This is a genomic window from Streptomyces sp. NPDC003393 (genome assembly GCF_053589015.1).
The window spans coordinates 223,466-278,592 of the sequence record NZ_JBSFRB010000002.1; the positions used below are offsets into that span (position 1 = coordinate 223,466).

General features: G+C 70.5%; 58 protein-coding genes (2 of these 58 running past the window's edge). 36 read left to right on the plus strand and 22 right to left on the minus strand.

Features of this window, described 5'->3' with window-relative positions:
* The 9 genes from ACWDUZ_RS03035 to ACWDUZ_RS03075 all read left to right on the plus strand — a co-directional run.
* Positions 1-234 carry the 3' end of a CpaF family protein gene (locus tag ACWDUZ_RS03035; protein WP_451630002.1) on the plus strand. It extends 1,104 nt beyond the left edge of the window, so the window shows 234 of its 1,338 coding nt (coding positions 1,105-1,338); its start codon lies off the left edge, out of view; it ends in the stop codon at positions 232-234.
* Positions 235-253: 19 nt separating this feature from the next.
* The gene (locus ACWDUZ_RS03040) at positions 254-1,195 is read left to right on the plus strand and encodes a type II secretion system F family protein (RefSeq protein WP_451630003.1); all 942 of its coding nucleotides are present in this window, start codon (positions 254-256) and stop codon (positions 1,193-1,195) included.
* Positions 1,196-1,223: 28 nt separating this feature from the next.
* Positions 1,224-2,111, plus strand: a complete 888-nt coding sequence (locus tag ACWDUZ_RS03045) for a DUF5936 domain-containing protein (protein WP_451630004.1) — start codon at positions 1,224-1,226, stop codon at positions 2,109-2,111.
* Between the two features lie 16 nt (positions 2,112-2,127).
* Positions 2,128-3,774, plus strand: coding sequence for a sensor histidine kinase (locus tag ACWDUZ_RS03050; RefSeq protein WP_451630005.1), 1,647 nt, complete (start codon positions 2,128-2,130; stop codon positions 3,772-3,774).
* Between the two features lie 16 nt (positions 3,775-3,790).
* Positions 3,791-4,654, plus strand: a complete 864-nt coding sequence (locus tag ACWDUZ_RS03055; RefSeq protein ID WP_451630006.1) for a response regulator — start codon at positions 3,791-3,793, stop codon at positions 4,652-4,654.
* 148 nt (positions 4,655-4,802) lie between these two features.
* Positions 4,803-5,036, plus strand: a complete 234-nt coding sequence (locus tag ACWDUZ_RS03060; RefSeq protein ID WP_451630007.1) for a Flp family type IVb pilin — start codon at positions 4,803-4,805, stop codon at positions 5,034-5,036.
* On the plus strand, positions 5,033-5,635 hold the full coding sequence (locus tag ACWDUZ_RS03065; protein WP_451630008.1) for a pilus assembly protein TadG-related protein: 603 nt from the start codon (positions 5,033-5,035) through the stop codon (positions 5,633-5,635). Before ACWDUZ_RS03060 ends, ACWDUZ_RS03065 begins: the two co-directional genes overlap by 4 nt.
* Positions 5,636-5,669: 34 nt before the next feature.
* The gene (locus ACWDUZ_RS03070; protein ID WP_451630009.1) at positions 5,670-6,251 is read left to right on the plus strand and encodes a hypothetical protein; all 582 of its coding nucleotides are present in this window, start codon (positions 5,670-5,672) and stop codon (positions 6,249-6,251) included.
* 10 nt (positions 6,252-6,261) lie between these two features.
* Positions 6,262-6,894, plus strand: a complete 633-nt coding sequence (locus ACWDUZ_RS03075) for an OmpA family protein (protein WP_451630010.1) — start codon at positions 6,262-6,264, stop codon at positions 6,892-6,894.
* 19 nt (positions 6,895-6,913) lie between these two features.
* Here ACWDUZ_RS03075 and ACWDUZ_RS03080 read toward each other — a convergent pair whose 3' ends face one another.
* The 3 genes from ACWDUZ_RS03080 to ACWDUZ_RS03090 all read right to left on the minus strand — a co-directional run bounded on the left by ACWDUZ_RS03080 (position 6,914) and on the right by ACWDUZ_RS03090 (position 9,782).
* Positions 6,914-7,405 carry a hypothetical protein gene (locus ACWDUZ_RS03080; protein ID WP_451630011.1) on the minus strand — a complete coding sequence of 164 codons (492 nt, stop codon included), beginning with the start codon at positions 7,403-7,405 and terminating at the stop codon, positions 6,914-6,916.
* A gap of 92 nt (positions 7,406-7,497) precedes the next feature.
* Complete coding sequence (locus tag ACWDUZ_RS03085; RefSeq protein ID WP_451630012.1) at positions 7,498-9,333, minus strand: alpha/beta hydrolase; 1,836 nt, start codon at positions 9,331-9,333, stop codon at positions 7,498-7,500.
* A gap of 5 nt (positions 9,334-9,338) precedes the next feature.
* Positions 9,339-9,782, minus strand: a complete 444-nt coding sequence (locus tag ACWDUZ_RS03090; RefSeq protein WP_451630013.1) for an amino acid ABC transporter permease — start codon at positions 9,780-9,782, stop codon at positions 9,339-9,341.
* A gap of 270 nt (positions 9,783-10,052) precedes the next feature.
* Between ACWDUZ_RS03090 and ACWDUZ_RS03095 the strand changes: the two genes are divergently transcribed.
* Both ACWDUZ_RS03095 and ACWDUZ_RS03100 read left to right on the plus strand, forming a co-directional pair.
* Positions 10,053-10,334, plus strand: coding sequence for an Arc family DNA-binding protein (locus ACWDUZ_RS03095; protein WP_451630014.1), 282 nt, complete (start codon positions 10,053-10,055; stop codon positions 10,332-10,334).
* Between the two features lie 5 nt (positions 10,335-10,339).
* The gene (locus tag ACWDUZ_RS03100; RefSeq protein WP_451630015.1) at positions 10,340-10,726 is read left to right on the plus strand and encodes a hypothetical protein; all 387 of its coding nucleotides are present in this window, start codon (positions 10,340-10,342) and stop codon (positions 10,724-10,726) included.
* 6 nt (positions 10,727-10,732) lie between these two features.
* Here ACWDUZ_RS03100 and ACWDUZ_RS03105 read toward each other — a convergent pair whose 3' ends face one another.
* The gene (locus tag ACWDUZ_RS03105; RefSeq protein ID WP_451630016.1) at positions 10,733-10,924 is read right to left on the minus strand and encodes a hypothetical protein; all 192 of its coding nucleotides are present in this window, start codon (positions 10,922-10,924) and stop codon (positions 10,733-10,735) included.
* A gap of 14 nt (positions 10,925-10,938) precedes the next feature.
* Positions 10,939-11,790 (minus strand): helix-turn-helix domain-containing protein, encoded by an 852-nt coding sequence (locus tag ACWDUZ_RS03110; protein WP_451630017.1) that lies wholly within the window; start codon positions 11,788-11,790, stop codon positions 10,939-10,941.
* 250 nt (positions 11,791-12,040) lie between these two features.
* Here ACWDUZ_RS03110 and ACWDUZ_RS03115 point away from each other — a divergent pair, with 250 nt between their 5' ends.
* From ACWDUZ_RS03115 to ACWDUZ_RS03130, 4 genes are all read left to right on the plus strand, one after another.
* Entirely contained in the window at positions 12,041-12,553 is a 513-nt protein-coding gene (locus ACWDUZ_RS03115) for an ATP-binding protein (protein WP_451630018.1), read from the plus strand.
* A 112-nt stretch (positions 12,554-12,665) separates the two neighbouring features.
* Positions 12,666-15,020, plus strand: a complete 2,355-nt coding sequence (locus tag ACWDUZ_RS03120; protein WP_451630019.1) for a Tox-REase-5 domain-containing protein — start codon at positions 12,666-12,668, stop codon at positions 15,018-15,020.
* Between the two features lie 76 nt (positions 15,021-15,096).
* Positions 15,097-15,801 (plus strand): hypothetical protein, encoded by a 705-nt coding sequence (locus tag ACWDUZ_RS03125; RefSeq protein WP_451630020.1) that lies wholly within the window; start codon positions 15,097-15,099, stop codon positions 15,799-15,801.
* Complete coding sequence (locus tag ACWDUZ_RS03130) at positions 15,798-16,328, plus strand: hypothetical protein (protein ID WP_451630021.1); 531 nt, start codon at positions 15,798-15,800, stop codon at positions 16,326-16,328. Before ACWDUZ_RS03125 ends, ACWDUZ_RS03130 begins: the two co-directional genes overlap by 4 nt.
* A 169-nt stretch (positions 16,329-16,497) precedes the next feature.
* Here the strand turns inward: ACWDUZ_RS03130 and ACWDUZ_RS03135 are convergent, their stop codons facing one another.
* On the minus strand, positions 16,498-16,905 hold the full coding sequence (locus ACWDUZ_RS03135) for a DUF192 domain-containing protein (RefSeq protein WP_451630022.1): 408 nt from the start codon (positions 16,903-16,905) through the stop codon (positions 16,498-16,500).
* 147 nt (positions 16,906-17,052) lie between these two features.
* On the opposite strand from ACWDUZ_RS03135, the gene ACWDUZ_RS03140 reads away from it, so the two are divergent.
* The 7 genes from ACWDUZ_RS03140 (at position 17,053) to ACWDUZ_RS03170 (ending at position 25,570) form a co-directional block, all read left to right on the plus strand.
* The gene (locus tag ACWDUZ_RS03140) at positions 17,053-17,796 is read left to right on the plus strand and encodes a prepilin peptidase (RefSeq protein ID WP_451630023.1); all 744 of its coding nucleotides are present in this window, start codon (positions 17,053-17,055) and stop codon (positions 17,794-17,796) included.
* Positions 17,797-17,867: 71 nt separating this feature from the next.
* Positions 17,868-18,749: an LLM class flavin-dependent oxidoreductase gene (locus ACWDUZ_RS03145; RefSeq protein ID WP_451630024.1), complete on the plus strand. Its 882-nt coding sequence runs from the start codon at positions 17,868-17,870 to the stop codon at positions 18,747-18,749.
* Positions 18,750-18,899: 150 nt separating this feature from the next.
* Positions 18,900-19,688 carry a methyltransferase domain-containing protein gene (locus tag ACWDUZ_RS03150; RefSeq protein WP_451630025.1) on the plus strand — a complete coding sequence of 263 codons (789 nt, stop codon included), beginning with the start codon at positions 18,900-18,902 and terminating at the stop codon, positions 19,686-19,688.
* Between the two features lie 785 nt (positions 19,689-20,473).
* Positions 20,474-21,247 carry an isoprenyl transferase gene (locus ACWDUZ_RS03155; protein ID WP_451630026.1) on the plus strand — a complete coding sequence of 258 codons (774 nt, stop codon included), beginning with the start codon at positions 20,474-20,476 and terminating at the stop codon, positions 21,245-21,247.
* Between the two features lie 341 nt (positions 21,248-21,588).
* On the plus strand, positions 21,589-22,914 hold the full coding sequence (locus tag ACWDUZ_RS03160; RefSeq protein ID WP_451630027.1) for a PhoH family protein: 1,326 nt from the start codon (positions 21,589-21,591) through the stop codon (positions 22,912-22,914).
* A gap of 446 nt (positions 22,915-23,360) precedes the next feature.
* Positions 23,361-24,056, plus strand: a complete 696-nt coding sequence (locus tag ACWDUZ_RS03165) for an aggregation-promoting factor C-terminal-like domain-containing protein (RefSeq protein WP_451630028.1) — start codon at positions 23,361-23,363, stop codon at positions 24,054-24,056.
* A gap of 164 nt (positions 24,057-24,220) precedes the next feature.
* On the plus strand, positions 24,221-25,570 hold the full coding sequence (locus ACWDUZ_RS03170) for an AI-2E family transporter (protein WP_451630029.1): 1,350 nt from the start codon (positions 24,221-24,223) through the stop codon (positions 25,568-25,570).
* Between the two features lie 42 nt (positions 25,571-25,612).
* On the opposite strand, the gene ACWDUZ_RS03175 is transcribed toward ACWDUZ_RS03170, so the two are convergent.
* Positions 25,613-26,146 carry an alkyl hydroperoxide reductase gene (locus tag ACWDUZ_RS03175; protein ID WP_451630030.1) on the minus strand — a complete coding sequence of 178 codons (534 nt, stop codon included), beginning with the start codon at positions 26,144-26,146 and terminating at the stop codon, positions 25,613-25,615.
* Between the two features lie 3 nt (positions 26,147-26,149).
* Positions 26,150-26,704 (minus strand): peroxiredoxin, encoded by a 555-nt coding sequence (locus tag ACWDUZ_RS03180; protein ID WP_451630031.1) that lies wholly within the window; start codon positions 26,702-26,704, stop codon positions 26,150-26,152.
* 134 nt (positions 26,705-26,838) lie between these two features.
* Here ACWDUZ_RS03180 and ACWDUZ_RS03185 point away from each other — a divergent pair, with 134 nt between their 5' ends.
* Complete coding sequence (locus ACWDUZ_RS03185; protein WP_451630032.1) at positions 26,839-27,795, plus strand: hydrogen peroxide-inducible genes activator; 957 nt, start codon at positions 26,839-26,841, stop codon at positions 27,793-27,795.
* Between the two features lie 37 nt (positions 27,796-27,832).
* Here the strand turns inward: ACWDUZ_RS03185 and ACWDUZ_RS03190 are convergent, their stop codons facing one another.
* The 5 genes from ACWDUZ_RS03190 to ACWDUZ_RS03210 form a co-directional block, all read right to left on the minus strand.
* Entirely contained in the window at positions 27,833-30,175 is a 2,343-nt protein-coding gene (locus tag ACWDUZ_RS03190; RefSeq protein ID WP_451630033.1) for an ABC transporter permease, read from the minus strand.
* Entirely contained in the window at positions 30,172-30,861 is a 690-nt protein-coding gene (locus tag ACWDUZ_RS03195) for an ABC transporter ATP-binding protein (protein ID WP_451630178.1), read from the minus strand. The genes ACWDUZ_RS03190 and ACWDUZ_RS03195 overlap by 4 nt, the downstream gene beginning before the upstream one ends.
* A 5-nt stretch (positions 30,862-30,866) precedes the next feature.
* The gene (locus ACWDUZ_RS03200) at positions 30,867-31,391 is read right to left on the minus strand and encodes a PadR family transcriptional regulator (RefSeq protein ID WP_451630034.1); all 525 of its coding nucleotides are present in this window, start codon (positions 31,389-31,391) and stop codon (positions 30,867-30,869) included.
* 116 nt (positions 31,392-31,507) lie between these two features.
* On the minus strand, positions 31,508-31,768 hold the full coding sequence (locus ACWDUZ_RS03205; RefSeq protein ID WP_451630035.1) for a hypothetical protein: 261 nt from the start codon (positions 31,766-31,768) through the stop codon (positions 31,508-31,510).
* Positions 31,765-32,715: an SPFH domain-containing protein gene (locus ACWDUZ_RS03210; protein WP_451630036.1), complete on the minus strand. Its 951-nt coding sequence runs from the start codon at positions 32,713-32,715 to the stop codon at positions 31,765-31,767. Before ACWDUZ_RS03210 ends, ACWDUZ_RS03205 begins: the two co-directional genes overlap by 4 nt.
* Positions 32,716-32,974: 259 nt before the next feature.
* Between ACWDUZ_RS03210 and ACWDUZ_RS03215 the strand changes: the two genes are divergently transcribed.
* Positions 32,975-35,377 (plus strand): transglycosylase domain-containing protein, encoded by a 2,403-nt coding sequence (locus tag ACWDUZ_RS03215; RefSeq protein WP_451630037.1) that lies wholly within the window; start codon positions 32,975-32,977, stop codon positions 35,375-35,377.
* Between the two features lie 65 nt (positions 35,378-35,442).
* On the opposite strand, the gene ACWDUZ_RS03220 is transcribed toward ACWDUZ_RS03215, so the two are convergent.
* The 4 genes from ACWDUZ_RS03220 to ACWDUZ_RS03235 all read right to left on the minus strand — a co-directional run bounded on the left by ACWDUZ_RS03220 (position 35,443) and on the right by ACWDUZ_RS03235 (position 41,943).
* The gene (locus ACWDUZ_RS03220) at positions 35,443-37,662 is read right to left on the minus strand and encodes an ATP-binding SpoIIE family protein phosphatase (RefSeq protein ID WP_451630038.1); all 2,220 of its coding nucleotides are present in this window, start codon (positions 37,660-37,662) and stop codon (positions 35,443-35,445) included.
* A 352-nt stretch (positions 37,663-38,014) separates the two neighbouring features.
* Positions 38,015-38,707: a cytidylyl-2-hydroxypropylphosphonate hydrolase gene (gene fomD, locus ACWDUZ_RS03225; protein ID WP_451630039.1), complete on the minus strand. Its 693-nt coding sequence runs from the start codon at positions 38,705-38,707 to the stop codon at positions 38,015-38,017.
* Between the two features lie 72 nt (positions 38,708-38,779).
* Positions 38,780-40,165, minus strand: a complete 1,386-nt coding sequence (locus ACWDUZ_RS03230) for a class II fumarate hydratase (RefSeq protein ID WP_451630040.1) — start codon at positions 40,163-40,165, stop codon at positions 38,780-38,782.
* A gap of 104 nt (positions 40,166-40,269) precedes the next feature.
* Positions 40,270-41,943 (minus strand): fumarate hydratase, encoded by a 1,674-nt coding sequence (locus tag ACWDUZ_RS03235; protein WP_451630041.1) that lies wholly within the window; start codon positions 41,941-41,943, stop codon positions 40,270-40,272.
* 196 nt (positions 41,944-42,139) lie between these two features.
* Here ACWDUZ_RS03235 and ACWDUZ_RS03240 point away from each other — a divergent pair, with 196 nt between their 5' ends.
* Positions 42,140-42,820: a DUF1707 SHOCT-like domain-containing protein gene (locus ACWDUZ_RS03240; RefSeq protein WP_451630042.1), complete on the plus strand. Its 681-nt coding sequence runs from the start codon at positions 42,140-42,142 to the stop codon at positions 42,818-42,820.
* Between the two features lie 132 nt (positions 42,821-42,952).
* A complete protein-coding gene (locus tag ACWDUZ_RS03245) occupies positions 42,953-43,330 on the plus strand; it encodes a WhiB family transcriptional regulator (protein ID WP_306189539.1) in 378 nt (125 codons plus the stop codon).
* Positions 43,331-43,469: 139 nt separating this feature from the next.
* Here the strand turns inward: ACWDUZ_RS03245 and glpX are convergent, their stop codons facing one another.
* The gene (gene glpX, locus ACWDUZ_RS03250) at positions 43,470-44,504 is read right to left on the minus strand and encodes a class II fructose-bisphosphatase (protein WP_451630043.1); all 1,035 of its coding nucleotides are present in this window, start codon (positions 44,502-44,504) and stop codon (positions 43,470-43,472) included.
* Positions 44,505-44,631: 127 nt separating this feature from the next.
* Between glpX and ACWDUZ_RS03255 the strand changes: the two genes are divergently transcribed.
* Complete coding sequence (locus tag ACWDUZ_RS03255) at positions 44,632-45,162, plus strand: DUF4245 domain-containing protein (RefSeq protein WP_451630044.1); 531 nt, start codon at positions 44,632-44,634, stop codon at positions 45,160-45,162.
* A gap of 19 nt (positions 45,163-45,181) precedes the next feature.
* Here the strand turns inward: ACWDUZ_RS03255 and ACWDUZ_RS03260 are convergent, their stop codons facing one another.
* Both ACWDUZ_RS03260 and xseA read right to left on the minus strand, forming a co-directional pair.
* Positions 45,182-45,439, minus strand: a complete 258-nt coding sequence (locus tag ACWDUZ_RS03260) for an exodeoxyribonuclease VII small subunit (RefSeq protein WP_451630045.1) — start codon at positions 45,437-45,439, stop codon at positions 45,182-45,184.
* A gap of 9 nt (positions 45,440-45,448) precedes the next feature.
* Positions 45,449-46,657: an exodeoxyribonuclease VII large subunit gene (gene xseA / locus ACWDUZ_RS03265; protein WP_451630046.1), complete on the minus strand. Its 1,209-nt coding sequence runs from the start codon at positions 46,655-46,657 to the stop codon at positions 45,449-45,451.
* A gap of 136 nt (positions 46,658-46,793) precedes the next feature.
* Here xseA and ACWDUZ_RS03270 point away from each other — a divergent pair, with 136 nt between their 5' ends.
* Both ACWDUZ_RS03270 and ppgK read left to right on the plus strand, forming a co-directional pair.
* Positions 46,794-47,810, plus strand: a complete 1,017-nt coding sequence (locus ACWDUZ_RS03270; protein WP_451630179.1) for a 4-hydroxy-3-methylbut-2-enyl diphosphate reductase — start codon at positions 46,794-46,796, stop codon at positions 47,808-47,810.
* A 47-nt stretch (positions 47,811-47,857) separates the two neighbouring features.
* Positions 47,858-48,604, plus strand: a complete 747-nt coding sequence (gene ppgK, locus ACWDUZ_RS03275) for a polyphosphate--glucose phosphotransferase (RefSeq protein WP_451630047.1) — start codon at positions 47,858-47,860, stop codon at positions 48,602-48,604.
* 124 nt (positions 48,605-48,728) lie between these two features.
* On the opposite strand, the gene ACWDUZ_RS03280 is transcribed toward ppgK, so the two are convergent.
* Complete coding sequence (locus tag ACWDUZ_RS03280) at positions 48,729-49,127, minus strand: DUF6542 domain-containing protein (RefSeq protein WP_451630048.1); 399 nt, start codon at positions 49,125-49,127, stop codon at positions 48,729-48,731.
* Between the two features lie 372 nt (positions 49,128-49,499).
* On the opposite strand from ACWDUZ_RS03280, the gene ychF reads away from it, so the two are divergent.
* The 6 genes from ychF (at position 49,500) to ACWDUZ_RS03310 (ending at position 52,988) form a co-directional block, all read left to right on the plus strand.
* Entirely contained in the window at positions 49,500-50,588 is a 1,089-nt protein-coding gene (ychF, locus tag ACWDUZ_RS03285; RefSeq protein ID WP_451630049.1) for a redox-regulated ATPase YchF, read from the plus strand.
* A 376-nt stretch (positions 50,589-50,964) separates the two neighbouring features.
* Positions 50,965-51,180: a hypothetical protein gene (locus tag ACWDUZ_RS03290; RefSeq protein WP_199838666.1), complete on the plus strand. Its 216-nt coding sequence runs from the start codon at positions 50,965-50,967 to the stop codon at positions 51,178-51,180.
* Entirely contained in the window at positions 51,167-51,676 is a 510-nt protein-coding gene (locus ACWDUZ_RS03295) for a DUF6879 family protein (RefSeq protein WP_451630050.1), read from the plus strand. Before ACWDUZ_RS03290 ends, ACWDUZ_RS03295 begins: the two co-directional genes overlap by 14 nt.
* Positions 51,677-51,699: 23 nt before the next feature.
* A complete protein-coding gene (locus tag ACWDUZ_RS03300) occupies positions 51,700-52,506 on the plus strand; it encodes a helix-turn-helix domain-containing protein (RefSeq protein ID WP_451630180.1) in 807 nt (268 codons plus the stop codon).
* Between the two features lie 57 nt (positions 52,507-52,563).
* Entirely contained in the window at positions 52,564-52,770 is a 207-nt protein-coding gene (locus ACWDUZ_RS03305) for a hypothetical protein (protein WP_451630051.1), read from the plus strand.
* Positions 52,767-52,988 carry a DUF7848 domain-containing protein gene (locus ACWDUZ_RS03310; RefSeq protein ID WP_451630052.1) on the plus strand — a complete coding sequence of 74 codons (222 nt, stop codon included), beginning with the start codon at positions 52,767-52,769 and terminating at the stop codon, positions 52,986-52,988. The genes ACWDUZ_RS03305 and ACWDUZ_RS03310 overlap by 4 nt, the downstream gene beginning before the upstream one ends.
* Positions 52,989-53,085: 97 nt before the next feature.
* On the opposite strand, the gene ACWDUZ_RS03315 is transcribed toward ACWDUZ_RS03310, so the two are convergent.
* On the minus strand, positions 53,086-53,604 hold the full coding sequence (locus ACWDUZ_RS03315; protein ID WP_451630053.1) for a hypothetical protein: 519 nt from the start codon (positions 53,602-53,604) through the stop codon (positions 53,086-53,088).
* Between the two features lie 247 nt (positions 53,605-53,851).
* On the opposite strand from ACWDUZ_RS03315, the gene ACWDUZ_RS03320 reads away from it, so the two are divergent.
* Positions 53,852-55,127: the 5' end (the start) of a DEAD/DEAH box helicase gene (locus tag ACWDUZ_RS03320; RefSeq protein WP_451630054.1), read on the plus strand. It continues 3,608 nt past the right edge of the window; 1,276 of the gene's 4,884 nt are visible here — the first part of the coding sequence; its start codon is at positions 53,852-53,854; the stop codon falls past the right edge of the window.

A 55,127-nucleotide genomic window follows, 5' to 3' on the forward strand; every position in this document is an offset into this window, starting at 1 on the left:
GTCACCGAGATCGCCGTACTCGACAGCCACGGCAGCGAGCCGTACCGGCTGGCGACCGTGGCCCGCTTCGCCGCACAGCCCATGACGGCCGACGGCCGGATCTACGGCGCCTTCGAGCACCACCCGCTGCCCCGCCGCACCGCAGACCGCCTCTACATGGCGAGCCAGTCCGTCCCCCAGGCGTTCGGCGTCGCCCAGTCCGCAGACCAGTTGGCCACCCGAGAAGCCCGGTAGGCAGGTAGGAAGCGTCCCCATGGATCTGAGCACCCTCGTCACCCTCACCACCGGCGTCACCCTGCTGACCTGCGTCCTGGCCGTCGTGGGCCTGCACGCCTACGCCACCGGCCGGGCCCAGCGCGCGGCACTCGTCGACCGGCTCTCCCGGACCGGACAGGTCACGGTCGGCCGCCGACGCCGCTTCCGCACCCTGGACCGCCGTCTGCGCCGCACCAAGCCGGGCCGCAGGCTGGAACTGAGGCTGGCGGCGACGGGTCTGGACGTCACGCCGGGCGAGTTCTTCGCCTGCATGCTCGCCGCGGTGGCCGCCCTGTGGCTGATCGGCCAGGCCGCCCTGGCCCCCTTCTTCGGACCGCTGGCGGGGCTCCTCGGCATCGGGGCGGCGATGCAGTTCCTCAGCTGGCAGCGCCAGAAACGCATCGAGAAGTTCATCAACCAGCTTCCCGAGCTGGCCCGCATCCTCGCCAACGCCACCCAGGCAGGCCTCGCCCTGCGCACCGCCATCGGCATGGCGGCGGAGGAACTGGAGGCCCCGGCGGGCGAGGAACTGAGCAAGGTGGCCCACCAGCTGGCGCTGGGATCGTCCATGGACGACGCGCTGGGCGAGCTGGCCGACCGCCTCCCCTCCCGCGAACTGGTCGTCCTGGTCACCACGCTCGTCCTGTCCAACCGGGCGGGCGGACAGGTGGTCAGCGCCCTGCGGAACCTCACCGAGACCCTGGAGGAACGCAAGGAGACCCGCCGCGAGATCCGCACCCAGCTCTCCCAGGTCAACATGACCTCCTACGCCGTCCCCGTCCTCGGCGTCGGCGCGCTCTTCCTCATGAACGGCGTCAAGGCGGGCGCGCTGGACCGGATGACGGGCTCCCCGATCGGCCAGGCCGCGGTCATCGTCGCGTTCGCGCTGTACGCCGTCGGCTTCATCCTCATCCGCCGTCTGTCCCGCATCGACGTCTGAGCCAGAGCCCAAGGAAGGGGGATCCGGGATGGCACTGCTGCTCGCACTGGTGATGGGCCTCAGCGTCTGGGGCGTCTTCGCCGGCATCCGCATGTACCGGGCGGACGCCCGGCTGCCCAGCGACCTGGCGCTGGCCCTGGAGGTCGGCTCCACCCGCACCGGCGCGGTCGACTCCGTCATCGACCGCCTCGGCATGCGCTACGCCCCGGCCGTACTGCGCCTGATGGGCCCCAAACTGGTGGCCAAGTACCGCCGCAAGATCGACCTGGCGGGCAACCCGGGCGGCCTGACGATCGACCGCTACGCCGCCCGGCGCGCGGTGTACGGCTTCCTGGGCGGCGTGGGCGGCCTGGTGTTCCTGCTGCGCGGCCAGTTCATCGTGGCGCTGCTCCTGTTCGCCTTCGGCGCGTTCTGGACGGAGGTCGGCATCTGGTCGGCCATCCGCGTCCGCAAGGACGTCATCGAACGGACCCTGCCGGACTTCCTGGACGTACTGGCCGTCGTGGTCAGCGCCGGCTTGGGCTTCCGCCAGGCGCTGGACCGGGTCGCCTCCCGGTACGAGGGCCCCTGGGCGGACGAACTGCGCATCACCCTGCGCCAGATGGACCTCGGCATGAGCCGCCGCCAGGCCTTCGCGGAACTGCGCCGCCGCAACGACTCCGAGCAGGTCGCCATGTTCGTCACGGCGCTCCAGCAGGGCGAGGAACTCGGCGCGCCCATCGTGGACACCCTGGTCGCCCTCGCCAAGGACATGCGCCGCACCGACGCGCAGAACGCCCGCCGCAAGGCCGCCCGCGCCGTACCCAAGGCCACCATGATGATCACCACCTTCATGGTCCCGGCCACCATGATCCTCCTCACCGCGGGCCTCCTCCTGGGCTCCGGCGTGGACTTCGGCACGGTCACGGGCAAGTAGAGGGGGCGAGGAGATCATGACGACGGCGGAGGAACGAACAGGACGCACGGCACGCACAGAGCGCACGGCACGCACCGGCCTGCTGCGCCGCCGCCCGAGAACCGCCGAGATCACCACGCCCCCGGCGGGCACGGTTCTCCCCGCCTACGTCCGCACGGGCGCACCGGACATCCCGGTCACCTCGGTGACCCCGGCGCTGCCGCCGGGCTGGGAACCGGCGGAGGGCACGAGGACCCTGCCGCCGCCCGCACCGAAAGCCGGCGGCGTAAACGTCCCGCAGGGGCCGCCCGCACCCGACCACGCGGGTCGCACGACCGGCGCAGCCGGCGCGGCTTCGCTTGCGTCCGGCGACACGGCCCCGGCCGTAGGCGGGGCCCAGGCCGGGACGACGGCCCACTCCCCGGGGGGCCTCGCCCCGGAGAAGATCCAGATCAGCGCCCTTCAGGCGATGTGCCGCCACGTCTTCGCCTTCCGCCTGGCGATGACCGCCCTCTCCGCGCCCGCCGCCCTGGTCCACGCCGCCCCCGGTCTGGCCACCCGCCTGGTGGGCGCGGCCGTCGTCGTCACCTTCATGGGCTCGTACGTCCTGTTCCGGGACTGGGAACGGTTCGGCCCGCTCCTGCTGCGCCACCCCACCCTGCTGGCCGTGGACACCCTCTTCGGTTCGCTGCTGCTGATCGCGGCCGGCACGGACAGCACCCTGGCCTACGTCAGCGTCTGCACACCGCTGCTCGCCGGCCTCGTCTACAGCTGGCGCGGAGCGGCGGTCTTCGCCTCGCTCCAGTCGCTGATCCTGCTCGTCGTCCACACCGGTGACCGGGAGCCGCACACGAACCTGGCCCAGTCGGCCCTGTTCCCCGGCCTGTGCCTGATCGCGGGCGCCGCGGGCGCGACCCAGCGCACGCTGCTGCTCCGCTTCGGCGAGGCCACCCGCGCCCTGACCACGGTCCAGGCCCGCCTGGCGGTCACGGAGGCGGTCGGCGCCGAACGCGCCCGCCTGGCCCGCGAGATGCACGACTCGGTGGCGAAGACCCTGCACGGCGTGGCGATGGCCGCCGACGGACTGGCGGGCTCGGCGGGCGACGCGGCCCGCATGGACCCGGCCCTGGTCAGACACCAGGCGGAACTGGTCGCCCGCTCGGCCCGCAGAGCCGCCGCCGAGGCCCGCGAGCTGCTGACCGACCTGCGCCGCGAGCACGACCCGGCCCACGGCACGGACGTCCTGGTGGAACTCGCCGCCCGCACCCGTGACTTCGGCGACCGCACCGGCCTGCCCGCCGCCTACCGCCCGACGGGCGCGCCCGGCGTACCACCCATCCCGCCGGCCGTGGCCCGCCAGCTCCTGACCATCGCCTCGGAAGCCATGGAGAACGCACACCGCCACGCGGCCCCGACCCGGGTGGACGTGGAGGCGGGCGTCCACGGCGACCTGCTGCGCATCAGCGTCCACGACGACGGAAGGGGCCTGCCGCCCGGCACCACGCTGGAACAACTGCGCCGCACCGGCCACTTCGGCCTGGTCGGCATGGTCGAGCGTGCCGCCTCGGTGGGCGCCCGCATCCGCATCGGCCGCGGCAACCACCCCAAGGGGACGGAGGTCCGGGTGGAACTCCCCGTGGGCGCGCTCACGACACCGACAGCACCCACGGCACCCACGACGTGAGAGGAGGAGGGCGCGCATGCACGACCAGACACCGGACCCCTTCGAGGCCCTGCCGCCCGCGACACCACCCCCACCCTTGCGCGTTGTCGTGGCGGACGACAACCCGGTGGTCCGCGCCGGCCTGACGGCGCTGCTCTCCGGACGCGCGGACATCACGGTGGTCGCGGAGGCGGCGGACGGCCGGACGGCCTGGGAGGCTGCCCACGCGCACCGCCCGGACGTCGTCCTGCTCGACGTCCGCATGCCGGGCGTGGACGGCATCTCCGCGCTCCCGTACCTGGTACGGATCGCCCCGGTCCTGATGCTGACTTACAGCCGCGAGTCCGAGATCGTCCAGGAGGCCCTGCGCCGGGGCGCGGGCGGCTACCTGGTCCATGGCGAGTTCACGGCGGACCAACTGGTCGACGCCGTACGGGACATCAAGGAGGGCAGGCCCCACTTCACCCCCACGGCGGCCGGGGCGCTGCTGGCCCAGCTGCGCCGGGACCGACCGTCCAGCGGCCTCCCCGAGAGTCCGGGAGATGCGACTGCACACGGGCCGCAGCACTCAACACCAGTTGTGAGCCCGACTTCTGCTCAACCTCTTTCGCAACTGCAACCGAATATGGGACAGTCGTCGTCCGAGTGGTCAGGTGGTGTCCGCCCGGCCGCCGTCGACAGGTCGAGGTTCCAACTCAGCGCGAGGGAGGCGGAGATCATGGACCTCATCGCGTCCGGCATGACCAATCAGCAGATCGCCGCCACCTGCTTCATCAGCGAGAAGACCGTCAAGAACCACATCAACCGCATCTTCGCCAAACTCCACAGCACCAGCCGGGCCGAGGCCGCCGCGAAGTGGCTCGGCACGGCTCCCGACCCGTCGCCACGAGGGCTGAGGTGACCTGAGATGACCACGGTACGGGGGAGCGGCGGCTGGGTCTCCCTTTGGGCCCGGGAATGGGCCCGGGGGCCCTCTGGCGGCAGGGCGCTTCCGCCCTACCTTTCCGGTGTCGCAAGCGGCGCGACGACTCGACCCGGAGGGGAACACCATGAGCGACCTGATGCTGAAGACCGCGGTGGCGACCAAGGTCCGCGTGAACGGCTGGAAGAACACGACGGCCCAGGCACTCCAGCGCCGCGCCGACGACAGGGGTCAGACCGCGGTCGAGTACCTGGGGATCATCGCCGTGGTGGTGGCGATCGTGCTGGCGATTACGGGGACCAGCATCGGCCAGACGATCCTGGGCAAAATCACCGGCCTTATCGGCAAGGTCGGCAATTGACGCGAGCGCGACGCCACGGCGACGCAGGGCAGGCCTTCCCCATCTACATCACGGTGGTGGGGGGCCTGCTCTTTCTTGCGCTCGCCTACTTCGCGGTCGGCCAGGCGACGGTGAACCGCAGCGGTGCACAGACGGCGGCCGACGCGGCGGCACTCGCGGCGGCTCAGGAGAGGCGCGATCAACTCGCCGACCAGTGGATGAAGGACGTGCTCGATCCGACCAAATGGCAGCGGATCTTTGACGGCACCGGTCCAGCGCTCAGCTCTCCCTGCTGGCGGGCGTCTGAGCTGGCCTCACGGAACTACGCCCGTGTGCTGAGTTGTCGACCGAACGGCCCGCTGTCCTACACGGTCGATGTCGAGACGAGCAAGTCCATGGGCAAGTCGGTCGTCCCCATCACGGAGCGCAAGCACTCAAAGGCGCATGCCGAAGCTGTGATCACAGGGCGCTGCGAGTTCAAGCCCTTGCCCGCGAACGCGGGGTCCGATGCGCTACCCCGCCTCACCTGCAAGGGCGGGAAGTACTGGGACATCGATCCGAAGGATCTCACCGATCTGCCGAAGCCTCAGGACCTCTTTGATGTCCGCCTGGTCGGCTGACGAACGAACGACGAGTGATGAAGGAAGCAGAGTGATGAGTATTCGGTTCACTGCAAAGACCCGCAGGAGGATGGTCGCGCTGACCGTCGCGGCCGGTCTGGCCGTCGGTGTGGCAGGTTGCGGTGGCGGCGGTGGTGACGACAAGAAGCCTGACACCTCCGCATCGGCCACGAAGAGCAGTGGATCTAATCCGAGTGCGCAGGAGGGGCAGTCCCAGACGCCGCTGGCCGAACTGCAGGGCCAGGACGGGCTGCTTCTTAAGATCACCTCTGCTCAGCGCGATTCGGGTGGGTTCGTCACTGTCAACGGGACGCTCAAGAACGACGGTGCCAAATCGGTGGTCGTCCCGCCTCAGACGAGCGGCAACGAAACCGAGATCATCAAGAACGGTCCGTCCCTCGGAGGTGCCACCCTTGTGGACTCCAAGGGGAAGAAGCGCTACTACGTGCTACGAGACACAGACGGTCGGCCGCTGACGACAACTGGTCTTGGGAACATGGAAGCAGGGCAGTCGCTCCCTGTATTCATGCAATTCCCGTCTCCCCCCGAGGGAACGAACGAAGTTTCCCTTCAGGTGCCCACCTTCTCCAGCGGCACCATCAAGATCTCCGGTTGAGGCGGCCCACATGACCCACACCCGACCCCGCCTCACCCGCACCCTGACAACCGCCACCCTCCTCGTCGCGGCGAACCTGTACGGCGCCGCGGCGGCCCACGCCGACACGGGCCCGAGCGAGCCGCCAGGCACCGAACCCTCGGCCTTCGCCCCGGTGAAGGTCGACCCGAACGACCCGGACCTGAAGCTGCCTGAGGGGGCCACGCTCGCCGCGCCCAAAGTGCTGGACATCAAGTCGGTGGTGGAGGACCAGGGCGGCGAGGAGCGCCGGGAGGACACGAACGCGGATGTGACGTTCGCGCTCCAGGCGGAGGTGCTGTTCGCGAAGGACAGCGCGAAGCTGAGCGACCGGGCGAAGGCCCGTATCGATGCGATCGCGCAGGAGATCAAGAAGCAGCACGCGACCCAGGTCCGCGTCTTCGGCTTCACCGACAACCTGGGCACCCACGAACACGGCGTGGTCCTGTCCAAGCAGCGGGCGAACGCCGTCCAGGACGTCCTCTCCCAGGAGCTGAACGACCCGAACATCACGTTCGACGTGCGCGGCTACGCCGAGCAGTACCCCATCGCGGACAACTCCACGGAGGACGGCCGCAAGAAGAACCGCCGGGTGGAGGTGACGTTCCCGCGCACGCAGGGCTGATCCACCGCAGTGAAACGGGTCAGTACTCCTTGTCGAGGTTCGTACCCTCGGGGGCACGGAAGCAGCCGGACACAACGGTGACTTCGATTTTGGGTTGCGCTTCGTGGGGATGGGTCGGGGTGGACACCACGAGGACGGCGTTCATCGAAAATGGTTCTGCCGTTGAGTCCGCTGTGATTTCGAAAAGTTTGGCCTTGCTGCTGTTGGGGCCGTAGTCGACGATTTTCCAACCATGCTTGGGGAGATCCTCCCTCAAACGCTGGAATGCTTGCTTCAACTTGTCTTCCGGTACCTGGTAGATCGACCAGGGGTGCCGCATGCGGTAGAAGTGGTCGGGGTCCTGGTCGCAGAGAGAGACGCCGGCTCCGCCTTCCGTGACCGTCCCTTCCTTGATGTCGATCACGTCGAGAATCTGGCTGGAGATGTGGTTGGCCTTTGATCTGGCCTGGTCCACGGCGAGGGTTGTCGGCTTGGGGTCATTACCGCTGCCGGACACATCGTTGTTCTTCACGTCTGTCGAACATCCCGTTACGAGAAGGGGTAAAGCGAAGGCGATGGAGGCCAGGACGTTTCGGCGTCGGCGCCGCAGCTTGCTGTTCGGACTCAATCTTCTTCCTTGACTAGGTCATACTGGCCGACGACCACTCGGGCCTGGTTTTTCAACGACGTCGACTCTTTGTCCCAGTAGCCGCTGTGCCCACTGGTGTCCACGTCCATCCGGTGCCCCCCGAACGCCTCGTCGGACGGGATCGTGGTGATGTAGCCCGCGTCGTAGGGGACCCCGTGCCAGTGCGCGACACCCCACTTATGGCCTCCCAGGAAGTCACGGCCGATGTAGGGAACTGGGTCGGTGCGGGCGGCTTCAGACCACACATGACCTCTGCCCACGTCGAGATCGCCTGCATCACCGACGAGCATGCCAGGGCTACCGGCGACGACGATGTCGTCGGCAGCGATCTGGTGTTCCTTGGCCGCGGCCCCGACGACCGTGGTGCCGTAGCTGTGGGCGATCACTGTTGTATGGCTGGCGGCGTCACCGCCCTGGGCGGTCTGCAGGCCGTCCAGGAAGTTGTTCAGCTCGGGCGCTGCGTCATAGGCGTAGCTCGGACTCGGGGAGTCGGTCAGGACGTTTTGTGGAGCGTCGTAACCGATCCACGTGATGGTGGCCGTGGACTCAGCCGGGGCCTGGGTCCGGGCTTCCTGCCACACGTCCGTCATCCGCTTGATGTCCTTGCCTGCACCCTCAAGTCCCGCCCCGGTCCCCGGAACGTACACCGCCGTGTTGTCCGCCGTGTCCGGGTTCCCGTTCGCGATGATCGCCTGCCCGTTTCCCTTCGTGTCAAAGCCCAGCAGGTATGCCTGAGGAAGGCCTGGATCACCGTTCTTGTCCGGGATCCCGCCGGCATCCAAGCGGGCCTGGATCGCGTCCATGCCTTTGAGCTGGGACCGGAGATTTTCCCCGCCCTTCTCCCTCCATTGCTGCCAGATCGGATTGACGACGGCTGAGGGAGGGTCTCCGACCTGGACGTACTGGGGCGGCTCGGGGCCAAGACGTTCGTACTGCTGCCACACGCGTGCCCACGTTTCCGCAAGTACCAGCCGATTGGAGGTGTCACGGACCTCGGACGGGAGGCCGTTGAGCGCTCCGACCTCGGCCGGGTAGAGCGTCGCGTACTCGTCGCGCTGGTCGTCGGTGAGACTGTCCCACCACTTCCTGTTCTCGTCCGGGGACTTCCCGTGCGGGATGTCCTTCTTGCGGAGGAAGTTCCCTACGGCTTTGCGGACGGCCTTCATGTCCTCGGCGGCGTCCACGAGCATAGTGTCGGTGACGTCCAGCCCGGCCGGTGCCTTGAGCTTGCGCAGCACCGCGGCGTAGCGGGTGTCGATCTCTTCGGCTTCACGCACCGCGCTCGCGATCCGCTCCGCGATGTCCTCGGCCTTGGCCTTGTTGGGATTGCCTCGGCCCTCGCCCGTGCCGGGCTGAGCGGGGACGGGGGCGCCGGTGCGTGCCGTCCCTCCGGCAGCCCCTGGGGCGTATGGTCCAGAAAGGCCGGATGTCGATGTGTCGCTGCCCGTGAGAGGCGCAGGGTACGTCACCGAACCATCTTCGTTCACCGTGAACTTGAGAGTGTCGGCGTCTTCCAGCGCCTGTTTCAGGTTTCTCTGCGCCACCTCGAGATCCACGGCGAAGGACTCGAGGGTGGTTCGGACCAGGCCGCACTCGCTGTGGATGTACTGGTAGTTGCGACTGAGGCGGCCAAGGTCACCGACCGCCTTGGTGGCCGTTTCGCCCTTCTGGGTCGACCGTACGGGCATGCTCATCTCCCGTTCGACCCGTAAGCGGGCGGCGTCGGCGCGGTGGCTGACCTTGCCCCAGCCGTCTGCCGTGTCCCGGTACTGGGACAGCTTCAGGTCGCGCAACTGCTGCCAGGTGGGCATCGACGTCACCGGGCCCATTCCGGTGTGTTGCCCACGCGAACACCGTCCGCCCGACCCTTGACCTGGTGATCGACCTCACCGAAGTGCCTGCCGATCTTGGCCAGCGTCCCGTGCAGCCGCCCGCATTCGTCCCCCACGGCGGTCAGTCGTGCTTCCCACGTCGTGCGTACCTCTTGGAACACGGCTGGGCAGGCAAACCCTTCGGTGCCGCCTGCTGCGCCCACGTGGGCAAGCTTCAGGTCGGTCAGTCCGCCGGCAGTGGCCGTGCGAAGTTCGTCGGCCACCCCGGACGCACTCGTCCACGGCGTCTTGCGGATCTGCAGGTCGGCGCTGGCGCCGCCTCCCGAGCTGGAGCTGCCCTGGTCGGCCGGCAGCTGGTTGAGCTGCATCCGTGCGGACTGCCGCTCAGCCGCCGCCGTTTTGAGGTGTTCCCACTCCTCCCAAGCCATGCGTGGAGCCTCCCCCGGTGTCTTGCCGTACGCCGCTGTGAATGTTCGATCGCAACCTTGCGGTGGTCGCGTAGCACAGTAGCGACGGTGCGTGACGTGCCCCATCCGTATCGGCCACCAGCCCGTCTGAGTATGGGTACTCAGACAGCACCCGGTCCCCGGCTGGACGGGCAAATGCAAAATGGGGCGAACCTGGCGCTGAACCTCGCATCATTCGACCACGGGCCGCGAGTCCGCCTACCAGGCGTATACGTCACGTATACTCATGGCATGGCCGACGTGATGATTCGTGTGCCCGCCGAAGTCCGTGACCAGCTCGCTGCCGTGGCCGAGGCGAGGGGAACCAGCCTGCGGGCCCTCATGCAGGAGATAGCTGCTCAGACGCTGACTCCTGAGCAGATCAAGGAGCGAGCCGACCGTACCCGTGCCCTCCTCGCCGAGCGTTTTGGGCATTATGTGACGGATGAGGAGTCGGCCGAGATGCGGCGCAAAATGCGGGAGGCCACCGCCGCCCACCGTGCTGCTCTTGGGGGGTTGGAGTCGTCCGGTTGAGTCAGATGATCGAGTACTACGTCCTCGACACCCCCACGCTGCTGGCGATGGGCGGTGACAAGCAGGTTTCGGGCCTTATCCACGCGGCGGCGTCCACTGATGACGTGCGGCTGTGGACACCAGTGCTGTGCCTCCTGGAGGCCGAGCGCGAGCGTGCGGGAATCGTCGCTCACGTCGGTGTACTCCTGGATGTGCTCCGCGTTGTCGACGACGACTACGCGATGGCCACGACCATCGCCGAGCTGCTCCGCGACGGGGTCGCGTTCGGTGTAGCCGCCGCCGTGCACGTGGCGCGGCCGAACCCGGTGATTGCCGACGGGGCGCTGGTGGCCACGGTCCGGCCGGAAGCCTATGACGGCCTCGGAGTCGGGGTCATGGACCTGAACCGATGACGGGGCTCACAGCAGGTGATCGGCCTTGCCGGCCTTGATCTCCTGGATCAGGGCCCGGAGGGCGTCTCTGCTGTCGGTCAGGGGGCGGTCTTCCTGACCGGCGACGGCGATGTAGGCGTTGCCTTCGGTGTCGGTGCCTATGCGGAAGCAGTTGGCGCCTTCTCCGCAGAAGGGATCTTCCCAGGTGACGGTTGACATGGCGTGACGGCTCCTCAGAGGTCGGTGGCGACGGCACGGATGAAGTCGCGTGACGCGTCGGGCGGCAGTGCCACGGACTCCGCCGCTGCGAGGACGGCTCGGTACTTGTCGAGCTGGCGCTCCGAGTCGATGAACTCTGGTCCGTGAGTGCTGTCGAGTTCCACTGTGTCGAGCTGGGGTACGGACGACTCGGCGTACACGACGGACTGTCCGGCTCCGGGAAAGCCTCCCGCCTTGAAGGGGATGACCCGTAGCGTCACAGTGTCACGCTCGGAGGTGCGCAACAGGTGTTCCAGTTGCCTGCGGGCGACGGCGGTTCCGCCGAACTCCATGCGCAGCGCGGCTTCGTGGACAATGGCGTCCAGCCGGGCAGGGGCCGGGCGGTCGAGCACCTGCTGTCGGTCCATGCGCTGCGAAACGCGGAGTTCGATGTCTGCCTTCGGCAGGGCGGGAATCACCGCCTGGAAGACAGCGTGCGCGTGTTTCTCGGTCTGCAGCAGGCCGGGCAGGTGCACGCTCACCGCGATCCGTAAGCGCTCGGCGTGCCATTCCAACTCGGCGATGTCCAGAAAACTGTCGGGCAGTTGCCCGCGATATGTCTCCCACCACCCTTTGCCGCGATCCGCGGCCATGGCGGCCAGCGCCTCGACAAGGGATCGATCCGCGCATCCGTAGTTGCTCGCCAGGGTCCGCACGCGTTCGGGGCTGATGCCCGAGCGGCCGGACTCCATGTTGGGGACGTTCGTTCGCGGAACACCCAGCAGTCCGGCGGCGTATTCGGTCGTCATGCCGGCCGCGACGCGCAGCTTGCGCAGTTCGAGGCCCAGGCGCCGTTGGCGCGCCGTCGGTGCACTTCTGGGCGCCATGCTCCCCTCCTGACCATCGCCTGACGGGGGCCAGTCTGCCCGTCCGGTCAACGGCCGGTCCACTCGATGGGGGCCGATTTCGGGGAGTTGGTAGTACGTGTACTCCGTCTTGTCCTACTGTCCGTGACAGGTCGACCACGACCCTCCGCCCCGACGGAAGTGCATCACCCGTGCCCAGCCAGGCCCAGGTGACAGGCCACCGTGCGCATGTGCGGAGCGACGACCAACCCCACTGACCAAGGGAGTTGCCATGTCCGTACCCGCGATCTCGGCCTGCCCGCCCGTCACCCCGGTCGACTGGCCCGGCACACCCCCGACCCCCGAAACCCTCCACTACAGCCTCACTCTCCCCGCCGGGCCGCGCACCCCGGCGATCGCCCGCGCGACCACCCGCACGGTTCTGTCTGCGCACGGCCTCGCCGACATGACCGACCCCGCCGTCCAGGTGGCGAGCGAACTCACCGCGTGCGCGTGCCGTTTCACGACCTCCCCGGAGGTGTACTTCTGTCTGCGCTACCGGGACGACGCCCTCCGCGTCCTCCTCTACGACGCGCACCCCCGCCACACCCACCCCCGCCACGCGGCCGCATGCGAGGCGCGCCGCCGCTCGTGCCTTCGCCTGCCGGCGTGCGTGGTCCGTGCCTGTGGCGGCGACTGGGGCTTCGGTGACGCCCGCGAGCCGGGAGGCGGTACGCGCACGTGGGTGGTGCTGCCCAGGGAGGGGTCGAGGGCGTACCTCGCACCCGGACGCCCGAATCCGTGACGGCGACCTGGCAGTGCGCGGTTTGGGTGCCGGTCTGGGTCCACGGGCCCATCCTGGGCGGGCACTTGCTTCCTAGCCTCCCCCTAGGTGCGTCGACACGGGGGGAGGGAGCATGGCCTCGATCGGGGGAGTGCCGGAGTCCGAGGGGTCGTGGCCGTCCGGCGGGGGGCGGCGGAACATGCCGCGCCCGCTGTCCGTGGCGCTCGTGCTGGTGCACACGCTGTTCGCCGCGACGGTGCTCGGCGGGACCGGACTGTTGCTCACCGCCTCGTCGTACGACGCGCTCGACGGCGGGGTCGTCGCGCTCACCGCCTACGCCGCCGCGCCCGGCGTCCTCGGGTGGTGGCTGGCGCGGCGGACGTGGGAGGGCGGGCCCTGGGTGCGGTGGGCGTTGATCGCCGTACAGGCCTGGCTGATGCTGGGCGGGCTGGTCAACCTCGCGGGCGGCTCCGCGCACGGCGGCGTCCAGCTCTTCCTGCCGATCCTCATCACCTGTTTCCTCCTCCGGTCCGAGAGCCGCGAGTGGTACGCACTCCCGGGACCGGAGCGGGCCCGACGCCGGGGGTTCTCCCTCGCCCGGATGATCCGGTGGCGGCGACGGGACGAGGGGCAGACCGCGATCGAGTACGCGGGGCTGGTGGCGATCGTCGTCGCCATCGTCACCGCGCTGGTCGTCAGCGGGCTGGGGACGCAGATACTGGGCGGCATACAGGCCCAGGTCTGCAAAGTCGTCGGCGCGGGCTGCCCGGCCCCCGCCGGCAACGTGGGCGACGCCACCGGCACGGAGGCCGGCGGGAGCACCGATCCCGGCAACGGCGGCACCCCTGCGGGCGGCAACGGCAACACGACCACCGACGGCGGCGACCACGGGAACGGGAACGGACCCGGGGGCAGCGACGGCGGCCAGGGCACCGCCGGAACCGGAAACACGGGGCACGACGGCGACGACGGCACCGAGGACGGCGACAAGAAGGACACCGAGTCGCAGGACCCGCCGGAGGAGAAGAAGGACGACGGCGGAGGGGAGAAGAAGGACGACGGCTGCTTCTCCGGCGTAGGCGCCTTCTTCGGATGTGCCGGCGACCAGGTCAAGCAGGTCGGTGAGGGCCTCTTCGTCGACGGTGTCTGGGGTGACCTCACCGGCATCTGGGGCTTGGTCCGTCACCCGCTCGACACCCTGGGGGGCATCGGCGACTACGGCAAGCAGCTCGGCGAGGACTGGTGGGACGACTCCAAGGGAGCCCGCGACAAGTGGTCGAAGGGTGACTACTTCGGAGCCGTCCTGGACTGGGGCGGCGCCTCGCTGGGCACCGGCGGGACGGTGCTGTACGACCTGTTCGTCGGCGACGACGTGGCCGACGACTGGGACAACGGTGAGCAGACCCGCGCCGTCACCCACGTCATCTGGAACATCGGCTCCCTCTTCATCCCCGGCTACGACGGCGCCAAGATCGTGGAGAAGGTTGGCGAGCTGGGCAAACTCGGCAAGCTCGGGAAGCTGGGCACGCTCGCGGAGAAGGCGGGCAAGGCCGCCGAGGACGCCAAGAAGGCGGCCAGGGCCGGGGACGTCGAGGGCGCCGAGAAGGCGGCCAAGCGGGCCGACGAGGCGGCGGACGAGGCCGAGCGCAAGGCCCGGGAGTCCGGCTGCGTCCTGGCCGCCCCGGTGCGCGGGGTCCCGTACGGCGACGGCCCGCGCGAGGAGCCCGGCGGCCCGCTCACCGGTTCCGCCGGCACCGGTACCACCGTCCTGGCCGCCGGCGCCTCCACCTCGTACGTCGTTCTCGCCGAGGGCGGCTGCGACGAGGAGGCCGAGAAGGCGGCCCAGGAGGCCCGCAAGAAGGAACGCGAGGCCTACCTCGCGAGGAAGCGGGCGGAGGAGCCCGGGCGTGCCGCGAAGGCCGCGCAGAACAAGAAGCAGTACCCCGAGCCGAAGCACGACGACACGTCCGACCCCCGCAACTACAACCCGCCGGACTGGGCGGGCAACCTGAAAAACCACCCTCTCGGCGAGGCCGACAACGGAGACGGCTACTGGGCGAGCCGGGACCGCAACCCGGCGCCCAACTGGAAGAACGAGTCGTGGCTGCGCTACCAGGAGCAGATCACCGGCACGGCCCGCGGTCAGGAGTACGTCGTTCCGCACCCCAAGGAAGGCGTGCCCGACGTCGAGTTCGACGGCTGGGACTCGAGCAGGCAGACGTACCTGGAGGCGAAGAACGGCTACGACGGCTACCTCTCCAAGAGCAGTCCGGGCGAACTCACGCCCTCCGGCAAGGCCGAATTCGTCACCGAGGCGCAGAGGCAGGTGGCGGCGGCCGGCGGCAAGGCCGTCGAATGGCACTTCTCGAATCGCGAGGTCGCCAAGGCCGCACGACGCGCCTTCCGCGAGGAGGGACTGAACATCAAGGTCGTGTACACCGAGCAGAAGCGGGTCGGCGGGACGCGCAGGCCCGGGGCGTTCGGGTAGCCCGGGAGCGGCGGGTGGCCCGACTATGGTGACGTCGATCGGACCTGACACGAGAGGCGACGACGGAGGCGCGGGGATGCGACGTCTGGTGCGGGCCTTCTGGGGCCCTCGGCAGGAGCCGGTCGAGCAACTGGCCGGCCGCTGGAGAGAGACGCTGGAGCAGGTGTCCCGGCTGCTCGCCCGGGCGGACCTGCCGGGGACGTGGGACGTGGTCCGCGCCGGCTTACCCGCTGCTCAAGTCGTCGCGACGGAAGCCGCGTTGCTCGACGCCCTGTCGGCATCTCAGGCCGCGGACGACTGGTCGGAGGGCAACGGCACCGCGCTGCGGCTCGTCGCCGCGGGAGCACCCGGCTGGGAGGTCGAGGTGAGCGGGCTGGCGGGCGGCACTCCGGAGTTCCTCCTCCAGTCGCTCGTCATCGGCGTCCGCGCACCGGCGGACGGGGAACTGCCCGGCACCGAACTCCTGGCCGTCGTGGCCGAGAGCTGGGCGCCCGATGTCGGCGAGGTGACGGACGACGACGTGATGGACGCGCTGGAGGACGAGGCCGGGCACGAGGTCGGCGACCCGGGCGTGGGGTGGGCCGGCTACCTCTCACCGGCGCGGGCCGCCCTGCTGCCCGAGGACCTCGCCGTGCCGCGCAAGGAGCTGCGCGGGGGCGGTGTGCTGCTCGACATCGCGCCCCCGGGCGACACGGCCCCCGTGGTCCGGGCCTACGAGCGGCTGCGGGACGCCGGCGCGCTGCGGCCCCTGCCCCGCCCCATGGACCGGGCGACTCTGTGACCGCCCGCGCGGGTGAGCCGTTCGCCCTGGACCGAGCTCTTCGCGACGTCGACGGCCTGCTCGCCGCGGACATACCCGTGAGCGGACCGACGACGAGCGAGGGCGACCCGGCCAAGGGCGAGTGGTCCGTCACCCGGGGCGAGGGTTTCCTGCTCGTACCGCTCTGGGAGAGCGCGTCCCTCGTCGGGGTGTACGCGCCGGAGTGGAACCGGGCGGAGGAGACGGCGCACGCCCATCTGGCCGCGCTGGCCGGGGCGCTGGACCGGCGCTGGGGACCGCATCGCCGGGTGGGCATGCGGGTGCCGCTGTTCCGCCGGGTCGCGGGCGCGCCGATGCCCCCGTTCTTCGAGGCGCTGTGTGCCCATGACCTCCTCGGCGACCTCGCCGTGTGGGGCCCGCTGCCGGCCGGACCCGGCCGGGGCGACCGCCGGCTCGCCGTCTCCCTCGATCAGAGCGACGGCGACGCGCCCTTCGTCCTCGCGGCGGCCGTGACCGACCGTCCGCTCGTGGAACTGGAGGACGGTTGACCCACCCTGGCCGGTCGTCCGTCTTCTGCCTGTCCCGGCTGCGTGCGCCGCCGCCGCCGTACGACCGGCCCGGGTCCTGACCGCCATGGATGATCCACTCGCGGGCCCACCGCAGGGATGGTGACCGGCGGCCGCCGCGGCCACGAACCGCCGCGGCGGCGCCCCGCCGTCACTCCGCCTCCGCTCCCCGCGCCGCCACACGCACCTCCACCCGCGTCCCCACCCGCAGCCCCCACCCGGCCATGGCGCCGGCCTCCGCCTCCAGGACGTGGCGGGAGCGGAGGCGGGGCAGGCCCAGACGGCCCGGCCGCATGGTGCGGACGGTCAGGACGCGCAGGCCGCGGTCCAGGTAGGCCACGTCGATGGGGATGCGCATGCCGAAGGTGTGCACGCTGCCCGCGGGGGAGAGCAGGATCGCGCCGTCGACCCCGTCACGGCCGAGCAGCCCCTTGGTGCGGGCCCGGTAGGAGGTCGCCAGCTCCAGCGGGACCACCACCGGTGGCGTCCCCTCCCGGCCGGCCTGCGCGGTCCCGTGCACCACCAGCTCGCCCCGCCCGTCCCGCCAGCGTCGCCCCATCCCCGGAACGCCTCCCCGACTGCCGTGTCCTGCCGTGCCTTGCCGTGTCCTGAGGTCTCGCCAAGCGACCGTATCCGCCCGGATGTGGGCCCCACATGGGCCCACGGGCCCATGCCGCGCCCGGTGGGCCGGGGCTAGGGTCCGGGCGTGCGCGTACTACTGATCGTTCTCGCCGCCCTGTGGGGCGCGGGCGCCGGGCTGCTGGTGCCTCGCGCCGCCCACCGGTTCTCGGTCGACGCCGGGCAGGCGTGGCGCGCGGAGTGCCCGGACGGGCACGCGATCACGGGGCCGTTCGGGGGCTGGGCGGGGCCCGCCCGCTGCACCGCCGCCGCGGGCTGCGGGGCGTACGGGCCGAGCACGCCGGCCGTCGGCGCGGTGACCGGCCTCGTCTGCGCGGCGCTCGCCGCGGCGACCGGCCCCCGGCCGGAGGCCGTGGTGTGGCTGCTCGCCGCGCCGGTCGGCGTGCTGCTCGCGCTCGTCGACCACCGTGTGCACCGGCTGCCGGACGTCCTGACGCTGCCGCTCGCCGCCGCGACGGCCGTACTGCTGGGCGTCGCCGCGCTGCTGCCCGCCGCCGCCGGGTCCTGGCCGACGGCGCTGCTCGGCGGACTCGCCCTGGGCGCCACGTACTTCGTCCTGTTCCGCGTCAACCCGGCCGGGATGGGCTTCGGCGACGTCAAACTGGCGCTGGCACTGGGGGTGGTCCTCGGCTGGTACGGCTGGTCCGTCCTGATCGTGGGCGGCTTCGCCGGGATCCTCTACGGCGCCTGCTACGGGCTCGGTCTGGTCCTGCTGCGCCGGGCCGGGCGCAAGTCCGCGATGCCCCTGGGGCCGTTCATGATCGGCGGGGCGCTCACGGGGGTGCTGCTGGGCGCGTTCGCGGTGGCGTGAGGAGCGGGGTGCGCGGGCGCGACGGGCATGGCGCGGGCGTGAGGAGCGCGACCAGTGGGGAGAAGGCCGTCATGACTGGACTCGGTGCTGTCTTCCGGCCCCAACTGCCCCCCGAGCGGCTGCGCTCCATCGCCCGCCTCGCCGACGAAACCGGCCTGGAGGAACTGTGGCTGTGGGAGGACTGCTTCCTGGAGGGCGGGATCTCCACGGCGGCTGCCGCGCTGGCCTGGACGGAGCGGGTGCGGGTCGGGGTCGGGCTGCTGCCCGTGCCCCTGCGCAACGTCGCCGTCACCGCCATGGAGGCCGCCACGCTGCACCGGCTCTTCCCCGGCCGCGCCACGCTCGGCGTCGGGCACGGCGTCCAGGACTGGATGGAACAGGTCGGCGCGCGGGCCGAGTCCCCGCTGACCCTGCTGCGCGAACACCTGGACGCCCTGCGGGCCCTGTTGCGCGGGGAGCGGGTCACCACCAAGGACGGGCGCTACGTCCGTCTGGACGACGTTGCCCTGGACTGGCCGCCGCCACCGGGGAGCGCCGTCCCGGTCCTCGCCGGCGCCACCGGGCCCCGCACCTTGCGCCTGTCCGGCGAGGCGGCCGACGGCACGATCCTCACCGCGGCCACACCCCCGGACGGCGTACGCCGGGCCCGCCGCCTCGTCGACGAGGGGCGCCAGGCGGCCGGCCGCACCGACGCGCACCGCGTCGTCGTCTACCTCCTCACCGCGACCGGCCCCGACGCCGAGACGCGGTTGCGCGCCGAACTGGCCGCCGAGGGCCGGTCCGACGTCCCCTGCCTGGGGGCCGCCGGGGACGCCGAGGCCGTCGCCGGGGCGGTCCGGGCGCTCGCCGACGCCGGTGCCGACACGGTGATCCTCCAGCCCACGGCGGACGAACCGGATCCCGAGGGCTTCATCCGTTTCACCGCCGAGGAGGTACGGCCGCTGGTGCCGTGACCGTCTGTCCCGCTCGTGAGAGGTCTTGCGGGTGACGGGGCCTGTCCGTGACAGGTCTTTCGGGTGACGGGTCGTCCCGTGCCAGGCCCCGCTCGCGGTGCCGGGTGAAAATCAGGAGCTTTCCCCGTCCCCGCCTGCGACGATCACCGTATGGCAGGAGACCGGCAGCACCGCTCGTTCGAGGACCTCGTCGCCGAAGGGGCCTCCGTGCCCACCGAGGGATGGGACTTCTCGTGGTTCGAGGGGCGGGCCACCGAGGCGCGGCCGTCCTGGGGGTACGCGGTCTCGATGGCGGGCCGGCTGTCCGGCGCGCACGCCGTCCTCGACGTGCAGACCGGCGGAGGAGAGGTCCTCGGCTTCGCCCTCGACCGCGCCGCCCGCCGCCCGGCGCTGCTCGCCGCCACCGAGGGATGGCCGCCCAACGCGGCGAAGGCCACCGAGGTGCTGCGTCCGCACGGGGTCGTGGTTGTGACCTCGGCCGAGGACGCGCCGCTGCCCTTCGCGGGCGGCGCCTTCGACCTCGTCGTCAGCCGGCACCCCGTCCGCCCGCACTGGGAGGAGATCGCCCGCGTCCTGGCACCCGGCGGGACGTACTTCGCCCAGCACGTGGGGCCCGCCAGCGTCTTCGAACTCGTCGAGTACTTCCTCGGGCCGCGGCCGGAGGAGTCGCGTGGCGCCCGGCACCCCGACCGGGAGCGGGCGGACGCGGAGGCCGCCGGTCTGGACGTGGTCGATCTGCGCGCCGAGCGGCTGCGCGTGGAGTTCCACGACATCGGGGCCGTCGTGCACTTCCTGCGCAAGGTGATCTGGATGGTCCCCGGCTTCACGGTCGAGGCGTACGAGCGACGGCTTCGGGAACTGCACGAGCGGATACGGCAGGAGGGCCCGTTCGTGGCGCACAGCACCCGCCATCTCGTCGAGGCGCGCAAACCCGGGTGAGGCCGGTGGCGCACCGGACGACCTGCACTCGGGTGCCACAGTTTCCACATCGTTACCGCAGGCCCCTCCCCTCATGACCATGACTCCAGTAAGTTCAGACCAACGTAATTCGCGTGAGCAAAGCTGCGCGGGTGGCATCGCGCAGTGGAGGGGGCTGCGCGATGCGGTGCCCGCTGATGGCGACGGCTCCGCGAGCCCGGGGCGGGCGAGGAGGGGCGGTCCGCGGCGTCAAGCGGACGTTCGCCACCCGGTCGCCCGTGGGAGGGACGCGGGGACGACTCACCGAGTGGTCCCCAGATGGCGCAAACCCTCCCGATGTCGCCGATCCCGCCTGGTTTTCCGGTGAATCCGCTGTCATCCGGCCATGATCTGGCGCGGAATGGCCGCTTCCAGCGCTCTCGACGCGTCGCCGGGCGATTTCGGAGAGTAGTTGTGGCGCGCTGATGCACGCAGCATCACTTACGAAGGGTTATGGTGGAAACCCCCCCTCGGGCCGGTCCGTCTCCCCCCCACGGACCGGCCCGTTTTCTTGTCCCGACGACGGGGCTCCCGTTCGACCCGACAAGGCACCGGTCTGGTGCGATCGGGTACGGGTTCTGCCACGGCTCTGCCACAAGTGGGATCCGGACGCCGCTTCAGGGCGCGCATGACAACCCTTTGGGGGACCCTGGGTGTGCCGGGGGTAGGCTTCGCCCCCGGGGACCGCCATACGGACCAGGCCGCCGCACGGACAGGGAACACCCCGGTCGCGCCTGTCCGATCCATACGGAGGGGCTGACGAACACGTGAACCTGCGCGACAAGCTGCGCGGCCTGCTGGTCAGGCTGTACACGCGCCGGGTGGAAGGCCACCTGGACCACGCTCAGGTGCCCAAGCACATCGGCGTCATCATGGACGGCAACCGGCGCTGGGCGAAGGCCGCGGGTTCCACCACCGAGCACGGTCACCGGGCCGGCGCCGACAACATCGAGGAGTTCCTCGGCTGGTGCTCCGAGACCGACGTCGAGGTCGTCACCCTCTGGCTGCTGTCCACCGACAACTTCGACCGGCCCCAGGAGGAACTCGTCCCCCTCCTCGGCATCATCGAGGACGTCGTCCGCTCGCTGGCCGCCGACGGCCGCTGGCGCGTGCACCACGTCGGCACCATGGACCTGCTCCCGCCGGGCATGCAGGCCACCCTGAAGGAGGCCGAGGAGGCCACCGCCGACGTCGACGGCATACTCGTCAACGTCGCCATCGGCTACGGCGGCCGCCAGGAGATCGCCGACGCGGTGCGCTCCATGCTCCACGACGCCCACGAGCGGGGCGTGTCCATGGAGGACCTCGCCGAGGCCGTCGACGTCGACATGATCGGCCGCCACCTGTACACCAAGGCGCAGCCCGACCCGGACCTGGTCATCCGCACCAGCGGCGAGCAGCGGCTGTCCGGGTTCATGCTCTGGCAGACCGCGCACTCCGAGTACTACTTCTGCGAGGTCTTCTGGCCGGCCTTCCGCAAGGTCGACTTCCTGCGCGCGCTGCGCGACTACGCCGCCCGCCACCGCCGTTACGGCGGCTGACCCGCAGGCGCCCGCCACCGACGACGTACCCGCTGGTCACGAACGGTTCATCCGTGTGCCGTGCCATGCATTTGCATGGCGGCGCATGTTCGAGGGCATAAGCCAGACAGGTCGACACCCGAACCACGGGTGTCGGATCTCAGCGGGCGGCGCGGAGCCGTCCGCCCGGGAGGCCCTTTGCACCAGCCGCACCGTGCGGTAGCAGCACGGAGAAGGACGCTTCAGGGCCGGTTCCCGGCCCCCGTGTGCGGGGGTCGGCGACCGGCCCCTATGCCCCCGCCCTCCCGGCCCGGCATCAGCCTCGTCGCTCCCCGACCTCATCCGAGGGGGTACGTCCTTCCGTGGTGACCAGCACAAAGCGCCACAAGCCAGATCGGCGCACCTACGTTCTCGACACCAGCGTCCTGCTGGCGGACCCGAACGCCCTGACCCGCTTCGACGAGCACGAGGTCGTGCTCCCCGTCGTCGTGGTCACGGAACTGGAGGCCAAGCGGCACCATCCCGAACTCGGGTACTTCGCCCGGCAGGCCCTGCGGCTGCTGGACGACTACCGGGTCCGGCACGGCCGCCTCGACGCCCCCATCCCGATCGGGGAACTCGGCGGAACGGTCCGGGTCGAGCTCAACCACTCGGACCCCAGCGTGCTGCCCACCGGCTACCGCCTGGGGGACAACGACTCGCGCATCCTCGCGGTCGCCCGCAACCTCCAGGCCGAGGGGTACGACGTCACGGTCGTCTCCAAGGACCTGCCGCTGCGCATCAAGGCGTCCTCCGTGGGGCTCCTCGCCGAGGAGTACCGGGCCGAACTCGCCATCACGGAGAACTCCGGCTGGACCGGCATGTCCGAACTCACCCTGCCGGGCGAACAGGTGGACATCCTCTTCGAGGAGGGGCACGTCCACGTCCCCGAAGCCGCCGGACTGCCGGTGCACACGGGCCTGACGATCCAGTCGGAGCGCGGCAAGGCCCTGGGCCGGGTGACGGCCGAGGGCGACATCCGGCTGGTGCGCGGCGACCGGGAGGCGTTCGGCATCAAGGGCCGCAGCGCCGAGCAGCGCATCGCGCTCGACCTGCTGCTGGACCCGGACGTCGGGATCGTCTCGATGGGCGGCCGGGCCGGCACCGGCAAGTCCGCGCTGGCGCTGTGCGCGGGGCTCGAGGCGGTGCTGGAGCGCCGTCAGCACCAGAAGGTGATGGTCTTCCGCCCGCTGTACGCGGTCGGCGGGCAGGAGCTCGGTTATCTGCCCGGCACCGAGGCGGAGAAGATGAGCCCCTGGGCGCAGGCGGTCTTCGACACGCTGTCGGCCGTCACCTCCCGGGAGGTCATCGAGGAGGTCACCGCGCGCGGGATGCTGGAGGTGCTGCCGCTCACCCACATCCGCGGCCGGTCGCTGCACGACGCGTTCGTCATCGTGGACGAGGCCCAGTCGCTGGAGCGGAACGTCCTGCTGACCGTGCTGTCCCGGATCGGGGCGGGCTCACGGGTGGTGCTCACCCACGACGTGGCACAGCGGGACAACCTGCGGGTCGGCCGCTACGACGGTGTGGTCGCCGTGGTGGAGAAGCTGAAGGGGCATCCGCTCTTCGCCCATGTGACGCTGACCCGGTCCGAGCGGTCGCAGATCGCCGCACTGGTGACCGAAATGCTGGAGGACGGGCACATCTGATGCATTGATTCCCGTTCGCACTGTTGTCCCGTAATCGGGCACATGTGCGGGAGTTGGCGCCGTCCGGCGGCTCGGGCAAAGCCCGAGAGCCTAGCCGGGCGGCGCCGTCGTGTGTGGGACATTCACGGAATCGCGTGCTCCAAACGGGATGTGAGCTTTCACACGCAACGCAGAATTGCCTTGCGGTATCGGGTTACGGCAGAGTCTCACTCCTGTCAGGCCCCGCATACGACACACCTGCATCCCCAGCGGTGCAGCACCACCTGAGCACCACCCCCAACTGCATAGCTTCGTCGTATGCCGCCCGAGCAACACGCGGCGCTCCCGTGACGGGAGTTGCCCACCGGGCCCGCGCCTCCCGTGACCCCGCAGTTGGGAGGCCAGTGCCAGGGGCACGATTGCGTCCGCCAGGGTCACCGAAGCGGGCGATGCTGGAAGGAACCCGTGTGAGCCGGATCTCGGTCCGGGGATTCGCAGTGGCCTCGGCCACCGCGGTCACCGCTGTCGGAAGCGTCGTCGGTGTTGCCTCGGGCAGCACCGCGCAGAACAACGACGCCGAAGCGACGGCAGCCGACGCCACGCTGCTCGCCGACATACCCGCTGGTCAGCAGGCCCAGGTCCAGACGGCCTCCCTCGTGCAGCAGGCCGATGTCCAGGCCATCGCCGCGGACACGAGCGCCAAGAAGGACGCCGAGGAGGCCGCGCGCAAGGCGGCCGCCAAGACCGCGTACGCCAAGAAGGCCGAGGCCGAGAAGGCCGCCAAGGAAGCCAAGGAGCGTGAGGAGCGGGAGAAGGCGGCCAGCCGCAGCGCGACCCGCGACGCCTCCAGCTTCTCCGTCCAGAGCTCCTACACCGTCGCGCAGATCCAGGCGATGGCGCGTCAGATGGTGCCCAGCGGACAGTTCCAGTGCTTCAGCAACATCGTGAACCACGAGTCCAGCTGGAACTACCGGGCGGTCAACGCCTCCTCCGGAGCCTACGGCCTCTTCCAGGCCCTGCCGGCCGGCAAGTACGCCTCCGCCGGCGCCGACTGGCGGACCAACCCGGCCACCCAGATCAAGTGGGGCCTCAACTACATGAACAGCCGCTACGGCAGCCCGTGCCAGGCCTGGTCGTTCTGGTCGGCCAACCACTGGTACTGAGACCGGCCACCGGTCCCGGACTGCGCGGCCCGGGTTCCGCCCCGAGCCTCTCAACCCCGCACAGCCCCTTTCCCGTCCTAGGGAGAGGGGCTGTTGCCATGTAGCGTCTGACGGGACGACTCCAGGGGGGAGTGGTGGGGAGAGACGGGGGAAGAGGACGGATCATGTCGCGAGTGCCAGGGTGGCTCGGACGGCTCGGCGCGGGGCTGACCGAGATGGGTGAGCGGTTGGACGAGCGCCGCGCCGAGGTGGAGAAGGAGCACGCCGGGCCCGCAGCGGAGCCCGCCGTGGACGGCACGCCGGTCCCCGACCGGGTGACGGCCGTGCCGGCCCGGCCCGACCCCGCCCAGGCCGTGCCCTGGGGTGTGCGGGTGGCCGCGGAGGCCGGCTGGCGGGTCCTGGTGCTCGCCGGCACGGTGTGGGTGCTGATGCGGGTCATCAGCGCCGTGCAACTGGTGGTCCTCGCCTTCGTGGGCGCGCTGCTCATCACGGCGCTGATGCAGCCGACCGTGGCGCGGCTACGGCGCTACGGGTTGCCGCGCGGGCCCGCGACCGCGCTGACCGCCTTCCTCGGCTTCGTCATCATGGGCCTGATCGGGTGGTTCGTGACCTGGCAGGTCATGGAGAACATCGACAACCTCTCCAATCAGGTCCAGGACGGCATCGACGAGCTGCGCAAGTGGCTGCTGAACAGCCCGTTCCACGTCACCGACAAGCAGATCAACCAGATCGCCAAGAACCTGCGCGAGGCCATCGGAGCCAACACCGACCAGATCACCTCGGCCGGCCTGGAGGGCGTGACGGTGGTCGTGGAGGCGCTCACCGGGATCCTCCTGACCATCTTCTCCACGCTGTTCCTGCTCTACGACGGTCGGCGGATCTGGGAGTGGACGCTGAAGCTGGTGCCGGCCGCGGCCCGGCCGGGCGTGGCTGGCGCCGGTCCACGCGCCTGGCGCACGCTGACGGCGTATGTGCGGGGCACAGTGATCGTCGCGCTGATCGACGCCATCTTCATCGGCCTGGGGATCTACTTCCTGGACGTGCCGATGGCCGTGCCGCTGGCGGTGTTCATCTTCCTGTTCGCGTTCGTTCCGCTGGTGGGCGCGGTGGTGTCCGGCGCGCTGGCCGTGGTGGTGGCGCTGGTCACCCAGGGTGTGTTCACGGCGGTGATGGTGCTGGTCGTGGTGCTGGCGGTGCAGCAGATCGAGGGACATGTGCTGCAGCCGTTCATCCTGGGCCGGGCGGTCCGGGTCCATCCGCTTGCGGTGGTCCTGTCGGTCGCCGCGGGCGGCATGATCGCGGGGATCGGCGGTGCGGTGGTGGCGGTGCCGCTGGTCGCGGTCACCAACACGGTGGTCGGGTACCTGCGCGCGTACTCCCACGAACAGGCCCTGCGCCACTCGCCCCGGCCGCGTGGCGCGACCCCTTCGGCCGACGTCGTGGCGCGTCCGGCGGACACCCGGCCGGAGCAAGGGCCCGACCAACGGCCGGAGCCCCGTTCACCGCAGGGGTGAACGGGGCTCCGGGAAGCGACGGCGCTCGGGGCGGCGGCCGTACTACTCGGCCAGCGCCGCCTCGGCGTCCAGGGTCGTCGCGACGGCCTGGACCACCGCGGCGATCTTGAAGGCCTCCTGGACGACCTCACGGTCGACGCCCGCCTTGCGCAGCACCTGCTCATGGGAGTCCAGGCACATGCCGCAGCCGTTGATGGCCGAGACCGCGAAGGACCACAGCTCGAAGTCGACCTTGTCGACGCCCGGGTTGCCGATGACGTTCATCCGCAGGCCGGCCCGCAGGGTGCCGTACTCGTGGTCCGACAGCAGGTGCCGGGTGCGGTAGAAGACGTTGTTCATCGCCATGATCGCGGCCGCGGACTTGGCCGCGGTGTACGCCTCGGGCGACAGATTCGCCTTCGCCTCCGGTGCCAGCTCGCGCAGCACGATCGGCGAGCGCGCGGCGATCGCCGTGGCCAGCACCGTGCCCCACAGCTGCTGCGCGGGCAGGTCGCTGTTGCCGATGACCGAGCCCAGGTTGAGCCGCAGGTCCTTGGCGTAGTCCGGCAGGGCGGACTTCAGGGAGTCGAGGGACATGCCTCACTCACCAGCCAGCAGCGCGACCGGGTCGAGGGTCTCGTCGCCCTTGGTCCAGTTGCACGGGCACAGCTCGTCGGTCTGCAGGGCGTCCAGGACCCGCAGGACCTCCTTGGGGTTACGGCCGACCGAGCCCGCCGTCACCATGGTGAACTGGATCTCGTTGTTCTGGTCGACGATGAAGACGGCACGCTTGGCGAAGCCCTCCTCGTCCTCGATGCCGAGGTCGCGCATGAGCTCGTGCTTGGAGTCGGCCATCATCGGGAAGGGCAGGTCACGCAGGTCGTCGTGGTCCTTGCGCCAGGCGTGGTGGACGAACTCCGAGTCACCGGAGAAGCCGAGGACCTGGGCGTCGCGGTCGGCGAACTCCTCGTTCAGCTTGCCGAAGGCGGCGATCTCGGTCGGGCACACGAAGGTGAAGTCCTTGGGCCAGGCGAAGATCACCTTCCACTTGCCCTCATAGGTCTTGTGGTTGATCTTCTCGAACTCCTTGCCCTTCTCCAGCGAGACACAGGCAGTCAGTTCGAACTCGGGGAACTTGTCACCGACAGTGAGCACACGCTCTCCTTGCAGCGAGGAAACACCGCTTGTGGCGGGGCTTCCCATGGGGTTGGACCTCGGTGATGGTGGCACACCGTCGATTGATTACGGAAATAGCTACACTTGGTCGTGTTGATCGGAGGTAGCTATCAGTGACTGTCGGTAATGGGCGCAGAAGGCAGCTGCCCAGCCTGTCCCAGCTGCGCGCCTTCGCCGCCGTGGCCGAGCATCTGCACTTCCGGGACGCCGCCGCCGCGATCGGCATGAGCCAGCCGGCGCTCTCCGGCGCCGTCTCCGCGCTGGAGGATACCCTCGGCGTCACCCTGGTGGAGCGTACGACGCGCAAGGTGCTGCTCTCGCCCGCCGGCGAGCGCCTCGCCGCGCGCAGCAAGGCGGTGCTCGACGAGGTCGGCGCCCTGCTGGAGGAGGCCGAGGCCCTCCGGGCGCCCTTCACCGGCGTCCTCAGACTCGGCGTCATCCCGACCGTCGCGCCGTATCTGCTGCCCACGGTCCTGCGCCTGGTCCACGACCGCTACCCCGACCTGGACCTCCAGGTCCACGAGGAGCAGACCGCGAACCTGCTGGAGGGGCTGGCCGGCGGGCGGCTCGACCTGCTGCTGCTCGCGGTGCCGCTGGGGGTGCCCGGAGTCACCGAACTGCCGTTGTTCGACGAGGACTTCCTGCTCGTCACCCCGCTCGGCCACCGTCTCGGCGGCCGGGAGGGCATACCGCGCGAGGCCCTGAAGGAGCTGAACCTGCTGCTCCTGGACGAGGGGCACTGCCTGCGCGACCAGGCCCTGGACATCTGCCGGGAGGCGGGGCGCGAGGACGCGCCGGTCACCACCACCGCGGCCGGCCTGTCGACGCTCGTCCAGCTCGTCGCCGGCGGGCTCGGCTGCACCCTGCTGCCGCGCACCGCCCTCAAGGTCGAGACCTCCCGCAGCAGCCAGCTGCTGACCGGCTCCTTCGCCGATCCCGCCCCCTCCCGCCGGATCGCCCTCGCCATGCGGACCGGTGCGGCCCGCGGCGCCGAGTACCGGGAACTGGCCGCCGCCCTGCGGGAGGACCTCCGGGCGCTGCCCGTGCGGGTGCTGGACGGCGGTTCCTGATCCCCGAGCCCGGGAAAGGCTTCCCGAGCGCCGGGGCTCACTCCGTGCGCAGCCCGTCCGGGCGCATCAGGCGCAGCAGCGGAGGCAGGCTGAGCAGGGTGACCGCGAGGACCACGCCGGCGCCGACGCCGGTCATCGACAGCACGCTCGGCCAGTCCACGGCCACCGTCGTGGCCGTCATCTTCAGCAGGACCGCCCCCAGCGTCAGCCCGACGGCCGAGGCCAGCAGCAGGCCCAGCGCGATCGGGACCGCCGTCTGCCACAGCACCGACAGGGTCAGCGTGCGCCGCCGGGTGCCGAAGGCGACCAGCGCCGACAGCAGCTTCCGGCGCTCGCGCAACTGCTCCAGCTGGGACACCAGCAGGCTCGCGCCGATCAGCGCCAGCACACAGGTGGCGCCGACGAACAGGCCGGTGCGGATCGACGTGAACTTCTGGGACTGCTCGCTCTCCGCCCACACCATCACGTCGGCCATCGGGTCGATCTTCGCCGCCGTGTTCCGGGCGTACTCGCGGGCGTCCGGTACCGACTCGTCGAGCGACAGGTAGACCGTGCCGGTGACCGTGGCGGCGATCGGCGCGGGCGTCGCGGCCGGCGTCATCAGGAACCCGCCGCGCCTGTACCCGGTGGGGTCGTCCATGGAGCGGGCCCGCTTCAGGGTGTGCGGGACGGTCCAGGTCAGGCGCTTGTCCCGGTCGGCGGGGTTGTAGCTGTCGAGGTACAGCGTGCGTCCCGGCCTGGCGAGCTCCGGCGCGTGGGCGTCGTACTCGGCGCCCTGGAGCAGGAACACGTCCCCGTCGTGACAGGACGGCAGGCTCGCCACCTCGCGCAGGGCCGCGCAGTCGCCGACCGTCACCTGGGCCGTCTTGTCGGGACCCTGGTCGTCCCAGGGACGGTCACCGAAGTCACCGGACGCCAGCCCGGTGGCCTTGCGCACCCCCTGGGTGCCGGCGAACCTGTCGACGGCCCGGGCCAGCGGGTCGCCGTTCGGCACGTGCACCTGCATCTGGGCCCGCGAGAGGTCCTTGCCGGTGCGCTTGGTGTAGTCGCCCTGCACGCCCGCGAACAGCATCTGCAGGGCGATCGCCCCGGCCACCGCGACCGCGATGCCGTTCACCATGCGGGCCGCGGTACCGCTGCTCAGCTGCAGCCGGCGCACCGCCAGTTGCCACGACACCCCGCCCGCGCCGAGCCGGGCCACCACCGCCTCCACGATCCACGGCAGCAGCGCGGTGACGCCGACCAGCAGCAGCACCACACCGCCGATCACCAGGTACTGGTTGAAGCTCCCGTTGTCGCGGCCCTGGCCGACCATCGGGTACAGCATCGCCAGCCCGCCCAGCGGCAGCAGCAGCCGCCACCACAGCCGGCGCCGGGCCGGTTTGGCGGTGCGGACCACTCCGAGCGGTTCGATGACGACCCCGCGCAGCGCGAACAGGGTGACCAGGACCGCCGCCGCCGGCACGGCGACCGCGACCAGCGCGGCCAGTGCGGGCGTGGGGTTGAGATAGCTGGGGAAGACGCTGATGTCGAGCACCTCCACCGTCCCGGCGGCCTGACGGCCGATCAGGAAGAAGACGGTGCCGAACACCAGCCCGAGCAGAGCGCCCGCAAGGGCCTCGCCCGCCGCGATCCGGCGGGTCATCCCGCCGTCGGAGCCGACCAGCCGCAGCGCGGCCAGTCTGCGGTCGCGCCGCTCGCCGCCGAAGCGCACGGCCGCGGCGATGAACACGGCGACGGGCATCAGCAGCACCACGAAGACCACCAGGACCAGCAGGACCAGGACCGGGTCCGTCTTCTCCGACGGATCCGGGTGCTCCGGGCCGAATTTGCCGATCCGGGCCGCCCGCCAGCCGCCCAGTTGCTTCGCCAGGTTCTGTCCGCCGGCGTAGTAGGCGAGCTCCTGCGAGCCGATGAGCCCGCGCTCGCCGATCGTTCCGGTCACGCGGTAGGGCAGCCGCTCGCGCAGCAGCTTGCCGTCGCCGGAGGCGAGCAGCTTCTTCAGCGCGGGGGAGACCACCATCTCGCCCGGTGCGGGGAACTTGGCCACGCCCGGCGGCAGGGGGGCCCGCGGGCCCTCCGGCTGCACCAGCCGTCCGCGGACGTCCTTGCCGCGGAACGCCGTGTCGGCTGCGGCGATGAGCAGGGTGTCGTCGGCCTTCTTCTGGTTCGTCTGGCTGTAGGTGAGGTCCCGGCGGGCGTCCTCGCGCTGGTGCCGGACCGACAGCGCGCTCGGGATCGCGGTGGTCAGCAGCAGCAGCGCCACCCCGAGGCCGACGCCGACGGCCGTCAGCAGCAGCCGGCCCCAGCCCTCGCGCCCGCCGGTGACGGCGAACTTGGCCCCCATGCGCAGGTCGCGGGCCCACTGGAGCGTCCTCATACGATCCGCTCCATGTCCCGGGACCTGCCGTCCCGTACGACGATCTCGCGGTCGGAGTACGCGGCCACCCTCGCCTCGTGCGTGACCAGCACCACCGCGGCGTTGGCGGACCGGGCGGCCTCGGTGAGCAGTTCCATGACGCGTTCGCCGTTGAGGGAGTCCAGCGCGCCGGTCGGTTCGTCGGCGAACAGCACGCGCGGGCTGGTGACCAGGGCGCGGGCGACGGCCACGCGCTGGCCCTGACCGCCGGACACCTCGCCGGGCCGCTTCTTGGCCAGATCCTGGACCTCGAGGCGTTCCATGCACGCCAGCGAGCGCTGCTCGGCCTCCTTGCGGGAGGTGCCGTTCAGCCGGAGCGGCAGGGCCACGTTCTCCACGCAGGTGAGCTCGGGGACCAGTTGGCCGAACTGGAAGACGAACCCGAAGTCGGAGCGGCGCAGCGCGCTGCGCTGGGCGTCGGACATGGCGGACAGCTCGCGGCCGTCGTAGGTGATGGACCCGGAGTCGGGCACGACGATCCCGGCGAGGCAGTGCAGCAGCGTGGACTTGCCGGAGCCGGAGGGGCCCATCACCGCGACGATCTCGCCGGGATGGATGGAGAACCGGGCGCCGTCCAGCGCGGTGGTCGGGCCGTAGGTCTTGTGCAGATTCTCGGCGGTGAGCAGGGAGCCGGGGGGAGGGGCCACAGCGGTCACGCGGTCACCGCCGCACGGAGCTTGTCCAGACGGGCGGCGGTCAGTTCCAGCCAGCGCAGGTCGGCTTCCATGTGGAACAGGGCGTGGTCGCAGATCAACTGGTCCGCGAGGTCGCCCTTGCGCTTGCGGTCGGTCAGGATCCGCATGCCGCGCAGGTGCTCGGCGCGCTGGGCGTCGAGGAGGTCCGCCGCGTTCCGGTGGGTGAGCAGCGCCAGGACCACCTTGGTGTAGAGGGTGGACTGGAGGTAGGGCTCGGGCTTCTCCGGGGTGGCGAGCCACTGTTCGACGTCGGTGACGCCGGCCTCGGTGATGGCGTAGCGCTTGCGCTCGGGGCCGCCGCCGGCCTCGATTCCGTCGACTTCGACGAGGCCGTTCTTCAGCAGCCGGGACATCGTCGAGTAGACCTGGCCGTAGTGCAGCGGCCGGTCGTGACCGAACTTCTCGTCGAAAACCCGCTTGAGGTCGTAGCCGTGGCGGGGGCCGGACTCCAGGAGCCCCAAAAGGGTGTGACTGATGGACATGGCAAGCACTGTACACGGGGTGTATACGCGGGATGTATACACCTGGTGTCTACATGATCCCGGAGCGTGGAGGCGGGCTGTTCGACCGCAGGTGGGAGGCGATCGTCACGGTTTCGCTACGGCGCTTCGGAGGGGTCGCGCGGCGGGCGGCCCCGCCGGGGCAGCGGGCCGGCCCCACCCGGGAGCCGGCCCGCCTCCGCCAGTGCCCGGCGCAGCAGGAACTCGATCTGGGCGTTGGCCGAACGCAGGTCGTCCGACGCCCACCGCGCGAGCGCGTCGTACACCGACGGGTCCAGCCGCAGCAGCACCTGCTTGCGCTGCCGCGGCCGACGCCGGGGAGTCGCTCCCTCGGGCGGATCCGTCTCCTGTGCCGTCACTGGTAGAGCGTCCCCGTGTTGAGGACGGGCTGCGGGGCGCGGTCCCCGCACAGCACCACCATCAGGTTGGACACCATCGCCGCCTTCCGTTCCTCGTCGAGCTCCACGATGCCCTGTTCGGCGATCCGGTTCAGCGCCGCCTCGACCATGCCGACCGCTCCGTCCACGATCTGCCGCCGGGCGGCGACGACCGCGCCCGCCTGCTGGCGCTGGAGCATCGCGGAGGCGATCTCGGGAGCGTACGCCAGGTGGGTGAAGCGGGACTCGATGATCCGCACCCCGGCCGCCGCCACGCGGGCGTGCAGCTCGACGGCGAGCTTCTCGGTGATCTCCTCGGCGTTGCCGCGCAGCGACAGGCCGTTCTCGTCGTGGGCGTCGTAGGGGTACTCGATGGCGATGTGCCGCACGGCCGCCTCGGTCTGGGTGGAGACGAACTCCAGGTAGTTGTCCACCTCGAAGGAGGCCTGAGCGGTGTCCTGCACCTTCCACACCACGACCGCGGCCAGCTCGATGGGGTTGCCGTAGGCGTCGTTGACCTTCAGCACGGCGGTCTCGTGGTTGCGGACCCGGGTGGAGATCTTCTCCCGGGAGGTGAACGGGTTCACCCAGCGCAGACCGTCCTCGCGGATGGTGCCCCGGTAGCGCCCGAAGAGCTGGACGACCCGCGCCTCGCCGGGCGCGACCATGTTCAGCCCGCTCATGGCGAGCAGGGCGGCGATGCCGATGAGGATGCCGACGACTATCAGGGCGGCCTTGCCGCCCGTGTTCGCGACGGTCGCGCCGGACGCGACCAGTGCCACGGCGACCAGCAGCCCGAGCAGGCCGAGCAGCAGGGCCAGACCGCCCGGGATGCTGCGCGCCGGGAACTCCCTGACCTGCGGTGCCGGCATCTCGGGTGCGTCGGGCACGGCGGTGGCGGGTGAAGTGTCGCGGGTGGAGCTGGACATGGTGGGTTCCCCCGTTCTCGTACGGCGTCGTCCGTCGTGATCCATAGCAATGGACTAACTAAGTGATATCACTTTTCCCCGTCCTGGCAACCCTGAACCCTCCTCGGACGTCGGTTCCGTTGGAACGGGTGCTGATTGTCACGTCCGTAAAAGCCGGGATCGCGGGCCCTTTGTCACAGAGGGCGGTGTTAGCTTTCTGAGCTGACCTTGGGCCACGTACGTGAGTGACAGCCGAGACGGAAGCGGAGCAGACGGACGCATGGGACGAGCGGAAGACAGACGAGCGCGCCAGCGCGGTGGCCGCCGCGCGGCGCCCCGGCGCTCGTCCGCGACACCGGCGGTCGGTGCCGGGGGCGGCGCGACGGGCCCGGCCCACGGTGGCCGCGCCGCGGCCCGGCGGGCGGCCCGGCCGGTCAAGGCCCGCAAGAGCGGCATACGCCGGCTGTTCACCTGGAAGAAGATCCTCGGCACCCTGTTCGGGCTCTGCCTGCTCGGCATCGGCACCTTCATCGTGCTCTACATGATGGTGGACATACCCAAGGGCAACGCCGTCGCGCAGCAGGAGAGCAACGTCTACAAGTACAGCGACGGCTCGGTCCTGGCGCGCAAGGGCACGGTCAACCGCGAGAGCGTGTCCCTGGACCGGGTGCCCAAAGAAGTCCAGCACTGCTTCGTCGCCGCGGAGAACAAGACCTTCTACCACGACTCCGGCGTCGACCTGAGAGGCACCGCGCGCGGTCTGCTCAACACCCTCTCCGGCAAGGGCGCCCAGGGCGGTTCGACCATCACCCAGCAGTACGTCAAGAACTACTACCTCACCCAGGACCAGACCGTCACGCGCAAGCTGAAGGAACTGGTCATCTCGCTGAAGGTGGACCAGAAGCTGTCCAAGGACGACATCCTGGCCGGCTACATCAACACCAGTTACTACGGCCGCGGCGCCTACGGCATCCAGGCCGCCGCGCAGGCCTACTACCGTGTCGACGCCTCCAAGCTCACCGTCGAGCAGGGCGCGTACCTGGCCGCCCTGCTCCAGGCGCCGAGCCAGTACGACTGGGCGGTGGCGAGCCCCACCGGCAAGAAGCTGGTGCAGCAGCGCTGGAACTACGTGCTGGACAACATGGTCGAGCAGCACTGGCTCGACGCCGGCAAGCGCCGGGCCATGAAGTTCCCCTACCCCAAGGACCCCAAGGGCGCCCCCGGCCTGGAGGGCCAGAAGGGCTACCTCATCGACCTCGCCGACAAGCAGCTGGAGAAGCAGCTGATGAAGGACGAGGGCATCTCCCAGTCCCAGGCGGAGGCCGAGGTCGTGGACCGGGGCTGGACCATCACGCTGAACATCGACAAGAAGAAGCAGGCCGCCCTGGAGGGCACGGTCAAGGAACAGCTGACCGGCAAGCTGGACCCGAAGAAGCGCAAGGTCGACGCCGACGTCCAGGCCGGTGCGGTCTCCGTCGACCCCAGGACGGGCAAGATCCTCGCCCTCTACGGCGGCCAGGACTACTTCAAGCACTTCTACAGCAACGCCACCCGCAAGGACTACCAGCCCGCCTCCACCTTCAAGCCGGTGATCCTGGCCGCCGCCCTGGACGAGGGCGCCAAGACGCAGGACGGCCTGCCGATCGACGCCAACACCGTCTACGACGGCACCAGCGGCCGTGACGCCGTGGACCACGGCACAAAGGTCGGCTTCCACCCGCCGAACGAGGACGACGTCGACTACGGAGACATCACCGTTCAGACGGCGATGAACAAGTCCGTCAACTCCGTCTTCGCGCAGATGGGTGTGGACGTCGGCATGGAGAAGGTGATGGAGGTCGCCGGCCGGCTCGGCATGGACACCAAGGGCATGCAGGCGGTGCCCGCGCAGACGCTCGGCTCCATGGGCGCCAGCCCGCTGGAGATGGCCGGCATCTACGCCACCTTGGACAACCACGGCAAGGAGGTCACCCCGACCATCGTCGCGCAGGCCGAGAACAAGACCCGCACGGTGAAGATCGACGACCCGATCGGCGACCAGGTGATCAGCCGCGAGGCCGCCGACACCGTCACCTCGGTGCTCACCGGCGTGGTCGACGACGGTACGGCGCGGGTGTCGGTGCGCAACAATCCGCAGCGCGACGGCCAGCAGGTCGCGGGCAAGACCGGTACCTCCGACGAGAACAAGTCGGCCTGGTTCACCGGATACACGCCCGACCTCGTCACCTCGGTCGGTCTGTTCGGCGAGGACGACAAGACCCACAACCATGTGTCGCTCAAGGGCGCCACGGGACTGATCCCCGGCAGCGGCCGCATCAACGGCGGTGGCTACCCGGCACAGATCTGGGCCGCGTACACCTTCGGAGTGATGGACTCCGTCAGCAAGTTCGACCTGGACACCACCCAGGGCGCGGCCGTGAAGCCGTCGAAGTCGCCCTCGCAGAGCCAGTCGCCGAGCCAGTCGCCTTCGCAGTCGGCGTCCAGCTCGCCGCCGGCCTCGCAGTCGCCGTCCCAGTCGCCCAGCAAGACGCCGAGCCAGTCGCCGCCGGCCTCGCAGTCGCCGTCGCAGTCGCCCAGCCAGTCGCCGAGCCAGTCCCCGTCGCAGTCGCCGTCCGGCGGCATCGACAACCCGCTCGACCCGAACGACCAGCAGCAGTCGAGCGGCAGACACCCGGCCCAGTAGGACACGGTGAAGGGCGCCCGGTTCCCCCGGGCGCCCTTCACCGTCTCAGCATCTGTGCCGGCCCCTCAGGTCCGGTTCAGCTCGAACCAGACCACCTTCCCGGCGCTCAGCCGGGTCGCGCCCCAGCGGCGGGCCAGCCTGTTCACCAGGTACAGGCCCCGGCCGCCCTCGTCGGTGGCGCGGGCCTGGCGCAGCCGGGGCAGCTGCGGGACGTCGTCGCCGACCTCGCAGCGCAGCACGTCCGTGCGCAGCAGACGCAGCGTCACCGGCCGCGAGGCGTACCGCACGGCATTGGTGACGACCTCGCTGACCAGCAGCTCCACCGAGTCGGTGAGCTCCTGCAGGCCCCAGCGGTCCAGGGCCTCGCGGGCCAGCCGACGGGCCCGGCCGGGGGCGGAGTCCTCCGGCTCCAGGAACCAGTACGCCACGTCGCTCGGCGCGATCCCGTCGAAGCGGGCCGCGAGCAGCGCGATGTCGTCGTCCCGGTCGCCCGGGCCGAGCATGTCCAGCACCTCGTCGCACAGGGCTTCCAGGGGCGGCGGGTGGTCCGGGCCGGTGAGCTCCGCGGTCGCCTGGAGCTTCTCGCGCAGCTGCTCTATGCCGGTCCACACGTCCCGCAGCCGCGACTCCACCAGTCCGTCGGTGTAGAACAGCAGCGTGCCGCCGGCCGGCGCGTCCAGCTCCACCGCCTCGAAGTCGACACCGCCGACGCCGATCGGGGCGCCCGGCGGCACCCGCAGCACCTCGGCCCGGCCGCCCAGGTGCAGCAGCACGGGCGGCGGGTGTCCGGCGTTGGCGATGGTGATGCGGTGCGAGACGGGGTCGTAGACGGCGTACAGACAGGTCGCCATGCGGTCGGTGCCCAGGCGCTGCGCCTGCTCGTCCAGGTGGTGCAGCACCTCCTGCGGCGGCAGGTCCAGGCCCGCGAGGGTCTGCGCGGTGGTGCGCAGCTGACCCATGATCGCCGCCGAGGTCATGGAGTGGCCCATCACGTCGCCGACGACGAGGGCGACCCGGCTGCCGGGCAGCGGGATCGCGTCGTACCAGTCGCCGCCCACCCGCGCGGTCTCGGCGGCGGGCAGATAGCGTGAGGCCAGCCGCACCCCCGTCGGGCGGGGCAGCGTCTCGGGCAGCATGGTGCGCTGCAGCTCGTCCGCGATGTAGGCCTCACGGCCGTACAGCACGGCCTTGTCGATGCCGAGCGCGCTGTGCGTGGCGAGCTGGGCGGCGACCAGCAGGTCGTCGGGTTCGAAGGCCGGGCGGTCCGGGCGGCGCAGGAACAGCGCGGCTCCGATCACGCGGCGCCGCCCGCGCAGCGGGGCCAGGATCGTGCGGTGCCCGCCGGGCACCGCCAGTTCCGAGCCCTCGCCGAGGAGTTCGTCCAGCGCGGCGCCCGCCGGGTCCGCGTCCGTGAACACCGGCCGTACGCCGCGCAGCACCTCGCCGAGCGCGCTGCCGGGCCGTACCTCGCACAGCTCGTTGGTGACCACGGACAGCTCGGCCGGCTGCTCGGGCGCCGGCGCGGTCGGGAACCCGACCTCCGGGTCGCGCTCGGCCGGTATCCGGTCGGTGCGGCGCAGCCGCAGCACGAGCGGGCCCACCGGCCGTTCGTCGCCCACCGGCAGCGGCTCGCGCAGATAGACGAGGATGGCGTCGGAGAACGTCGGCACCGTCGCCCGGCACAGGCCCATGACGATCTCGTCCAGGTCCATGCCGCGGGCGATCCTGCGGGTGGCCGCGCCCACGAACCGCAGCCGGTCCCCGTCCCGCCGCATCGGCAGCGGACGGCCGGGCGGCAGGCCCTGTCCGGTGCGGCGCTCCCGCCCACCGGGACCGCGCCGCTCCCGCCGGTCGGAGGCGCCCGGCGTCGCGGGCACGTCGGCGCCGGGGGCCGCCGTGGTGCCGGAGGTCCCGTTGGCGCCCGCACTCCCGGCGGTCCCGGTGTTCCTGCTGCCCGCGCCGTCCGGCTGCGCCGGGATGCCCTCCGGCCGGGGGCGCGGCCGGGGGACGTCGGGTTCGGCGGACACGGGCTGCGCGTGCTCGTACCCCGCCGGGGCCGCCTCGGTGCCGCGCGGTGTGTTCGTCCCGGTCCCGCGCGGTGGCTCGCCCTGCGTGCCCTGCGCCGCGGCCGGGCAGGGCGGTGCGCCGGCGGGGCGCGGCTGTGGCGGTAAGGCCGGAGACGGCTCGGGGGTACGCAGGAGTGCCCCGCGGGCGTCCGCGGGGTCGCTGCCCGGCTGGGGGCGTTCGAAGGAGGTCGGCTGCTCCGTCACGCGTGTCGAATCCATCCGTCCGGGGCTGCGCGCCGGGCGCGCAGTTCGTCCCGCCGAAGACCCGATACCCGGAACACGTGCCCCAGGAACGGATTTCCGGCGTGGTCAGAGGCTGTTCCTGTGCCACCGGCGGACCGCGTGCGGTCCGCACGGGCAGGGCCCGCGTCGGCGGCGTGTCCCCCCGAACGGGCCCGAGGGCCTGTCCGGCGGTCCCTGGTGCGCTCGTACCCCTCGCTCACGTCCTGCCGCCCCTCGGTGACATTGAGTCAGACTCGGCGCCCGCTCCGGGAGTTGCCTTGTTCCGTGCCTCCCCGCGCCCTTGCGGAGGACGATCCTACGTTTCCTGCCCCGGGGCGCATCAAGGGTCTCATGAGGACACGTGCGCGGGCGTACGGTCCCAGTCCTCCGGCAGTGACGGTACCGCCCAGGACGGGTCCGGGCGCCAGTGCTGCCAGTTCTCCGAGAACGGCGGCCCCCAGGCGCGGATCACCTCCACCGCCGACCGGCCGGCCGCCCGCACCCGCTCGGCCAGCCGGGCGTCGACCAGCCCGTCCCGCTGGGCCTGCGCGAACTCGTCCTCGTCCCGCCAGTGCCAACTGCGGTCCAGGTGCACGGAGATGTCCAGAAAGTGGTCCTCGGAGTCCACCCCGCCCTCCCACCGGGTCAGGGGTTCCTCCAGGTTGACGTACCAGTTCTTGAACTGCCAGCCCGGCTCCCAGAACAGCCACACCGACCACGGCTCACCGGGCCGGGCCAGCTTCAGCACGCCCGTGCCGAACCAGCGGTCGCGCTGCACGGTCCGCGGCTTGGTGTAGCGGGACGCGAGCGGTTCCAGATGCACGGGTGTGCCGTCGGCGAGCACGGGCTTGACGCACTCGGTGCCCGGCGCCATCCACACCGCCAGCAGCTCGGCGTCGTCGTGGACGACGGTGACGGGACGCGCGATGTGGAAGTCCGTGCCGCCGTTCGCCCGGTACCGCCACAGGATCTGGCTCCCGGGCGCCCAGCGGGCCCTCGCACCGCCGCTCTTCACGCGTTCCATCGCTCCGTCGTCCGTCATGCGCAGATATTAGGTGTCACGGGCATACGACGCCGCGGTGAGCGTCACGGTTCACGCCCGCGCGCGGACCGCTCACGGGCGCGTCATCCGCAGCACGTCCAGCGCCTCGTCCAGCTGCTCCTCCGTCAGGTCGCCACGCTCGACGTAGCCGCCCTCCAGCACGGCCTGACGGATCGTCTTCTGTTCCGCGAGCGCCCTCTTGGCCACCTTCGCCGCCTCCTCGTACCCGATGTACCTGTTCAGCGGGGTGACGACGGACGGCGAGGACTCGGCGTACTCGCGCGCCCGCTCCCGGTGGGCCACGATCCCGTCCACGGTCCGGTCGGCCAGCAGCCGTGAGACGTTCGCGAGCAGCCGGACCGACTCCAGGACGTTCTTGGCGATGACCGGCAGCATGACATTGAGCTCGAAGTTGCCGGCGGCGCCGGCGGTGGCGACGGTGGCGTCGTTGCCGATCACCTGGGCGCAGACCATGAGCACCGCCTCGGGCACGACGGGGTTCACCTTGCCCGGCATGATCGAGGAGCCCGGCTGGAGGTCCGGCAGGCTGATCTCGGCCAAACCGGTCCGCGGCCCGGAGGACATCCAGCGCAGATCGTTGGCGATCTTCGTCAGGCTCACCGCGACGGTCCGCAGCTGACCGCTGGTCTCCACGATCCCGTCCCGGGCGCCCTGCGCCTCGAAGTGGTCGCGGGCCTCGGTGAGCGGCAGCCCGGTGACGCGGGCCACCTCCTCGATGACGGCGGCGGAGAAACCCGGCGGGGTGTTGATGCCGGTGCCCACGGCGGTGCCGCCCAGCGGCAGCTCGGCGAGCCTCGGCAGCGAGGCCTTCAGCCGCTCGACGCCGTGCCGGATCTGGGCCGCGTACCCGCCGAACTCCTGGCCCAGGGTGACGGGCGTGGCGTCCATCAGATGGGTGCGCCCCGACTTCACCACGTCCGCGAACTCCTCGGCCTTGCGGGCGAGGGCGGCGGCCAGGTGCTCCAGGGCCGGGATCAGGTCCCGGGTGACGGCGGCGGTGGCCGCGATGTGGATGGAGGAGGGGAAGACGTCGTTGGAGGACTGGGAGGCGTTGACGTGGTCGTTGGGGTGCACGTCCCGCCCGAGACGCTCGGAGGCGAGGGTGGCCAGGACCTCGTTGGTGTTCATGTTCGACGAGGTGCCGGAGCCCGTCTGGAACACGTCGACCGGGAAGTGCTCGTCCCACCGGCCCTCGGCGACCTCCTCCGCCGCCTCCTGGATCGCCCGGGCGACGTCCTTGTCGAGCACGCCGAGCTCCGCGTTGACCTTGGCGGCGGCGCCCTTGATGCGGGCGAGCGCCTCGATGTGCGCGCGCTCGAGGCGCTGCCCTGAGACGGGGAAGTTCTCCACGGCACGCTGCGTCTGGGCGCGCCACTTGGCGTGGGCGGGAACCTGGACCTCGCCCATGGAGTCGTGCTCGGTGCGGTATTCGGTCATACCGGGTACAGCGTGGGGGGCGGCGCGGATGTTCCGGGCGTGCTCCCGGAACATCCGCGTCTCGAACGCCGCGGCGCGGCCTCGGCCCGGCCGGTGCTCAGCCCTCAGGCCGGCCCCGGCCCCCGCACCGGAATCGTGGTGAACGTCGGCTGCTCGGGTTCCCGCGAAGTGAAGAAGTCGTTGCCCTTGTCGTCGACGACGATGAACGCCGGGAAGTCCTCGACCTCGATCTTCCAGACGGCCTCCATGCCGAGCTCCTCGTACTCCAGGACCTCGACCTTCTTGATGCAGTCCTGGGCGAGGCGGGCGGCGGGGCCGCCGATGGAGCCGAGGTAGAAGCCGCCGTGCGCGCCGCACGCGTCGGTGACCTGCTTGCTGCGGTTGCCCTTGGCCAGCATCACCTTGGAACCGCCCGCCCCCTGGAACTGCGCGACGTAGGAGTCCATGCGGCCGGCCGTGGTCGGGCCGAAGGAGCCGGACGCGTAGCCCTCGGGGGTCTTCGCCGGGCCCGCGTAGTACACCGGGTGGTCCTTCAGGTACTGCGGCATCTCCTCGCCCGCGTCCAGCCGCTCCTTGATCTTGGCGTGCGCGATGTCGCGGGCCACGACCAGCGGGCCGGTCAGGGACAGGCGGGTCTTGACCGGGTACTTGGTCAGCTCGGCGAGGATGGCGTCCATCGGCTGGTTGAGGTCGATCTTGACGACGTCGCCCTCGGACTCCAGCTGCTCGTCCGTCGTGTCCGGGAGGAACCGCGCCGGGTCCGTCTCCAGCTGCTCCAGGAACACGCCCTCGGCGGTGATCTTGGCGACGGCCTGGCGGTCCGCGGAGCAGGACACCGCGATCGCGACCGGGCAGGACGCGCCGTGCCGGGGCAGGCGGACCACCCGCACGTCGTGGCAGAAGTACTTGCCGCCGAACTGCGCGCCGATGCCGATCTTCTGGGTCAGCTCGAAGACCTTCTGCTCGAGGTCCTTGTCGCGGAAGCCGTGCCCGAGCTCCGAGCCCTCCGCGGGGATCTCGTCCAGGTAGTGCGCGGAGGCGTACTTCGCCGTCTTCAGCGCGTACTCGGCCGAGGTGCCGCCGACGACGATCGCCAGGTGGTACGGCGGGCAGGCGGCCGTGCCGAGCGAACGGATCTTCTCCTCCAGGAACCTCATCATGGAGGCCTCGTTCAGGACGGCCTTCGTCTCCTGGTAGAGGAAGGACTTGTTGGCGCTGCCGCCGCCCTTGGCCATGAACAGGAACTTGTAGGCGCCGCCGTCGGTGGCGTACAGCTCGATCTGGGCGGGGAGGTTGGAGCCGGTGTTCTTCTCCTCCCACATGGTCAGCGGGGCCATCTGCGAGTAGCGCAGGTTCAGCTTGGTGTAGGCGTCGTAGATGCCGCGGGAGAGGGCCTTCTCGTCCTCGCCCTCGGTGAGGACGTTCTGGCCGCGCTTGCCCATGACGATGGCCGTGCCGGTGTCCTGGCACATCGGCAGCACGCCGGCGGCGGCGATGTTGGCGTTCTTCAGCAGGTCCAGGGCGACGAACTTGTCGTTCGCGCTGGCCTCCGGGTCGTCGATGATGCGGCGCAGCTGGGCGAGGTGGGCCGGGCGCAGGTAGTGCTGGATGTCGCGGATGGCCTCCTCGGCCAGCTTGCGCAGCGCCTCCGGCTCGACCTTGAGGAACGTACGCCCGTCGGGTCCCTCGACGGTGGAGACGCCCTCGGACGTCACCAGCCGGTACGGGGTGGTGTCCGCACCCTGGGGGAGCAGATCGGTGTACGCGAACTCAGGCATCGCAGCCCATTCCTCACTCGGCAGACGGCTGCCCGCCGACACCGGCGGGCACCGAACAGCGTAGAACCTGCCACTGACGGCGAGGCTGTGAGGTCCGGCTCAGTGCACCGTCCGCCCCTGGCGGCCCGGCCGAGTCCCCGGCGGCTTCTCCTGCGCGGAGGTGTCGCGATCTATCGTGTTTGGGTACGCTGCTGCCGTGGACCTTCAGAAGCAGACCGCCGCCCCCGCCACGGAGCTGCGCGCCTCGGACGCCGACCGTGACCGCATCGCCGACATCCTGCGCGACGCCCTCGCCGAGGGCCGTCTGAGCGCCGACGAGCACGCCGAGCGCGTCGAGGGGGTGCTGAACGCCAAGACGGTCGGCGAGCTGGAGGTCTTCATCCAGGATCTGCCCGCCGCCCACCAGGGCCGTACGGCACCGGCGTACGCCTCCGCGCCCCATCGTCCGGCCGCCGGTGCGATCCCCCCCGAGGCCGACGAGAACGTGGTGGCGGTGTTCAGCTCGGCCATGCGCAAGGGCCGCTGGCGCGCCGGGCGGCGGCTGCACGCGTACGCGGTCTTCGGCAGCGTCGAGATCGACCTCAGCGAGGCGATCTTCGAGTACCAGCAGGTCGTGATCAAGGCGGTCTCCGTCTTCGGCGACGTCCAGATCCGCGTGCCGGAGAACGTGTCGCTGCGGGGCACCGGCGGCGGCGTCCTCGGCAACTTCGAGGTGGCGCCGCTGGACTCGGCCGAGTCCGAGGCACCCGTCGTCTACGTCGACGGCTGGGCCGTCCTCGGCAATGTCGAGGCGCGGCCCAAGCGGGGCAAGCTCGTCGCCGACATCCTCGACCGCGTGCAGCGCAAGGTCGACAGGAGCGTGCGCAAGCATCTGTGAGACGGTCGGGAACCAGCCGCGGGGCACCTTCGACCAACCGCACGGTCGGGAACCGAGTGCATAGGCGCGCGTACAGCGGGTAGGCCTTGACGCATCGTCTCTCGCTCGCGAAGCCGTCGTCAGGAGAAGACCGTGCTGCAACCGCCGCATTCGTCCCTGCAGGTAGCTGCCGTTCCGGCCCCGCGGGTGCCGGTGCGGGACAGGGACCAAGACGCCCCCTGGCACACCGAGGCGGTGTGCCGTCGCGACGAGGCCGGCCTGTTCTTCGCACCCTCGAAGGAGCCCACCGCCGCGCGGCTGTCGCGCGAGGAGGCGGCCAAGCGGGTCTGCGCGCGCTGCCCGGTGATGGTCGAGTGCCGCGAGCACGCGCTGCTGCAACCGGAGCCGTACGGCGTGTGGGGCGGCCTGACCGCCGCCGAGCGCAGGGTCGTCCTCGCCCGGCGCCGCCGGCGCGAACTGGAGCTGAAGAAGGCGGCCCGCGCGACGGGCCGCATAGCGGCGGCCGGCTAGCCGGGTCCCCGGCAGGGCTCTCCCGCACGCGGCACATTCCTCGGCACACGTCCCTCGGAACACGTACGGGGCGCTCCCTCCGCACAGGGAGCGCCCCGTACCGCTGTGCCGGGCCCTCGGACCGGACGCCGGCCGCCCGCTACCGCGCGCGATCGAAGTCGATCGCGCTGTACGCCCGCAGCTTGCTCAGCCGGTGCTCGGACTCGATCCGCCGCACCGTGCCGGACTTGGACCGCATGACGAGCGAGTCCGTCGTCGCCGTCTCCGAGCGGTAGCGCACCCCCCGCAGCAGTTCGCCGTCGGTGATGCCGGTGGCGACGAAGAAGACGTTCTCGCCCGAGACCAGGTCGTCCGTGGTCAGCACGCGGTCGAGGTCGTGCCCGGCGTCGATCGCCCGCTGCCGCTCCTCGTCGTCCTTCGGCCACAGCTTGCCCTGGATCGTGCCGCCCAGGCACTTCACGGCGCAGGCGGAGATGATGCCCTCGGGCGTGCCGCCGATGCCGAGCAGCAGGTCGACGCCGGCGCCCTCGCGCAGCGCGTAGATCGAACCGGCCACGTCGCCGTCGGAAATCAGCTTGATGCGCGCGCCCGCATCCCGGACCTCCTGGATGAGGCCCTGGTGCCGCGGCCGGTCCAGGATGACCACGGTGACGTCCTCGGGTGTGCCCCGCTTGGCCTTGGCCACGCGCTTGATGTTCACCGACACCGGCGCGTCGATGTCCACGAAGTCGGCCGCGTCCGGGCCGGTCACCAGCTTGTCCATGTAGAACACGGCGGACGGGTCGAACATCGCGCCGCGTTCGGCCGCGGCCAGCACCGCGATCGCGTTCGGCATGCCCTTGGCGGTCAGCGTGGTGCCGTCGATCGGGTCGACCGCGATGTCGACCTCCGGGCCGGTCCCGTCGCCCACGTGCTCCCCGTTGAAGAGCATCGGGGCCTCGTCCTTCTCGCCCTCGCCGATGACGACGACGCCGTTCATCGAGACGGTGGAGACGAGGGTCCGCATGGCGCGGACCGCAGCGCCGTCGGCGCCGTTCTTGTCACCGCGCCCGACCCAGCGGCCCGCGGCCATCGCCGCGGCCTCGGTGACCCGGACCAGTTCCAGCGCGATGTTGCGGTCGGGAGCCTCTTCGGGAACTTCCAGCTCGGACGGCAAGTGATGATGCTCGGTCATCGGAGCGCACCTTTCTGATACGACGACGGCCGGATGAGGGTGTTGGCCCCGACTCTATCGCCGAGTCGACAGAATGAGCAGGGGACCCTACGGATGAGCGGTCCGGGCACCTGCGACGATAGAGGGCGTGGCAGGTTCGAACGGCAAGCAGAAGTCGGTCCGGAGCATGATCCTCTCCCTGGGGGTGATCGTGCTCGCGGCCGCGAGCATCTATCTCTTCATCCCGCACGACGATCACACTCCCGACATCAAGCGGGTCGACTACCGCGTCGAACTGCTCACCGCGCGCCGCGCCGCCCCGTACCCGGTGGCCGCGCCCGAGGGCCTGCCCGAGACCTGGAAACCCACCTCCGTCCGCTACCGGGCCGACCAGGACAACCGCTGGCACCTGGGTTTCCAGGATCCAGAAGGCCAATACGTGGCGATCGAGCAGTCCACTCAGAAGCGCAAGGACTTCATCGCCGACGCCAGCCAGGGCGGGCACGCCACCAAGGTCACCCAGGAGATCGACGGCCGCACCTGGACCCGGTACACCGGCGGCCGCTACGACGCCCTCGTGCTGGAGGACGCCCAGGGCTCCACGACGGTGGTCGCGGGCACGGCCTCCTTCGGCCGGCTGACGACGATGGCGCAGGCGCTGGAACTGAAGAAGTCCTGACCCGCCGCCCCCGAGGACCTCACCCGGAGGATTCCGCCCCGTCCTCGGCCGCCTCCTCGGCCAGCGCCGCGTCCAGGCGCGCCCGGGCGCCCTCCAGCCAGCGCCGGCAGACCTTGGCCAGCTCCTCGCCCCGCTCCCACAGGGCGAGGGACTCCTCCAGGCTCGTACCGCCCGCCTCCAGGCGCCGGACGACCTCGATCAGCTCGTCCCGTGCCTGCTCGTAGCCGAGCGTCCCGTCCGCCGCTGCGGTGCCGCCTGCCGCGGTGTTGCTTGTCATCCGACCACCCTATGTGTCGACCCGAACCGTGAACTCACCCTCGGCGACCCGCGCCCGCAGCGGCTCGTCCGCCGCCACCTCGGCCGGGTCGCGCACCGCATGCCCGTCGGCCTTCTGGAGCACGGCGTAACCGCGTCGCAGCGTCGCGGCGGGGGAGAGGGCCACCACGCGCGCGTGCGTGTGCGTCAGCTCCGAGTCGGCGCGGTCCAGCAGGTGCCGCAGCGTGCGCCGGCTCCGGTCCAGCAGCGAGGCGACATGGTCCGCCCGCTCGTCGACCATGCGGTGCGGATCCTCCATGCAGGGCCGCGCCAGCGCGTGGGCCAGGCCCCGTTCCTCCCGCTCGACCACCGCGCTCACGCACCGCCGGGCGCGGTCGCGCAGCTGCCGCACCCGCTCGAGCTCCTCGCCGACGTCCGGCACGACCTTCTTGGCGGCGTCGGTGGGCGTCGAGGCGCGCAGGTCGGCGACGTAGTCCAGCAACGGGGTGTCCGGTTCGTGCCCGATCGCGGAGACGACCGGCGTACGGCAGGACGCCACCGCGCGGACCAGCTGCTCGTCGGAGAACGGCAGCAGGTCCTCCACGCTGCCGCCGCCACGAGCGACGATGATCACGTCCACCTCGTCGAACGCGTCGAGCTCCTTGACGGCCTGGACGACCTGCGGGACGGCGTGCACGCCCTGGACCGCGACGTTGCGTACCTCGAACCGGACGGCCGGCCAGCGGTGCCGGGCGTTCTCCAGCACGTCCCGCTCGGCGGCCGAGGCCCGTCCGCAGACCAGGCCGATCAGCTGCGGCAGGAAGGGCAGCGCCTTCTTGCGCTCGGGCGCGAACAGACCCTCGGCGGCCAGGGACTTCTTCAGCTGCTCCAGGCGGGCCAGCAGTTCTCCGACGCCCACCGGCCGTATCTCGGCGGCCCGCAGGGACAGCTGCCCGCGCGGGGCGTACCACTCCGGCTTGGCGTGCACCACGACCCGGGCGCCCTCGCCGACGACGTCGGCGACCGCGTCGAACACCTCGCGGTAGCAGGTCACGCCGACCGAGATGTTGTACGACGGGTCGCGCAGCGTCAGGAACACCACGCCCGCCCCCGGCCGCCGCGACAGCTGGGTGATCTGGCCCTCGACCCACACCGCGCCGAGCCGGTCGATCCAGCCGCCGATGAGCCGCGAGACCTCCCCGACCGGCAGCGGGGATTCGGGGGACGTGGTGACAGCCATGTCCGCGAGCGTAGCCGCCGCCACCGACAGCGCGGGTGGTGGCGCCACCGCGGGGGAGCCGCTCGCGCCGGGGCGCCGGGCCGGTGCCCCCGGCGCCACCCCCGGCGATCTTCCGGCCGCCGGGCGCGGCCTTACGATGGGTGCCATGACTGCTACGTCTGGCCGCCGTGTCCTGCTCGCCGCCCCCCGGGGCTACTGCGCGGGTGTGGACCGCGCCGTGATCGCCGTCGAGAAGGCCCTGGAGCAGTACGGGGCTCCGGTGTACGTCCGGCACGAGATCGTCCACAACAAGTACGTCGTGCAGACCCTGGAGAAGAAGGGCGCCGTCTTCGTCGAGCGGACCGAGGAGGTGCCGCCGGGCAACATCGTGATGTTCTCCGCGCACGGCGTGGCGCCCGTCGTCCACGAGGAGGCCGAGCGCGGCCGTCTGGCCACCATCGACGCCACCTGCCCGCTGGTCACCAAGGTCCACAAGGAAGCCGTCCGCTTCGCCAAGGACGACTACGACATCCTCCTGATCGGGCACGAGGGCCACGAGGAGGTCATCGGCACCTCCGGCGAGGCCCCCGACCACATCCAGCTCGTCGACGGCCCCGAGGACGTCGCCGAGGTCGAGGTGCGCGACCCTTCGAAGGTCGTCTGGCTCTCCCAGACCACGCTGTCGGTGGACGAGACCATGGAGACGGTCGACGCCCTCAAGGAGAAGTTCCCCCAGCTGGTCTCCCCGCCGAGCGACGACATCTGCTACGCCACGCAGAACCGCCAGCTCGCCGTCAAGCAGATGGGCGCCGAGGCGGATCTCGTCATCGTGGTCGGCTCCCGCAACTCCTCCAACTCCAAGCGTCTGGTGGAGGTCGCCAAGCTCGCGGGCGCGGCCCAGGCCTACCTCGTCGACTTCGCCGACGAGATCGACGAGGCCTGGCTGGAGGGCGTGACGACGGTCGGCGTGACGTCGGGCGCGTCGGTGCCCGAGGTCCTGGTCGAGCAGGTGCTGGAGTGGCTGGCCCGGCGCGGCTTCGAGGATGTGGAGATCGTCAAGGCGGCGGAGGAGTCCATCACCTTCTCCCTGCCCAAGGAGCTCCGCCGGGACCTGCGCGAGGAGGCCGCCGCCCTGGTCGCCGAGCGTGGCGGATCGGGTGCGCCGCAGGCGTGACCACTGATGACGGCGTGACGGTCGGTCGCACGTCGTAACGTGGAGCCATGCAGATCTTCGGTGTGGACATCGGCGGGTCAGGGATCAAGGGCGCCCCGGTGGACCTGGACAAGGGCGACCTCGCCCAGGAGCGCTTCAAGGTGCTGACCCCGCATCCGGCGACGCCCGACGGGGTGGCCGACGGCGTCAAGCAGGTCGTCGACCACTTCGGGTGGACCGGACCCGTCGGGCTGACGTTCCCGGGCGTGGTCACCGGCGGCGCCACGGTGCGCACGGCGGCGAACGTCGACAAGAGCTGGATCGACACCGACGCGCGCGCCCTGTTCGGCGAGCGGCTCGGCGGCCTGCCGGTGACCGTGGTCAACGACGCGGACGCGGCCGGGGTCGCCGAGATGCACTTCGGCGCCGGCCAGGGGCGCCGCGGCACCGTGATCCTGCTGACCTTCGGCACCGGCATCGGCAGCGCACTCTTCGTCGACGGCACCCTCGTCGCCAACACGGAGCTGGGCCATCTCGAGCTGGACGGACACGAGGCGGAGAAGCGGGCCTCCAGCAAGGCCAAGGACGACCACGACCTGTCCTGGGAGCAGTGGGGCCGCCGCGTCGAGAAGTACCTCGCGCACCTGGAGATGCTCTTCTCTCCCGAGCTGTTCATCCTCGGTGGCGGCGTCAGCCGCAAGGCCCACAAGTTCCTGTCCTTCATGGAGGGTGTCGGAGCTCCGGTCGTCCCCGCCCAGCTCCAGAACAACGCGGGCATCGTGGGGGCGGCGATGCGGGCGGCGGAGGGCGCGTAGCCGGCCGGGGAGGCGGACGGCCGGGTGGCGGAAGGCGTGAGGCGTACGGCCGCGCGGCGGAAGGCGCGTGGCCGTGCGGTGGGCCGGCCGGGGCCGCGGAGGGATCGCGCAGGGCTCCGGGGCCTCACCGCGGCGGGCGGCTCCCGGCCCGCTCCCGGGCCCGCTGGGGTACGGCCAGGGCGCGCCGGAGCAGAGCCGTGACCCCCGCGACCAGCGTCCCCCCGTACAGCCACAGTGCCTGCGTGGCGAGCGCGGTGACCAGGCCCATCAGCTTGCCCGGGAAGCCGTCGCCCTCGGCCAGGGGCAGCAGACCCACGGCGAACCCGATGGGCACCACGACCGGCGAGGTCAGCAGGTCGGCGCGGCGCACCCAGACGGCGGTCAGCGCGCACACCGGCAGGAACAGCACGCCGTACCCGGTCGGGGACCCGCCCAGCAGCAGCTGGTCGAGGCAGCCCAGCAGGAACATCAGCGCCCCGCAGAACAGTCCGGCTCCCAGGCCGGTGAACCGCGGATTGGGCAACCGCCGTAACCGTCGTATGGCGGCGGCGGGCGCGGAGACGGGCGCCGCGGCGGACGGCCGCCGCCCGCCGGGCGGACGCCGCGCCCCGGGGGGATGCCGTGCGGCGGGCCGGTGCCCGGGCGCGTCCTGCCGCGCCGCCTGCGGCGGCATCGGGTGTCCGCCGCGTCGCGGTCCGTGCTGCTGAGATCGCGTCCTGGGTTGCTCCACTGGACCAACCTAGGTCTGCTTATGTGCTGAATAGGCCGTTTGACACGCCGCGCGGCGCGGCCTGGCCACGTGTTCGAACCGTCGAAGGGGCCGGGCCGCGACACGCCGTAGACTGGTGGATCGGCCGCCTGGCCCCCAGTCTCCTCACGTACGGGAAGTCGCAACGTGTCGCTCACGATCGGAATCGTCGGTCTGCCGAACGTCGGCAAGTCGACCCTGTTCAACGCCCTGACCAAGAACGACGTGCTCGCGGCCAACTACCCGTTCGCCACGATCGAGCCGAACGTCGGTGTGGTCGGCGTCCCGGACGGTCGTCTCGCCCAGCTCGCCTCGATCTTCAAGTCGGAGCGGATCCTGCCGGCCACCGTCGACTTCGTCGACATCGCCGGCATCGTGCGCGGCGCCAGCGAGGGTGAGGGCCTGGGCAACAAGTTCCTCGCCAACATCCGCGAGTCGGACGCGATCTGCCAGGTCATCCGCGCCTTCAAGGACGAGAACGTGGTCCATGTCGACGGCAAGGTCTCGCCGAAGGACGACATCGAGACGATCAACACCGAGCTGATCCTCGCCGACCTCCAGACCATCGAGAAGGTCCTCCCGCGCCTCCAGAAGGAGTCGCGCATCAAGAAGGACATCGCCCCCAAGGTCAAGGCGGTCGAGGAGGCCAAGGAGATCCTGGAGAAGGGCGACACGCTCTTCGCGCACGGCATCGTCCAGGGCAGCGAGCGCGCGGAACTCCTCCACGACCTGCACCTGCTCACGACGAAGCCCTTCCTCTACGTCTTCAACGTCGACGAGGACGAACTGATCGACGAGGACTTCAAGAACGAGCAGCGCGCCCTGGTCGCCCCCGCCGAGGCGATCTTCCTCAACGCCAAGCTGGAGGCCGACCTCGCCGAGCTGGACGAGGAGGAGGCCCTGGAACTCCTGGAGTCCGTCGGCCAGCACGAGCCGGGCCTGGCCACCCTCGCCCGCGTCGGCTTCAACACGCTCGGCCTGCAGACCTACCTGACGGCTGGCCCCAAGGAGTCCCGCGCCTGGACCATCAAGAAGGGCGCCACCGCTCCCGAGGCCGCCGGCGTGATCCACACCGACTTCCAGAAGGGCTTCATCAAGGCCGAGGTCATCTCCTTCGAGGACCTCCTCGAGGCCGGCTCCGTCGCCGAGGCCCGTGCCAAGGGCAAGGCCCGCATGGAGGGCAAGGACTATGTGATGCAGGACGGGGACGTGGTGGAGTTCCGCTTCAACGTGTGACGCCTGATTCCTTGATCGGCTGAACCGCTGGTCAGAGCATGAAACCCCAGGTCAGGGGCCAGATCGCAAGGTCTGGCCCCTTCTTGTTTTCTCAGGCCGATTCCGGGCTTTTCCGGGGAGCGTGCTGACTTGGTGCTGACCCGCTGACGGTGTTCATACCGGTCCTGACCTGGGGCTACAGCCGGGTTATGAGAGCAGGGCAGAGACCTGCGAACGTCTTCGGTCGGGGCTGCTCCCGGATGCTCCCAGGTGCCGGATCTCTGACGACCGGGTGCCTGCCGGGTTTCCTGTTCTGGAAAGCCGGGGAGCTTGACCCGGAAGTTGGCAGGTCGGGAGCATCGCCTTGACCAAGCCTGTCGACAGGAGGGGGAAAGCCGTGGGCGCACCGCTGCGGAAGCTCTCGGGAGACCCGGACTGCAAGAACGGCACTTGCCCTACCCTGTGGGGCACGGCCGACGGCAAGGACTACGTCGTACAGGGTTACGTGATCAACGACCCTGAGCGGCTGGCGCAGCTCGACCTGCCCGAGGGTGAGACGGCGGTCATGGTCCCCGCGGCCGTGCTGGAGGAGTACTTCCGTGCTCACCGGTGAGGATTTCGGGCGCCTCTTCGAAACGTTCGAGCGGACCGCGTTCCGGCTGGAGACGCTGGCCGAGTACGACGTGGAGGAGGAGCGCGAGGAGATCGCGCGCTTCCTGGCCGGAGAGGACATGGGGCCGGAGTGGGACGACAACCCATGGGTGCGGTCCATGACCGACAAGGGCAAGCAGGTGTCCCGCGTCCACGTCCTGTGCTCCCCGCTGACCGACTACCTGCGCTACGAGCTGTCGGCCTACCCCGGCAACATCAAGGCCGGGGAGTCGATCGGCATCATCGACCTTGCCGAACAAGACGTGGAGGGTCTGCCCGACCACGACTTCTGGCTCTTCGACGACCGCGACGTGTACCGGATGCACTACACCCCCGAGGGCCGGTTCCTCGGCGGTGAACTGCTGCCCGCCGACCGCCTCTCGGAGTACCGGGGATACCGGGACCTGGCTCTCTCCCGGGCCGTGCCGTTCGCGACCTACTGGGAGCGGCACCACTGACCACGGAATCCCTCGGAAGAGCACTGCGGACACTGCGCGAGGCATCGGGACTGACCGGCAGCGCAGTGGCCCGTAGGGCTTCCATGTCCGCAGCCAAGCTCTCGAAGATCGAGAACGGCCGGACCATGCCCACGGTGCAGGACGTCGACCTCGTCCTGTCCGCCCTCGGGGTGTCCGAGGAGGCCAAGGAACAGTTCCTCGCGGCGGCCCGAGTCGAGGCCACGGAAGCCACGGCGTGGCGCCTGCTGCGCCGTATGGGGGCGTGGAAGCATCAGAACACGATCAAGGGCATCGAGGCCAACACGAAGGCACTCAGGCTGTTTCAGGGGCAGCTCATCCCTGGCCTTCTTCAGACTCCTGAGTACGCCACGGCGGTGTTCTCACTGCCTCCGGCTCTGCCGGACGAGACCAAGGCACGGACGGTGGCGGCCCGGCTGGAGCGGCAGGCCGCGTTGTACGAGGACGGGCGCTCGTTCCACTTCGTCATCTGCGAGCACGTACTGCGGTGGCTGATCTGCGAGCCGGTCGTCATGGCCGTACAGCTCGACCGGCTAGCGTCCCTGTCACGGCTCCCCGCCGTGTCCATCGGCGTCGTCCCTCAAGCGGGCCGGAAGCCGGACTTCCCCATGACCTGTTTCAGCATCCACGACGACAGCCTCGTCATCGTCGAGACCTTCCACTCGGAGGTGACGACACGGGATCCGCGGGACGTCCAGACGTACGTCGACACGTTCGACAGGTTCGCCGCAGTGGCGCTCTACGGCGACGACATGCGCAGCCTCGTCGAGGGCATCCGGGACGAGTTCTTGCGGCAACAGGAAAGAGGCTAGGCCCGCCAAGTGAGCGGCCCGACGATGTGATCAGAGGAGATCGGAGTCGGGAGAGCCATGCGAACAAGCGCCAGCATCCAGTCGGGACCCGTGCACCTGCCCCTGCCCAGCGCCCAGCCTGAGCCGGTCTCCGGCTGTCGGCACTGTCTTGAACTCGCGGTGCGGCGAACCAACGCCGTCTCGTCGGGCGACTACTCCAAGGCGACGGATGTGAACGTGGCCCTGCGAGCGCACCTCGGCGAAGCGCACGGAGGCGAGGAGTGACCAGGGCGATCCTGCGCTACGTCGAGCACCGGATCACACGGCACCCCGGAACCGACGTGACGTTCGAAGCGGAGTGCGTGAGCTGCGACTGGAAGGCCGAGCCTTCGGAGGACGGGGCAGCCGTCGACCTGGAGTGCATGCGCCACACCGGCAGGACTGGGCATCAGAGCTTTCGGCGAGTCTGCACCTCTCTCGCCCTCGTTGTGCGGGTTGAGTAGCGGCGCCCCGTCCATCTGGACACGACGTGCTGGCACAGCAGGCGAAAGCCCCCGCACCGTGCGGTTGGGACGCATGACGCGAGGGCCCGTGGCGTGACTACTCGAAGGCACGCACCTTGCGCAGGCGGGCGTGAAGCGTCTGCCGAGAGATGCCTGTCATGCGAGCAAGGGCAGCGATGTTGACTTCGACTCCCAGCTCTTCCATGCGCAGCACTTCGTCCACGACTCTGTCGGCTGTGCCGTTACGCATCGCGTTGGCCATCGCCCACTCGCATGCGCGGCCTTGGAGAGTAGCGATGCGGTACTCCAGGTGCGGGTCGCGATCCCCATGGGTCAGCAACTCCTCAGCCGGAACTTGCTCCACCTGATCGAGGAGCTTGCGTGCCTCCTCCGGGTCAGCTCCGATGAGCCAGGCCATGGCCATGGCAGACCAGGGACGTCCCTTGAGGCGTTCGTGTATCTCGGCCCTCTGCGTGGAGCGGACCGCTGCTTCGCGCGCCTGCTCAGCCTGGGCTTCGTTGCCGCGGGCGTCGTACTGGGCTGCCTTCCGGTAGTGATCGCCGGCAGTGACCCGAAGTTCTTCCGCTCGTCGAGCGAGGTGGGCGTCATCAAACATGCCTATATGTAAAGACCTTGTCGACTTAGGAGTCAAGTTCTTTACACATCTCAAGGGAGGTGGGGGGTGACCCCCTGGAGGTAGATCCGAGCACCGCCATGTCATAGCAGCCAAGATTCCGCCACGGTTTCAGGGTCGTCCCGGACTTGGATCATGGTATTAACCAGTAGAGTTGTGGGGATTTTCGGTGCAAACTCTCCGGCGCGTGGGCTCGCGCGCCACCAGCTGCTACGGGGTGGGAAGCGCGTTGGCTGAGACCACGACGACGGTGCACGACGTACTCAGGGCGATCCGTAACGGAGCCACCGGGAACCGGGACCGGGGCACCCGCTTCGAAGAGCTCATGGTCCAGTACCTCAGCACCGATCCGCAGTGGACCGAGCAGTTCACCCGCGTGTGGATGTGGGCCGACTGGCCGGGAGCGGAGCAGGACAAGCGCGACACCGGCATCGACTTGGTGGCGCAGGACCGTGAGACCGGTGGCTTCTGCGCCATCCAGTGCAAGTTCTACGAGCCGCAGCACACGGTTCACAAGGAGGATATCGACTCCTTCTTCACGGCCTCCGGCAAAGGCGTCTTCTCCCGCCGGATGATCATCTCCACGACGGACAAGTGGAGCGTCCACGCGGAGGAGGCGCTGGACGACCAGCAAGTCCCCGTCACCCGGATAGGACTGGCCGACATCGCGAACAGTGCTGTCGAGTGGCACCTGCCCGCGGCCGGCATCGACCACGAAGTCCAGATGACGCTGCGGGACAAGAAGATCCCGCGCCCCCACCAGAAGGCGGCGATCGACGACGTCTTCGCCGGTTTCGCCGAGCATGACCGCGGCAAGCTCATCATGGCCTGCGGCACCGGCAAGACCTTCACAAGCCTGAAGATCGCTGAACGGCTTCAGCAGGAGCGGGCCGAGACCGGGCAGGGTGAGCACACCACCGTCCTGTTCCTGGTGCCCTCCATCGCCCTGCTCTCGCAGTCGCTGCGTGAGTGGTCGTATGAGGCCAAGGTGCCGTTGCGTGCCTTCGCCGTCTGCTCGGATGCCCAGGTCGGCAAGCAGAAGGCCCAGGGCGACGACAAGGACATGTCCACCCACGACCTCGCCCTGCCGGCGACCACCAGCCCCGACCGGCTGATGGCGCAGATGGCCAGTGTCGAGGCCGCCCCTGGCCTGACGGTCGTGTTCTCGACCTATCAGTCGATCGCCACGATTTCCGCCGCTCAGAAGCAGGGCATGCCCCGGTTCGACCTCATCCTGTGCGACGAGGCCCATCGGACTACCGGTGTCACTCTGTCGGGTCACGACGAGTCTGCCTTCGTCCGCGTGCACGATGACAGCTTCATAGGCGCCGACCGCCGGCTGTACATGACCGCCACCCCGCGCGTGTATAGCGACGACACCAAACAGGAAGCCAAGGGGGCCTCCGCGGCCGTCGCCTCGATGGACAACGAGGCGCAGTACGGTCCCGAGTTCCACCGCCTCGGCTTCGGTAAGGCTGTGGAGCAGGGCCTGCTCACCGACTACA

Coding starts and splice junctions, on each gene's coding strand:
- ACWDUZ_RS03040 (WP_451630003.1), top strand. CDS start 254: ATGGATCTGAGCACCCTCGTCACCCTCACCACCGGCGTCACCCTGCTG.
- ACWDUZ_RS03045 (WP_451630004.1), top strand. CDS start 1,224: ATGGCACTGCTGCTCGCACTGGTGATGGGCCTCAGCGTCTGGGGCGTC.
- ACWDUZ_RS03050 (WP_451630005.1), top strand. CDS start 2,128: ATGACGACGGCGGAGGAACGAACAGGACGCACGGCACGCACAGAGCGC.
- ACWDUZ_RS03055 (WP_451630006.1), top strand. CDS start 3,791: ATGCACGACCAGACACCGGACCCCTTCGAGGCCCTGCCGCCCGCGACA.
- ACWDUZ_RS03060 (WP_451630007.1), top strand. CDS start 4,803: ATGAGCGACCTGATGCTGAAGACCGCGGTGGCGACCAAGGTCCGCGTG.
- ACWDUZ_RS03070 (WP_451630009.1), top strand. CDS start 5,670: ATGAGTATTCGGTTCACTGCAAAGACCCGCAGGAGGATGGTCGCGCTG.
- ACWDUZ_RS03075 (WP_451630010.1), top strand. CDS start 6,262: ATGACCCACACCCGACCCCGCCTCACCCGCACCCTGACAACCGCCACC.
- ACWDUZ_RS03085 (WP_451630012.1), bottom strand. CDS start 9,333: ATGCCCACCTGGCAGCAGTTGCGCGACCTGAAGCTGTCCCAGTACCGG.
- ACWDUZ_RS03090 (WP_451630013.1), bottom strand. CDS start 9,782: ATGGCTTGGGAGGAGTGGGAACACCTCAAAACGGCGGCGGCTGAGCGG.
- ACWDUZ_RS03095 (WP_451630014.1), top strand. CDS start 10,053: ATGGCCGACGTGATGATTCGTGTGCCCGCCGAAGTCCGTGACCAGCTC.
- ACWDUZ_RS03100 (WP_451630015.1), top strand. CDS start 10,340: ATGATCGAGTACTACGTCCTCGACACCCCCACGCTGCTGGCGATGGGC.
- ACWDUZ_RS03105 (WP_451630016.1), bottom strand. CDS start 10,924: ATGTCAACCGTCACCTGGGAAGATCCCTTCTGCGGAGAAGGCGCCAAC.
- ACWDUZ_RS03110 (WP_451630017.1), bottom strand. CDS start 11,790: ATGGCGCCCAGAAGTGCACCGACGGCGCGCCAACGGCGCCTGGGCCTC.
- ACWDUZ_RS03115 (WP_451630018.1), top strand. CDS start 12,041: ATGTCCGTACCCGCGATCTCGGCCTGCCCGCCCGTCACCCCGGTCGAC.
- ACWDUZ_RS03120 (WP_451630019.1), top strand. CDS start 12,666: ATGGCCTCGATCGGGGGAGTGCCGGAGTCCGAGGGGTCGTGGCCGTCC.
- ACWDUZ_RS03125 (WP_451630020.1), top strand. CDS start 15,097: ATGCGACGTCTGGTGCGGGCCTTCTGGGGCCCTCGGCAGGAGCCGGTC.
- ACWDUZ_RS03135 (WP_451630022.1), bottom strand. CDS start 16,905: ATGGGGCGACGCTGGCGGGACGGGCGGGGCGAGCTGGTGGTGCACGGG.
- ACWDUZ_RS03145 (WP_451630024.1), top strand. CDS start 17,868: ATGACTGGACTCGGTGCTGTCTTCCGGCCCCAACTGCCCCCCGAGCGG.
- ACWDUZ_RS03150 (WP_451630025.1), top strand. CDS start 18,900: ATGGCAGGAGACCGGCAGCACCGCTCGTTCGAGGACCTCGTCGCCGAA.
- ACWDUZ_RS03170 (WP_451630029.1), top strand. CDS start 24,221: ATGTCGCGAGTGCCAGGGTGGCTCGGACGGCTCGGCGCGGGGCTGACC.
- ACWDUZ_RS03175 (WP_451630030.1), bottom strand. CDS start 26,146: ATGTCCCTCGACTCCCTGAAGTCCGCCCTGCCGGACTACGCCAAGGAC.
- ACWDUZ_RS03190 (WP_451630033.1), bottom strand. CDS start 30,175: ATGAGGACGCTCCAGTGGGCCCGCGACCTGCGCATGGGGGCCAAGTTC.
- ACWDUZ_RS03200 (WP_451630034.1), bottom strand. CDS start 31,391: ATGTCCATCAGTCACACCCTTTTGGGGCTCCTGGAGTCCGGCCCCCGC.
- ACWDUZ_RS03210 (WP_451630036.1), bottom strand. CDS start 32,715: ATGTCCAGCTCCACCCGCGACACTTCACCCGCCACCGCCGTGCCCGAC.
- ACWDUZ_RS03215 (WP_451630037.1), top strand. CDS start 32,975: ATGGGACGAGCGGAAGACAGACGAGCGCGCCAGCGCGGTGGCCGCCGC.
- ACWDUZ_RS03220 (WP_451630038.1), bottom strand. CDS start 37,662: ATGGATTCGACACGCGTGACGGAGCAGCCGACCTCCTTCGAACGCCCC.
- fomD (WP_451630039.1), bottom strand. CDS start 38,707: ATGACGGACGACGGAGCGATGGAACGCGTGAAGAGCGGCGGTGCGAGG.
- ACWDUZ_RS03230 (WP_451630040.1), bottom strand. CDS start 40,165: ATGACCGAATACCGCACCGAGCACGACTCCATGGGCGAGGTCCAGGTT.
- ACWDUZ_RS03235 (WP_451630041.1), bottom strand. CDS start 41,943: ATGCCTGAGTTCGCGTACACCGATCTGCTCCCCCAGGGTGCGGACACC.
- glpX (WP_451630043.1), bottom strand. CDS start 44,504: ATGACCGAGCATCATCACTTGCCGTCCGAGCTGGAAGTTCCCGAAGAG.
- ACWDUZ_RS03260 (WP_451630045.1), bottom strand. CDS start 45,439: ATGACAAGCAACACCGCGGCAGGCGGCACCGCAGCGGCGGACGGGACG.
- xseA (WP_451630046.1), bottom strand. CDS start 46,657: ATGGCTGTCACCACGTCCCCCGAATCCCCGCTGCCGGTCGGGGAGGTC.
- ACWDUZ_RS03270 (WP_451630179.1), top strand. CDS start 46,794: ATGGGTGCCATGACTGCTACGTCTGGCCGCCGTGTCCTGCTCGCCGCC.
- ppgK (WP_451630047.1), top strand. CDS start 47,858: ATGCAGATCTTCGGTGTGGACATCGGCGGGTCAGGGATCAAGGGCGCC.
- ACWDUZ_RS03305 (WP_451630051.1), top strand. CDS start 52,564: ATGCGAACAAGCGCCAGCATCCAGTCGGGACCCGTGCACCTGCCCCTG.
- ACWDUZ_RS03315 (WP_451630053.1), bottom strand. CDS start 53,604: ATGTTTGATGACGCCCACCTCGCTCGACGAGCGGAAGAACTTCGGGTC.